The organism is Leucobacter aridicollis (assembly GCF_013409595.1).
Classification (GTDB): domain Bacteria; phylum Actinomycetota; class Actinomycetes; order Actinomycetales; family Microbacteriaceae; genus Leucobacter; species Leucobacter aridicollis.
Map to the genome: position 1 here is coordinate 2330449 of NZ_JACCBD010000001.1, position 56372 is coordinate 2386820.

At 67.0% G+C, this 56372-nt stretch carries 55 protein-coding genes, 1 tRNA gene and 1 other RNA gene (2 of these 57 only partly in view); 20 read left to right on the forward strand and 37 right to left on the reverse strand.

Features of this window, described 5'->3' with window-relative positions:
- Positions 1-427 carry the 3' portion of a DUF3156 family protein gene (locus BJ960_RS10810; RefSeq protein WP_185987292.1) on the forward strand. The gene continues 143 nt to the left of window position 1, outside the view, so 427 of the gene's 570 nt are visible here — the last part of the coding sequence; its start codon lies beyond the left edge, outside the window; the stop codon is at positions 425-427.
- Positions 428-446: 19 nt separating this feature from the next.
- Positions 447-1562, forward strand: a complete 1116-nt coding sequence (locus BJ960_RS10815; protein WP_185987293.1) for a Zn-dependent alcohol dehydrogenase — start codon at positions 447-449, stop codon at positions 1560-1562.
- Between the two features lie 198 nt (positions 1563-1760).
- On the opposite strand, the gene BJ960_RS10820 is transcribed toward BJ960_RS10815, so the two are convergent.
- Together BJ960_RS10820 and BJ960_RS10825 are read right to left on the reverse strand one after the other, a co-directional pair.
- Positions 1761-2057, reverse strand: coding sequence for a hypothetical protein (locus tag BJ960_RS10820; RefSeq protein ID WP_185987294.1), 297 nt, complete (start codon positions 2055-2057; stop codon positions 1761-1763).
- A complete protein-coding gene (locus BJ960_RS10825; RefSeq protein ID WP_185987295.1) occupies positions 2054-2530 on the reverse strand; it encodes a hypothetical protein in 477 nt (158 codons plus the stop codon). Before BJ960_RS10825 ends, BJ960_RS10820 begins: the two co-directional genes overlap by 4 nt.
- Positions 2531-2735: 205 nt before the next feature.
- Between BJ960_RS10825 and BJ960_RS10830 the strand changes: the two genes are divergently transcribed.
- Both BJ960_RS10830 and hrpB read left to right on the forward strand, forming a co-directional pair.
- Positions 2736-3668, forward strand: a complete 933-nt coding sequence (locus BJ960_RS10830) for a hypothetical protein (protein WP_185987296.1) — start codon at positions 2736-2738, stop codon at positions 3666-3668.
- A gap of 68 nt (positions 3669-3736) precedes the next feature.
- The gene (gene hrpB / locus BJ960_RS10835; RefSeq protein ID WP_185987297.1) at positions 3737-6325 is read left to right on the forward strand and encodes an ATP-dependent helicase HrpB; all 2589 of its coding nucleotides are present in this window, start codon (positions 3737-3739) and stop codon (positions 6323-6325) included.
- A gap of 76 nt (positions 6326-6401) precedes the next feature.
- Here the strand turns inward: hrpB and ilvC are convergent, their stop codons facing one another.
- From ilvC to BJ960_RS10860, 5 genes are all read right to left on the reverse strand, one after another.
- Complete coding sequence (gene ilvC, locus BJ960_RS10840; RefSeq protein WP_220663423.1) at positions 6402-7418, reverse strand: ketol-acid reductoisomerase; 1017 nt, start codon at positions 7416-7418, stop codon at positions 6402-6404.
- A gap of 86 nt (positions 7419-7504) precedes the next feature.
- Positions 7505-8014 carry an acetolactate synthase small subunit gene (ilvN, locus tag BJ960_RS10845; protein WP_119278899.1) on the reverse strand — a complete coding sequence of 170 codons (510 nt, stop codon included), beginning with the start codon at positions 8012-8014 and terminating at the stop codon, positions 7505-7507.
- Between the two features lie 2 nt (positions 8015-8016).
- Entirely contained in the window at positions 8017-9873 is a 1857-nt protein-coding gene (locus BJ960_RS10850; RefSeq protein ID WP_372430580.1) for an acetolactate synthase large subunit, read from the reverse strand.
- A 14-nt stretch (positions 9874-9887) separates the two neighbouring features.
- The gene (ilvD, locus tag BJ960_RS10855; RefSeq protein ID WP_185987298.1) at positions 9888-11591 is read right to left on the reverse strand and encodes a dihydroxy-acid dehydratase; all 1704 of its coding nucleotides are present in this window, start codon (positions 11589-11591) and stop codon (positions 9888-9890) included.
- A gap of 104 nt (positions 11592-11695) precedes the next feature.
- Positions 11696-11935: a hypothetical protein gene (locus tag BJ960_RS10860; RefSeq protein ID WP_121072995.1), complete on the reverse strand. Its 240-nt coding sequence runs from the start codon at positions 11933-11935 to the stop codon at positions 11696-11698.
- 171 nt (positions 11936-12106) lie between these two features.
- On the opposite strand from BJ960_RS10860, the gene BJ960_RS10865 reads away from it, so the two are divergent.
- From BJ960_RS10865 to BJ960_RS10900, 8 genes are all read left to right on the forward strand, one after another.
- A complete protein-coding gene (locus BJ960_RS10865) occupies positions 12107-12319 on the forward strand; it encodes a hypothetical protein (RefSeq protein WP_220663312.1) in 213 nt (70 codons plus the stop codon).
- Between the two features lie 126 nt (positions 12320-12445).
- Positions 12446-13753 (forward strand): Na+/H+ antiporter NhaA, encoded by a 1308-nt coding sequence (nhaA, locus tag BJ960_RS10870; protein WP_185987299.1) that lies wholly within the window; start codon positions 12446-12448, stop codon positions 13751-13753.
- Between the two features lie 157 nt (positions 13754-13910).
- Positions 13911-13983 (forward strand) — tRNA-Lys (locus tag BJ960_RS10875).
- Between the two features lie 521 nt (positions 13984-14504).
- Positions 14505-15179, forward strand: a complete 675-nt coding sequence (locus BJ960_RS10880; protein ID WP_185987300.1) for a DUF998 domain-containing protein — start codon at positions 14505-14507, stop codon at positions 15177-15179.
- Positions 15180-15292: 113 nt separating this feature from the next.
- Positions 15293-15811: a TspO/MBR family protein gene (locus BJ960_RS10885; protein ID WP_185987301.1), complete on the forward strand. Its 519-nt coding sequence runs from the start codon at positions 15293-15295 to the stop codon at positions 15809-15811.
- A 52-nt stretch (positions 15812-15863) separates the two neighbouring features.
- Positions 15864-16277 carry a hypothetical protein gene (locus BJ960_RS10890; protein WP_185987302.1) on the forward strand — a complete coding sequence of 138 codons (414 nt, stop codon included), beginning with the start codon at positions 15864-15866 and terminating at the stop codon, positions 16275-16277.
- A 53-nt stretch (positions 16278-16330) separates the two neighbouring features.
- A complete protein-coding gene (locus tag BJ960_RS10895) occupies positions 16331-17134 on the forward strand; it encodes an inositol monophosphatase family protein (protein WP_185987303.1) in 804 nt (267 codons plus the stop codon).
- 39 nt (positions 17135-17173) lie between these two features.
- Positions 17174-17608: a DUF3054 domain-containing protein gene (locus tag BJ960_RS10900; RefSeq protein ID WP_185987304.1), complete on the forward strand. Its 435-nt coding sequence runs from the start codon at positions 17174-17176 to the stop codon at positions 17606-17608.
- Here BJ960_RS10900 and BJ960_RS10905 read toward each other — a convergent pair.
- The 8 genes from BJ960_RS10905 to BJ960_RS10940 form a co-directional block, all read right to left on the reverse strand.
- A complete protein-coding gene (locus BJ960_RS10905; RefSeq protein WP_221936302.1) occupies positions 17605-18639 on the reverse strand; it encodes an SRPBCC family protein in 1035 nt (344 codons plus the stop codon). The two genes, BJ960_RS10900 and BJ960_RS10905, sit on opposite strands and share 4 nt — an antisense overlap.
- Positions 18639-18881, reverse strand: a complete 243-nt coding sequence (locus tag BJ960_RS10910; RefSeq protein WP_121073009.1) for a hypothetical protein — start codon at positions 18879-18881, stop codon at positions 18639-18641. The genes BJ960_RS10905 and BJ960_RS10910 overlap by 1 nt, the downstream gene beginning before the upstream one ends.
- Before the next feature lie 255 nt (positions 18882-19136).
- Positions 19137-19994: an ABC transporter ATP-binding protein gene (locus BJ960_RS16740; protein ID WP_185987306.1), complete on the reverse strand. Its 858-nt coding sequence runs from the start codon at positions 19992-19994 to the stop codon at positions 19137-19139.
- Positions 19991-20785 carry an ABC transporter ATP-binding protein gene (locus BJ960_RS16745; RefSeq protein ID WP_121073013.1) on the reverse strand — a complete coding sequence of 265 codons (795 nt, stop codon included), beginning with the start codon at positions 20783-20785 and terminating at the stop codon, positions 19991-19993. Before BJ960_RS16745 ends, BJ960_RS16740 begins: the two co-directional genes overlap by 4 nt.
- Before the next feature lie 5 nt (positions 20786-20790).
- Positions 20791-21642: an ABC transporter permease gene (locus tag BJ960_RS10925; protein WP_185987307.1), complete on the reverse strand. Its 852-nt coding sequence runs from the start codon at positions 21640-21642 to the stop codon at positions 20791-20793.
- Complete coding sequence (locus BJ960_RS10930) at positions 21639-22592, reverse strand: ABC transporter permease (protein ID WP_119278959.1); 954 nt, start codon at positions 22590-22592, stop codon at positions 21639-21641. Before BJ960_RS10930 ends, BJ960_RS10925 begins: the two co-directional genes overlap by 4 nt.
- Positions 22593-22597: 5 nt before the next feature.
- Complete coding sequence (locus BJ960_RS10935) at positions 22598-24214, reverse strand: ABC transporter substrate-binding protein (RefSeq protein WP_342354339.1); 1617 nt, start codon at positions 24212-24214, stop codon at positions 22598-22600.
- Between the two features lie 71 nt (positions 24215-24285).
- Complete coding sequence (locus tag BJ960_RS10940) at positions 24286-25488, reverse strand: C45 family autoproteolytic acyltransferase/hydrolase (RefSeq protein ID WP_185988260.1); 1203 nt, start codon at positions 25486-25488, stop codon at positions 24286-24288.
- A 134-nt stretch (positions 25489-25622) separates the two neighbouring features.
- Between BJ960_RS10940 and BJ960_RS10945 the strand changes: the two genes are divergently transcribed.
- A complete protein-coding gene (locus tag BJ960_RS10945) occupies positions 25623-26510 on the forward strand; it encodes a MurR/RpiR family transcriptional regulator (RefSeq protein ID WP_185987309.1) in 888 nt (295 codons plus the stop codon).
- A 73-nt stretch (positions 26511-26583) separates the two neighbouring features.
- Here the strand turns inward: BJ960_RS10945 and ssrA are convergent.
- The 8 genes from ssrA to yczR form a co-directional block, all read right to left on the reverse strand.
- Positions 26584-26955: a transfer-messenger RNA gene (gene ssrA / locus BJ960_RS10950) on the reverse strand.
- A gap of 210 nt (positions 26956-27165) precedes the next feature.
- On the reverse strand, positions 27166-28164 hold the full coding sequence (gene gap / locus BJ960_RS10955; RefSeq protein ID WP_185987310.1) for a type I glyceraldehyde-3-phosphate dehydrogenase: 999 nt from the start codon (positions 28162-28164) through the stop codon (positions 27166-27168).
- 148 nt (positions 28165-28312) lie between these two features.
- Positions 28313-29266, reverse strand: coding sequence for a GlxA family transcriptional regulator (locus BJ960_RS10960; RefSeq protein WP_185987311.1), 954 nt, complete (start codon positions 29264-29266; stop codon positions 28313-28315).
- A 10-nt stretch (positions 29267-29276) separates the two neighbouring features.
- A complete protein-coding gene (gene smpB / locus BJ960_RS10965) occupies positions 29277-29753 on the reverse strand; it encodes an SsrA-binding protein SmpB (protein WP_119278969.1) in 477 nt (158 codons plus the stop codon).
- A 159-nt stretch (positions 29754-29912) separates the two neighbouring features.
- The gene (gene ftsX / locus BJ960_RS10970; RefSeq protein WP_121073027.1) at positions 29913-30827 is read right to left on the reverse strand and encodes a permease-like cell division protein FtsX; all 915 of its coding nucleotides are present in this window, start codon (positions 30825-30827) and stop codon (positions 29913-29915) included.
- The gene (gene ftsE / locus BJ960_RS10975) at positions 30824-31927 is read right to left on the reverse strand and encodes a cell division ATP-binding protein FtsE (protein WP_121073029.1); all 1104 of its coding nucleotides are present in this window, start codon (positions 31925-31927) and stop codon (positions 30824-30826) included. Before ftsE ends, ftsX begins: the two co-directional genes overlap by 4 nt.
- Before the next feature lie 119 nt (positions 31928-32046).
- Positions 32047-33150 carry a peptide chain release factor 2 gene (gene prfB / locus BJ960_RS10980; RefSeq protein WP_121073546.1) on the reverse strand — a complete coding sequence of 368 codons (1104 nt, stop codon included), beginning with the start codon at positions 33148-33150 and terminating at the stop codon, positions 32047-32049.
- A gap of 26 nt (positions 33151-33176) precedes the next feature.
- A complete protein-coding gene (gene yczR / locus BJ960_RS10985; protein WP_185987312.1) occupies positions 33177-34682 on the reverse strand; it encodes a MocR-like transcription factor YczR in 1506 nt (501 codons plus the stop codon).
- Between the two features lie 61 nt (positions 34683-34743).
- Between yczR and yczE the strand changes: the two genes are divergently transcribed.
- Positions 34744-35409, forward strand: a complete 666-nt coding sequence (yczE, locus tag BJ960_RS10990; protein WP_185987313.1) for a membrane protein YczE — start codon at positions 34744-34746, stop codon at positions 35407-35409.
- 97 nt (positions 35410-35506) lie between these two features.
- Here yczE and BJ960_RS10995 read toward each other — a convergent pair whose 3' ends face one another.
- The 5 genes from BJ960_RS10995 to BJ960_RS11015 form a co-directional block, all read right to left on the reverse strand.
- Positions 35507-36925, reverse strand: a complete 1419-nt coding sequence (locus tag BJ960_RS10995) for an APC family permease (RefSeq protein ID WP_185987314.1) — start codon at positions 36923-36925, stop codon at positions 35507-35509.
- Positions 36926-37122: 197 nt separating this feature from the next.
- Positions 37123-37926, reverse strand: coding sequence for an ABC transporter permease (locus BJ960_RS11000; protein ID WP_121073033.1), 804 nt, complete (start codon positions 37924-37926; stop codon positions 37123-37125).
- Positions 37923-38783, reverse strand: a complete 861-nt coding sequence (locus BJ960_RS11005) for an ABC transporter permease (protein WP_121073035.1) — start codon at positions 38781-38783, stop codon at positions 37923-37925. The genes BJ960_RS11000 and BJ960_RS11005 overlap by 4 nt, the downstream gene beginning before the upstream one ends.
- Positions 38784-38795: 12 nt before the next feature.
- On the reverse strand, positions 38796-39977 hold the full coding sequence (locus BJ960_RS11010; protein WP_185987315.1) for an ABC transporter ATP-binding protein: 1182 nt from the start codon (positions 39975-39977) through the stop codon (positions 38796-38798).
- A gap of 3 nt (positions 39978-39980) precedes the next feature.
- Complete coding sequence (locus BJ960_RS11015; RefSeq protein WP_185987316.1) at positions 39981-41204, reverse strand: ABC transporter substrate-binding protein; 1224 nt, start codon at positions 41202-41204, stop codon at positions 39981-39983.
- 428 nt (positions 41205-41632) lie between these two features.
- Between BJ960_RS11015 and BJ960_RS11020 the strand changes: the two genes are divergently transcribed.
- Entirely contained in the window at positions 41633-42100 is a 468-nt protein-coding gene (locus BJ960_RS11020; RefSeq protein ID WP_121073041.1) for an Lrp/AsnC family transcriptional regulator, read from the forward strand.
- Positions 42101-42102: 2 nt separating this feature from the next.
- Positions 42103-43497, forward strand: coding sequence for an aspartate aminotransferase family protein (locus BJ960_RS11025; RefSeq protein WP_121073043.1), 1395 nt, complete (start codon positions 42103-42105; stop codon positions 43495-43497).
- Between the two features lie 404 nt (positions 43498-43901).
- Here the strand turns inward: BJ960_RS11025 and BJ960_RS11030 are convergent, their stop codons facing one another.
- The 5 genes from BJ960_RS11030 to rpsO form a co-directional block, all read right to left on the reverse strand.
- Positions 43902-45107 carry a hypothetical protein gene (locus tag BJ960_RS11030; RefSeq protein WP_185987317.1) on the reverse strand — a complete coding sequence of 402 codons (1206 nt, stop codon included), beginning with the start codon at positions 45105-45107 and terminating at the stop codon, positions 43902-43904.
- Positions 45108-45217: 110 nt separating this feature from the next.
- Positions 45218-45922, reverse strand: a complete 705-nt coding sequence (locus BJ960_RS11035; RefSeq protein WP_185987318.1) for a DUF4166 domain-containing protein — start codon at positions 45920-45922, stop codon at positions 45218-45220.
- Positions 45919-46614, reverse strand: coding sequence for a DUF4166 domain-containing protein (locus BJ960_RS11040; RefSeq protein ID WP_185987319.1), 696 nt, complete (start codon positions 46612-46614; stop codon positions 45919-45921). The genes BJ960_RS11035 and BJ960_RS11040 overlap by 4 nt, the downstream gene beginning before the upstream one ends.
- Before the next feature lie 10 nt (positions 46615-46624).
- A complete protein-coding gene (locus BJ960_RS11045; RefSeq protein WP_237463460.1) occupies positions 46625-47353 on the reverse strand; it encodes an SRPBCC family protein in 729 nt (242 codons plus the stop codon).
- A gap of 165 nt (positions 47354-47518) precedes the next feature.
- Complete coding sequence (gene rpsO, locus BJ960_RS11050; RefSeq protein WP_121073047.1) at positions 47519-47788, reverse strand: 30S ribosomal protein S15; 270 nt, start codon at positions 47786-47788, stop codon at positions 47519-47521.
- A 297-nt stretch (positions 47789-48085) separates the two neighbouring features.
- On the opposite strand from rpsO, the gene BJ960_RS11055 reads away from it, so the two are divergent.
- The 3 genes from BJ960_RS11055 (at position 48086) to BJ960_RS11065 (ending at position 51475) form a co-directional block, all read left to right on the forward strand.
- A complete protein-coding gene (locus BJ960_RS11055) occupies positions 48086-49294 on the forward strand; it encodes an ammonium transporter (RefSeq protein WP_185987320.1) in 1209 nt (402 codons plus the stop codon).
- Between the two features lie 91 nt (positions 49295-49385).
- Entirely contained in the window at positions 49386-50216 is an 831-nt protein-coding gene (locus tag BJ960_RS11060) for an inositol monophosphatase family protein (RefSeq protein WP_185987321.1), read from the forward strand.
- A gap of 53 nt (positions 50217-50269) precedes the next feature.
- On the forward strand, positions 50270-51475 hold the full coding sequence (locus BJ960_RS11065; RefSeq protein WP_185987322.1) for an ABC transporter substrate-binding protein: 1206 nt from the start codon (positions 50270-50272) through the stop codon (positions 51473-51475).
- A gap of 84 nt (positions 51476-51559) precedes the next feature.
- On the opposite strand, the gene BJ960_RS11070 is transcribed toward BJ960_RS11065, so the two are convergent.
- Complete coding sequence (locus BJ960_RS11070; RefSeq protein ID WP_121073055.1) at positions 51560-53017, reverse strand: NCS2 family permease; 1458 nt, start codon at positions 53015-53017, stop codon at positions 51560-51562.
- A gap of 112 nt (positions 53018-53129) precedes the next feature.
- Positions 53130-53501, reverse strand: a complete 372-nt coding sequence (locus BJ960_RS11075; RefSeq protein ID WP_121073551.1) for an FKBP-type peptidyl-prolyl cis-trans isomerase — start codon at positions 53499-53501, stop codon at positions 53130-53132.
- A 172-nt stretch (positions 53502-53673) separates the two neighbouring features.
- Between BJ960_RS11075 and BJ960_RS11080 the strand changes: the two genes are divergently transcribed.
- Positions 53674-54540, forward strand: a complete 867-nt coding sequence (locus tag BJ960_RS11080; RefSeq protein WP_185987323.1) for a fumarylacetoacetate hydrolase family protein — start codon at positions 53674-53676, stop codon at positions 54538-54540.
- Between the two features lie 140 nt (positions 54541-54680).
- On the opposite strand, the gene BJ960_RS11085 is transcribed toward BJ960_RS11080, so the two are convergent.
- Together BJ960_RS11085 and BJ960_RS11090 are read right to left on the reverse strand one after the other, a co-directional pair.
- The gene (locus BJ960_RS11085) at positions 54681-56153 is read right to left on the reverse strand and encodes an aspartate ammonia-lyase (RefSeq protein WP_121073554.1); all 1473 of its coding nucleotides are present in this window, start codon (positions 56151-56153) and stop codon (positions 54681-54683) included.
- Between the two features lie 72 nt (positions 56154-56225).
- Positions 56226-56372, reverse strand: the final stretch of a protein-coding gene (locus tag BJ960_RS11090; RefSeq protein WP_185987324.1) for an MFS transporter. It continues 1311 nt past the right edge of the window; 147 of the gene's 1458 nt are visible here — the last part of the coding sequence; the start codon falls outside the window, past its right edge; the stop codon is at positions 56226-56228.

Consider the following 56372-nt stretch of genomic DNA (forward strand, 5'->3'; position numbering starts at 1 on the left):
GGACGGCGTCGACGTCACGCTGAGCTACGAGGGAGGCAACTTCGTGTTCTCGCGGGTCTACAACCTCACGCTCTCGGTCGCCCTTCCGGCCGAGTCCGACGTGCCGACCGGGCTGAAGCTCTCGCACCGCGCCCGGAGCGGCCCGCAGTTCGTGCGGGCGGCCGCTGCGGCAGGCGGCGCGCTCGCCTCGCGACTCGCGGCGCTGCACCGTTCCGTCGGCGACAAGCTGCGCGGCGTCGACCTCGTCGCCGCGACGGTGTCGGGCCCGCGCACCTCGCGCACGCTCACGCTCACCCCGATGGGCGGCTCCTACGTGTGGGTGCTCATTCCGCCGGTGTTTAAGGCAACGGCGTTCCCCGCAGGCGAGCCCGAGCGACTGCTCGACATCGTCCGCGCGCTCCGCAACTGGTCCCCCCTCTCAGTCTGATTCACTCGAAAGGATCACCATGATCACCATGAACGCGGCCGTCTTCGTCGGCCCGAACGAGCCCCTCGAGCTCCGCGAGCTCACGATCCCCTCGGAGCCCGGCCCGCAGGAGGTGCTCGTGCGGCTCGCAGCGTCGGGCGTCTGCCACTCCGACCTGCACGCGCTCGACGGCGACTGGGAGACCCCGGCGCCGCTCGTGCTCGGCCACGAGGGCGCGGGAGTCGTCGTCGCCGTCGGATCCGAGGTGACCGGGCTCGAAGCCGACGACCACGTGATCCTCTCGTGGACGCCCTCCTGCCAGAAGTGCGAGTTCTGCGTCTCGGGCCGCCCCGTGCTGTGCCAGCTCGCGAACGAAACGGCCTACCAGCATGTCTTCTTCGACGGCAAGCCACGCCTGCGTGACGGCGACGAAGACGTGCGGAGCTTCCTCGCGGTCGGCTCGTTCGGCGAGTACGCGATGGTGCCGGCGTCGGCGGCGATCAAGATCCGTCGGGACGCCCCGCTCGCGCAGGCCGCCCTCGTCGGGTGCGCCGTGACCACCGGCATCGGCGCCGTCACGAACACGGCCGGCGTCGAGCCAGGCAGCACCGTGCTCGTGGTCGGCTGCGGCGGCGTCGGGCTGAACGTCGTGCAGGGCGCCCGCCTCGCCGGCGCCAAGCAGATCATCGTCGCGGACGTGAGCGCCGAAAAGCTCGAGCTCGGGCGAACCTTCGGCGCGACGCACACCATCAACAGCCGCGAGGTCGACCTCGTCGAGACCGTCATGGCGCTCACCGACGGGCGCGGCGTCGACTACGCGTTCGAGGCGATCGGCCTGCCCTTTACAATCGAAGCCTGCTACGAGGCGATCCGCCGCGGCGGCACGGCCGTCGTCGTCGGCCAGGTGGCGGACGGCGTGAAGATCTCGATCGACCCGTTTGTCATGAGCGACCAGGAGAAGCGCCTGATCGGCTCAAACTACGGGTCGAGCCGGCAATCGATCGACTTCCCAAAGATCATCGACCTCTACATGGAGGGCCGAGTCGACCTTGACTCCATGGTGACTGACCGCATTCCGCTCAGCGGCGTGAACGAGGCGTTCGCCGAGATGCGCAAGGGCCGCGGCATTCGCACGGTCATCGAGTACGACGCCTAGGGGCCCGGGCTCCCGGTTGGCCACGACCCGGCCGAAACCGCACGCACCCTCCGAGACCGCACGGCTTTCACTTAGAAAGCAGGCGGTCTCGGAGGGTGCGTGCGGTTTGGTGCGTCAGCGGCCAGGCGCGGCGGCCCAGGCGCGGCAGCCCAGGCGCGGCAGCCCAGGCGCGGCGGCCCAGGCGCGGCGGTCCATGCGCTAGGAGATGAGGTGCATGATCTCGAGCTGCACCGCAGCCGCGACGCACAGCCCGGTCGCGAGCAGCAACACGCGCACCCACGCCGGCCGGCCGCGGGCGACGATGAGTGACACGATCAGCGCGCCAATCGGCACGAAGATGGCAAGCCCGAGCAGCGTCCACGGCAGCGGCCCGAGCGCCTCACCCAGGAAGGTCGACATCCCCATGAGGTTCCCAATGCCCGCGACGACGGCGTACGCGTAGAGGGCAAGGATCACCACGGCCGCGACCCATGCAGAAACAAGCTTCGCGTTCACAGGGCGGCTCCGCTCAGAAAGACCATCGGCAGTGGGAAGGTGACGACGAGCCCGATGACGAGTGCGAGCACGAGCTTGCGAGTCTGCGTGCGTGCGAGGACCAGGGCCGAGATGAACCAGAACACGGGCGCGAGCGGGGCGATCCAGAACACGATCTGCTGGAGCACGCCGCCCATCGAGCCGCTGCCTGCGGCGACGGCCGCGTTCACGTCGGCGTAGTACTGGGCCCAGCTCATCCACACCCACGCGTAGAGCATGAACAGGCCGCCAGAGAGCCCGAGCAGCACGACGGTGAGGTTGCTCATCTGCTTCGGCCTCGCGTCGGGCTCGCTCGCGTCGTCCGCGTCGCCCCGCTCAGACGCCGTCGCGGCGGGGATGACCGGTTCGACCGGTTCTGGGATACTCGGGGCCGCTTCGACGGTCCACCCGCTTTGCAGGGCGCTCTCGCGCTCCTCGCCACTTCCGGTTCGCATGCCTTCAATGTTATCGAGCTTCGGCGCCCGCCTTCTGGGAACCGCACCCATCGCCGAAGTACTTCGCCCGCAAACCTTCAAGCCGTGTGCACCGGCATTAACTTCACCCCGCAAATCCGTTGCAAATTCGTCATCGGCGAAACGCCGCCACCGGGCTACACTTAAAGCGACTTCATAGAAATGTCGACAAAGGAATAGCACCACCGTGGTTGAACCCAAAAAGAATGCGTCCGGCAAGGCCGCGGCATCAGCAGAGTCCCCAGCAGCAGCGTCCTGGACGCCGACCGCAACCGCAAAGGCGAAGGCGACCCAGTTCAGGTGGATCGCCGCGATCCTCTGGGCAATCGCCATCGCGCTTGAGGCCGTCTCGATTTTCTGGCTGCTGCGTCAGCGCGAGTTCGTCGGCGAGGACGGCACCCTCGTCCGCAACCAGGACACGGGCCTGCTCGAGCAGCAGAATGCGACCGCGGTGTTCCCACAGTGGGCGTTCGTCACGCTGATCATCGCCCTCGTAGTCATCGCGGCGCTCGCAATCACCGGCTCGGTGCTGTGGAAGAAGGCGAACCGACTCGACCCCGCGCGCCAGTCCGAGACCGTGAAGTTCTTCGTACAGAACCAGCTGGGCGCGATCATCGCGATCATCGCGTTCCTCCCGCTCATCATCCTGATCTTCACGAACAAGGACATGGACGGCAAGCAGAAGGGCATCGCCGGCGCGATCGGCATCGTGCTCGCGCTCGCCGCAACGGCCCTCGGCATCGACTACAACCCGGCATCGGTCGAGAAGTACGACGCAGACCAGTCGACAGTCATCCATCTGCTCGGCCAGGACGAGGTCGTCTGGGTCGACGGCGGCTCGGTCTACCACGTGTGCGAGAACGTCTCCGACATTCAGACAGGCTCCGACAAGCGCACCGGCACGACCGCCGAGGCCGTCGAGGCCGGCAAGCAGCGCCTCACCCTGAAGTTCGCGAGCGAGCTGCAGAAGTGCGGCCTGAACGTTCCCGAGAACGCGTCCGATATCGAGGCCGCGCTCAAGGAGATTCAGGGCGGCGCGACCGACGTCACGCTCCCGGCCCCCGAGTGGGCGAACCCGAGCGACGCGCCGATCGTCATCGAGAACGCTCCCGCAGCATAGTCTCGAACGCATAGACGCCGCGTGGCCTCGGGGATTCCCGGGGCCACGCGGCGTTTTAGGATGGACAGATGACCGCGCACCGTTTCGACCTCGCCACGATCGGCGCCGGCCTTCCCGTCGCGCAGGCAGCGGCAGAAATCGAGGCGGCGCTCGCGACGGGTGCGGCAGTCATCACCGCCCCGCCAGGCACGGGCAAGACGACCTTCGTGCCGGCGCTCGCCGCGAACGTCGTCGCGCGGCTCACGCCCGCGGGAGACAAGCCGCAGGTGACGCTCCTCAGCCAGCCGCGCAGGGTGGCGGTCCGGGCGGCGGCGCGGCGGCTCGCCGCCCTCGACGGGAGCCCGCTCGGCGGCCCGGTCGGCTTCACCGTGCGCGGCGAACGCAGCGTCGGCGACGACACCGTGGTCGAGGCGCTCACCCCGGGCGTGCTGCTTCGGCGGCTCCTGTCAGATCCGGCGCTGGACGGCGTCGGAGCGGTCATCCTTGACGAGGTCCACGAGCGCTCAGTCGACAGCGACATGCTGCTCGGGATGCTCGCCGAGGTCCGTGAGCTCAGACCAGAGCTCATCGTCGTCGCGATGTCGGCGACGCTCGATTCGACCGTTACCGCCGAGCACCTCGCGGCCGCGGTTGTCGACGTCCCGTCGCCGCTGCATCCGCTGTCCGTGGAGTACGCTCCCTCGCCGAGCCAGCGCCTCGATGACCGCGGGGTGAGCCGAGATTTCCTCGCGCACGTCGCCGATCTCGCCGTCGCGGAGCAGGCCGCCTCGGGCAGCGACGCGCTCGTGTTCCTCCCGGGCGCGTGGGAGGTCGACGAGGTCGTCCGGCTCGCCCGTGGCCGGGCCGCAGATCTCGGATCGGGCACGGTCGAGATCCTTCCGCTGCACGGCAGGCTCCCCGCACGCGATCAGGATCGGGCCGTCTCCGGCCGGCTCCCCCACGACGCCCCGCGAATCATCGTGAGCACCGCGCTCGCCGAGAGCTCGCTCACGGTGCCAGGTCTCCGGCTCGTCATCGATGCAGGCCTCTCCCGCGAGGCCCGGCGGGACCAGGCGCGAGACATGACCGGCCTCGTGACCGTGAGCGCGTCGCGCGCGAGCGCCGAACAGCGGGCGGGTCGAGCCGCGCGCGAGGGCGCGGGCCGGGCGATCCGCGCGTACTCGGAGACGGATTTCGCCCGCATGCCGGCGGCTGTGACTCCCGAGATCCTGTCTGCCGATCTCACCGACGCCGCGCTGCTGCTCGCCGCCTGGGGCACCCCGGGTGCCGCGGGCCTGCGCCTGACAACGCCGCCGCCGCGGGCCGCGATGGCACGGGCGCTGGAAACGCTCCGGACGCTCGAACTGACCGACGCGAACGACCGGGTCACGGCGCTCGGATCGCGGGTCGCGAGTCTCCCGTTCGGCGTGCGCGAGGCCCGCGCACTGCTCGCGGGGGTGCACGACGTCCGCGATCCTGATCGCGTTGGCGAGACCGTCGCCGCGTTCTCCGGTGACTATCGCGCGAGCGACGCCGATCTCGCGGGCCTCTTGCGTGGCCTCCGCAGCGGGCGCCAGCCGGGCGCGGACCGCTGGCGCCGGGAAGCGAAGCGCCTCGCGAGGATCGCGGCCGACGAACTGCGCGGCTCCCGTGAGACGCCCGGTGGCGCGGCCTCGGACGGAGCAAGCGCCGGTCGCATCACCGCGCTCGCCCGGCCCGAGTGGATCGCCAGGCGGACGGGCGAGCACTCCCGCAGCTACCTGTTCGCGAGCGGCACCCGCGCCGCGCTCCCCGACGGCAGCCCGCTCGTTGCCTCCGAGTGGATCGCGGTGCGCGAGGTGCAGCGCGCCGAGGGGCGAGCGGCGGACGGCACCGGCGCAGTGATCCGCCTCGCCGCCGCGATGACCGCGGAGGACGCCGCGGAGATCGGTGGAACGCTGCGGTCGCGCACGCGGGTCGCCAGGTTCGATGACGGCAGGGTGCGGGTGCGCGAGGAGGATCGGCTCGGCGCGATCCTGCTGTCGGCGAGCCCCGCGTCGCCCCGCCCCGAGGACGCCGGCCCCGCGTTCGCCGCCCACCTGCAGGAGGCCGGACTCGCGGCGCTCACCTGGACTGACGCGGCCCGGCACCTGCGCGCCCGGCTCGCGCTCCTGCATCGCGAGCTCGGCGAGCCCTGGCCGGACGTCACGGACCGGGCGCTCCTCGACACCATCACAGACTGGCTCGGCCCCGACCTCGCAAGGTTAAGCCCGAAGGCGTCGCTCGCGGCCCTTGACGTCACCGGTGGGCTCCGCAGGCTGCTCCCCTGGCCGGAAGCCGTGCGGCTCGACGAGCTCGCGCCCGAGCGTCTCCCCGTCCCGTCGGGCTCCACTGTTGCCATCGACTACGCGGAGGCGCTCGACGGCGACGGCCGCCCGATCGTCGCAGTGAAGCTCCAGGAGGTCTTCGGACTCGGAGACACTCCCCGACTCGTCGGCGGGCGCGTGCCCGTGCTGTTTCACCTGCTCTCCCCCGCACGCCGGCCGCTCGCGGTGACCGGCGACCTCGCCTCCTTCTGGAACGGCCCCTATCAAGACGTGCGTCGCGAGATGCGGGGCAAATACCCGAAGCATCCGTGGCCGGAGGACCCGTGGGCTGCCGAGGCGACCGCACGCACGAAGCGGGCCATGGGGCGCTGAGCCCCGTCACAGCACACAGCCCCGGGAAGCGATGCTTCCCGGGGCTGTGTTCGTCAGCCGTTCGGCCGCGTCGTACTTAGCGCGCTGCGCTGCCGTCGACGTAGTCCGAGTCCTGCTGCTGCCATGCGAAGAGCTTGCGGAGCTCGACGCCGGTCTTCTCGATCGGGTGCGACTCCTCCTTCTCGCGGAGCGCGGTGAACTCGGGTGCGCCCGCGTCCTGGTCCTCGATGAAGCGCTTCGCGAACGCGCCGTCCTGGATGTCCTTGAGGACGCCCTGCATGCGCTCCTTCACGCCTGCGTCGATGACGCGGGGGCCCGAAACGTAGTCGCCGAACTCAGCGGTGTCCGAGATCGACCAGCGCTGCTTGGCGATGCCGCCCTCCCACATCAGGTCGACAATGAGCTTGAGCTCGTGAAGCACCTCGAAGTACGCGATCTCGGGCTGGTAGCCAGCCTCGGTGAGCACCTCGAAGCCTGCCTGCACGAGGTGGCTGGTGCCACCGCAGAGCACAGCCTGCTCGCCGAAGAGATCGGTCTCGGTCTCCTCGGTGAAGGTCGTCTTGATGACGCCCGCGCGGGTGCCGCCGATTGCCTTCGCGTACGACTTCGCCGTCTCCCACGCGGTGCCCGACGCGTCGACCTCGACTGCAATGATGTCGGGGATGCCGCGGCCGGCCTCGAACTCGCGGCGCACGGTGTGGCCGGGAGCCTTCGGGGCGACGAGGATGACGTCGACGCCAGCCGGGGCCTCGATGTAGCCGTAGCGGATGTTGAAGCCGTGAGCGAAGGCAAGCGTCTTGCCCTCGGTCATGTGCTGAGCGACGTGATCGTTGTAGATGCCACGCTGGTGCTGGTCGGGCGCGAGCAGCATGATGACGTCAGCCCACTCTGCCGCGTCTGCCACGTTCTTCACCGCGAAGCCAGCCTCTTCGGCCTTCTGGATCGACTTAGAGCCGTCCTTCAGCGCAATGACGACCTCGACGCCCGAGTCGCGGAGGTTCATCGCGTGCGCGTGTCCCTGCGAGCCGTATCCGACGATGGCAACCTTCTTGCCCTGAATGATCGACAGGTCTGCATCGCTGTCGTAGTACATTTCAGCCACTGGCCGTTCTCCTTTGTTGTGTGGTGTATGAAACTGTGAAATCTGGTGCAGCCCCGGGCGACGCCGGGACCGCGCGGCTAAACCTTGAAGACGCGCTCGGAAATCGACTTCGAGCCGCGGCCCATAGCGATGAGGCCCGACTGTGCGATCTCCTTGATCCCGTACGGCTCAAGCACGCGCAGGAATGCCTCGATCTTGCCGGAGTCGCCCGTCACCTCGATCGTGAGCGCCTCGGGCACGACGTCAACGACGCGTGCCCGGAACAGGCTCACGGCTTCGAGCACGTGCGACCGCGTCTGGTTGTCGGCGCGCACCTTGATGAGCACGTGTTCGCGCTGCACCGAGTTGCTCGCGTCGAGCTCCACGATCTTGATGACGTTGACGAGCTTGTTCAGCTGCTTGGTGACCTGCTCGAGCAGCACCTCGTCTTCGTCGACGACGACGGTGATCCGCGAGAGGCCGTCCATCTCCGTCGGACCGACGGCGAGCGACTCGATGTTGAAGCCGCGCCGAGCGAACAGCCCTGCGACGCGGGTCAGCAGGCCAGGCTTGTCCTCGACGAGGAGGCTGAGTACGTGACGAGCCATGATTACTCTTCCTCCCACTCGGGGGCTTGCTCAAGGACATACTGAATGTCACTGTTCGACGTGCCCTGGCGGACCATCGGCCACACCATCGCGTCGGCGCTCACGACGAAGTCGATCACCACAGGACGATCGTTGGTCTCAAGCGCGAGCTTGATCGCGGCGTCGATCTCGTCTTCCTTCTCCACGCGGATCGCGAGGCAGCCGTACGCTTCGCCAAGCTTCACGAAGTCGGGCACGCGCTGCGACCCGTGGCCCGTGTTCAGCTCGGTGTTCGAGTAGCGGCCGTCATAGATGAGGGTCTGCCACTGGCGCACCATGCCAAGCGAGGAGTTGTTGATGACCGCGACCTTGATCGGGATGTTGTTCACGACGCAGGTCGCGAGCTCCTGATTGGTCATCTGGAAGCAGCCGTCGCCGTCGATCGCCCAGACCGTGCGCTCGGGCTCGGCGACCTTCGCGCCCATGGCGGCTGGGACTGCGTAGCCCATCGTGCCGGCGCCGCCGGAGTTCAGCCAGGCGTTCGGGCGCTCGTACTTGATGAACTGAGCGGCCCACATCTGGTGCTGGCCAACGCCCGCCGCGTAGATCGCCTCGGGGCCGGTGAGCTCGCCGATCCGCTGGATGACGTGCTGCGGCGACAGCAGGCCGTCGCTCGTCTCGGCGTACCCGAGCGGGTAGGTCTCCTGCAGGCCGCGCAGGCGGTCCCACCAGGCGGTCGTATCCGCGAAATCGCGCCCGAGCTTCGCGGTCGACACCGCGGCGATGAGGTCGGAGATGACATCTGCAGCGTCGCCAACGATCGGCACATCTGCCGCGCGAATCTTGCCGATCTCGGCGGGATCGATGTCGGCGTGGATGACCTTCGCATCGGGTGCGAACAGCGCCGCCTTGCCAGTCACCCGGTCGTCAAAGCGCGCGCCGAGCGTGATGAGGAGGTCGGACTCCTGCAGCGCGAGCACCGCCGGAACGGTGCCGTGCATGCCGGGCATCCCGAGATGCTGCGGGTGCGAGTCGGGGAACACGCCGCGCGCCATCAGCGTGGTGACGACGGGGGCGCCAACGAGCTCTGCGAGCTGCTTGAGCTCCTCGGCCGCGCCGGCGCGGCCCACGCCGCCGCCGACGTAGAACACGGGGCGCTGCGCCTCCGCGATGAGCTCGGCCGCGGCCTGGATCTGCTTGCTGTTCGCCTTCGTGATCGGGCGGTAGCCGGGCAGCTCGACGCGCGGGTCCCAGACGAAGTCGACCTCGCCCTCCTGCGCGTCCTTCGTGATGTCGACGAGCACGGGGCCGGGGCGTCCGGTCGACGCAAGGTGGTACGCGGCGGCGATCGCGGCCGGCACCTCCTCCGCAGTCTTCACGAGGAAGGAGTGCTTGGTGATGGGCATCGTGATGCCCATGATGTCGGCCTCCTGGAACGCGTCGGTGCCCATCAGGTGCGAGAACACCTGGCCGGTGATCGCAAGCAGCGGCACCGAATCCATGTACGCGTCGGCGATGGCGGTGACGAGGTTCGTCGCGCCGGGGCCCGACGTTGCGATTGCGACGCCGACCTTGCCGGACGCTGCGGCATAGCCCTCCGCGGCATGGCCGCCGCCCTGCTCGTGGCGCACGAGGACGTGACGGAGGTGCTCATCCCCCATCAACGTGTCGTAGAGCGGGAGGACGGCGCCGCCGGGGAGACCGAAGACATCGGTGACCCCAAGCGCGTCAAGGCTGCGGACTACAGCCATCGCGCCGGTCATGCGTTCGCCGCGGGCAGGCGGCTCCCCTGTTTGACGTTGAATAGCGTTCGACTCGAGGGTCATTCTTTGCTTTCTTACGGTGGTGGATGAGCGCGGACCATAGACGACCCGGCGCAAGACGAGTGTGGGAACTAGCCGGTGATGGCACCCTCAGATGCCGAATGCACGAGCTTCGCGTACTTTGCGAGCACTCCTCGCGTATAGCGCGGAGGAAGCGGGGCCCAGTTCGCACGTCGGGCCTCAAGCTCAGCGGGGTCTACCAGCAGATCGAGCGTCTGTGCCGCGATGTCAACCCGAATCAGGTCACCGTCGTGCACGAGCGCCACTGGGCCTCCATCCGAGGCCTCAGGCGCGATGTGGCCGATACACAGGCCGGTTGTGCCGCCCGAGAATCTGCCGTCCGTCAATAGTAGTACATCTTTTCCGAGGCCCGCGCCCTTGATCGCGCCAGTAATCGCAAGCATCTCGCGCATGCCCGGGCCGCCCTTGGGGCCCTCGTAGCGAATGACGACGATGTCGCCCTTGCCGATCTTGCCCTCGGTGAGCGCGTCCATCGCGGCGCGCTCACGCTCGAACACCCGCGCCGGGCCTTCGAAGACGTCGGCGTCAAATCCCGCGGTCTTCACCACGGCGCCCTCGGGAGCAAGCGTGCCGTGCAGGATCGTCAGGCCGCCGGTTGCGTGAATCGGGTCGTCGAGGTGGTGGATGACCTTGCCGTCGATGGGGTCTGGGTTGAGTTCCGCGAGGTTCTCGGCCATGGTCTTACCGGTGACCGTGAGCGCATCGCCGTGCAGCAGGCCCGCGTCGAGCAGGGCCTTCAGCACGACGGGGACGCCGCCCTGACGGTCGATATCGGCCATGACGTACTGACCGAACGGCTTCATGTCGGCGAGGTGCGGGACCTTCGCGCCGATGCGGTTGAAGTCCGCGAGCGTGAGGTCGACCTCGGCCTCGCGCGCAATCGCGAGCAGGTGCAGCACCGCGTTCGTTGACCCGCCGTAGGCCATGAGGAGCGTGATCGCGTTCTCGAACGCTTTCTTCGTGAGGATGTCGCGCGCGGTGATGCCCTTGGCGATCATGTTCACGACGGCCTCGCCCGAGCGATGCGCGAAGTAGTCGCGGCGGCGATCGTACGAGGGCGGAGCCGCCGACCCCGGAAGGCTCATACCGAGCGCTTCTGCGATCGACGCCATCGTGTTCGCGGTATACATGCCGCCGCACGCGCCCTCGCCCGGAACGATCGCGCACTCGATGCGCTTCAGGTCCTCTTCGCTCATCGTGCCGGCCTTGCAGGCGCCGACGGCCTCGAAGGCGTCGATGATCGTGACTTCCTTCTCCGTACCGTCGGTGAGCTTCACCCAACCGGGCGCAACGGATCCCGCGTAGAGGAAGACCGACGCGAGATCGAGCCTGGCGGCAGCCATGAGCATGCCCGGCAGCGACTTGTCACAACCGGCGAGCAGCACGGAGCCGTCGAGCCGCTCCGCCATCATCACGGTCTCGACGGAGTCCGCGATGACCTCGCGCGACACGAGCGAGAAGTGCATGCCCTCGTGACCCATCGAGATGCCGTCGGACACGGACACCGTGCCGAACTGCAGGGGGTATCCCCCGCCGGAGTGCACGCCCTCCTTGGCGCCCTGCGCGAGCCTGTCGAGGCTGAGATTGCACGGGGTGATCTCGTTCCACGAGCTCGCGATCCCGATCTGGGGCTTGTCCCAGTCTTCGTCCCCCATACCGACAGCGCGAAGCATGCCGCGCGCTGCGGCCTTTTCGATACCGTCGGTAACGTCGCGACTGCGCGGCTTCATATCGATAGTTGACTTCTCTGCCATGAACTCATCCTACGCCCTGGCAGATTCCCGAAGCGGGACGTACAACGAAAGCGGGCGCCCGGGGTGAACCCCCGGGCGCCCGCTTTCGTGACGGCGTTGCTCGGCTACTTCCCGAGTGCCGGCAGCACCGTGAACGGAAGCGCAAAGCCGATCGTCGTGAGGACGAGCCCGCCGATGAACAGGAAGAGTTCGTTGCTTGCACCGATCGCCGGGTTGAAGCCGTAGCTTGCGAGCACGATGCCACCCATCGAGAGCACAAACGAAAGAATAAAGACGATTGCGGTGACAGCGCTCACCGAGCCCTGTGAGCTCTCCTCGAACAGACCCTCGCTCTGCTTTGCCATGTCTTCTCAATTCCTCCGTGGTGTGGTGATGAAGCGCAGTCCTGCGCGATACCCCCAGCGTATCCTAGACGCGCGGCGAAGCCCACCGCCCAGCCTGCAGCCGTTAGGGTGGAATCGAACGCCCACACGGCGATCCACCCGTTTATCGTCATCCCGCAGAGGAGGTGCCGCATGGCTCGGCAGCGTATCGAGGTCGGTAAGTACCTCACGAATATCGGCGTCCTTGGCGCAGCGGCAGGCGTCGTCTCAACGGCTCGCCGCACGAGCACGATGCCCCACGACTGGCGTCGGTTCATCGTCTGGGGCGTCTGGGCAGCTGGCCTCGTGCTCGCGATCTCGAGCGTCGCCATGCAGGAGCGGGACGAGGAGTATGGCGTGGAGTAGCCCACGCCGGTCCGCAAACATCTCCTTGCCTTTCGGGCGCAAGGTGCGATAGTTTTCAGCGGTTAGGTGTGTCGGGAAGTCTGGTCGACGTCATGTTCGAGCAACCCCACACACGAGGAGTCTTCAATGGCGAATCCCACCCCTGAAACACCAATCTCTCACGATCCGTCCGCACGGAGTCAGCGCCGCCAACGCAGGCGGCTATTCGCGTACCTGAGCAGGCGCGAGATCGTCAGGATCAATCGTCTGCTGCGCCGGGAGTTCGTCGGCGGCCTCATCATCATGATCGCGGCGCTCGTCGGCTTCATCGCCGCGAACAGCCCGATCGCCGACTGGTTCCTCGGGCTTCGCGAGTTCAAGATTGGCCCCGAGGCGCTCGGACTGCACATGAGCGTGAGCCATTGGGCCTCCGACGGCCTGCTCGCGATCTTCTTCTTCATGGTCGGGCTCGAGCTCAAGCGCGAGTTCGTCGAGGGCGATCTGAGGTCGCCACGCACCGCCATCGTGCCCGTCGCCGCGGCCTTCGGCGGCGTCGCCTTCCCTGCCGCGATCTACCTCGCCGTCAATGCTGGCACCGACACGGCGCACGGCTGGGCGATCCCGACCGCGACGGACATCGCCTTCGCGGTTGCCGTGCTCGGCCTGATCGCGCCCCGCATTAACCCGGCGCTTCGCATGTTCCTGCTGACGCTCGCGGTCGTCGACGACTTCATCGCCATCGCGATCATCGCAGTCTTCTACACCGACGACGTGAACCTCATGCCGCTCCTCATCGCTGTTGCCCCCGCGCTCGCGTTCGCGCTGCTCATGCGGTGGAAGGGCGAGTGGTTCGCGCAGTCGAAGTGGGGGGCCTGGCTGATCCTGCTGCCGCTCGGCATCGTCACCTGGGCGCTGTTCTACAACTCGGGCATCCACGCCACCATCGCCGGCGTCGTCCTCGCCTTCCTCGTTCCCGTCCGCGGCAAGGCCGGCGGCGAGGTCGCCGAAACCCTCAACAGCCGCTTCCACCCGCTCTCGGCGTTCATCGCGGTGCCGATCTTCGCGCTCTTCGCCGCGGGCGTCTCGCTCGGCGGGGCGTCGCGCTTCCCCTTCGACCCGATCGCGATCGGCATCATGCTCGGCCTCGTCATCGGCAAGCCGCTCGGCATCACGCTCACGACCTGGCTCCTCACGCGGTTCACCCGGGCAACCCTCGGCTCCTCGGTGCGCTGGCGCGAGGTCATTGGCGTCGGCGCGCTCGCGGGCGTGGGCTTTACCGTCGCGATGCTCGTCTCCGAGCTGAGCTTCACCAACGAAAGCGACATCGATACCGGCCGCCTCTCGGTGATGGTCGCGTCGCTGCTCGCGGTCGCCGTCGCCGCTGCAGTGCTCATGCCTGGCCAACGCAAGCGGGCGGACCAGCCGATCACCCAGGCGAACCTCGTCGTCGACTAGCCCGAAGCAATTCGCTGCACCGGGTTCCGCGGCGTGTCGCGCCCCACGGCGGCCCCATACCTGGGGCGCGGCACACGCGGGATACACGGTTTCCGACGCCGATTTGATTACGGGAAAATTTGCGTGCTATCGTATATCCCGTTGCACACCGCAGCAAGCGCCTTTAGCTCAGTTGGTAGAGCAGCTGACTCTTAATCAGCGGGTCCACGGTTCGAGCCCGTGAGGGCGCACAGATTAGCCCCGAGATCATCACGATCTCGGGGCTTCTTTGGTTTTCTGAGGTCATCAGTTTGATCCTTCACCTCATTCGGTCGTAGCGGGTGTGGCCGAACGTTTGGCGGGTATCTCCTCGCCCTTCACCGCGCGAAAGGCCCCGGGGAGCCCGCTGGCGCTGTTCTCACGCACTCCAACCACTACGATCTCTGCTGCTAGTGTTTCGGGGTGACTGCCCCGCTTATCTTCTGGACCATCTTCACTGCTGCCGCGGTCGTCGTGGCCGCCCTCACTGCGGTCATCGCCTACAGGAAGAGCCGGCGCGACAGGTAGTGCTGCTGCCGCCACGAGTGCGCGGAAGTACGAATCTCCGTAGGACGCCAAACGTCAGGGACGCGGCGAGTGATGCTGCGGTTGCAGACATCTGGCCGTTTGGGTCCTGGTCGCCGCCTCGCGTTGGATGGCGATCTGAACTATCCGAGGCTGCGCCCATCCACTGGGTAGCGGCTGCGACCCCATCGACGACAAGGAACCCGTTGTGATCACAGCCCCTCGTCTTTCCCAGCCCAACGAGGACGCCCGGCCCACGGCGGGACGGGCCGTGCGCGCCCTCGCGCTGCCGCTTGCGGTGCTGCAGCTGGCGACCATCGCAGCCGAGATCATCGTGTCGTTCGCGTTCAAGCCCAGGTACGACTGGGTCACGAATACGATCAGCGAGCTCGGCGTCGGTGGCTGCACGACCGAGTTTGATCCTAGGCACGGCGTCGAGGCTTGTTCGCCGCTCGCCGGCGTGATGAACGGCGCGATGATCCTCTCCGGTATCTGCCTGATCCTTCTCGCCATCGTGTTGCGCCGGTCTGACGGGTTCGGCGGGCTTGCCGGCGTGCTGTGGGCGGTCGCCGGGGCGGGGAGCATCGCCACCGGGCTCGTCTCTCTCGATACGTCTCCGGTGCTGCACCAAATTGTTTCCATGCCACTCTTCTTCGGCGGGCCCCTCGCGATTGCCATCGGAGCGTTTCAGTTCACCGGCGGGCCGCGCGTTGTTGGCGCGACACTCGGCTGCATCGCCCTGGCGCTGGGAGTGGTCTTCAGCACGACGGACTGGGTGTACGGGTTCGGTGGCATCATCGAACGCCTCGTGATCTGGCCGGCGCTCGCCTGGGTGGTCTTCGTCGCAGCGCGCGCGAGAAACCACGCGGCCCCGTCGCGCTAAGGGCGGCCGACGCCTCTCCTCCGCGCGTATCGCATACCCGCGAGGAAGGATACCCCCTTACGCCCGGCCGTCGGCATTGGTACGTTGTGAATCCACGACCAAGGCGGTGACGCATGACTCCACATCCTCCCATCTGGCGCCAAGTTGCGACAGGCATCGGCCTCCTCGCTGCCGTCGCCCTCGTAGCCTTCCTCGGGTCGCAGGCGACCATCCCCAACACCGAGGGGTGGTACGCGGAAGCGACGAAGGTCCCGTGGAACCCGCCGAACAGCGTCTTCGGCCCGGCATGGTCCGTCCTCTACGTACTCATCGCTGTCGCGGGATGGCTCGTCTGGCGCAGCGGGTGGCGCTCGCGCGAGCCGAACGCCGCAAGCACGGCGCTCACGCTCTTCACCATCCAGCTCGTGCTGAACGCCGTCTGGACCCCCGTGTTCTTTGCCGGGTACCCGGTGATCGGCGAGGCCGCCTGGTGGGTTGCGCTGGCCATCATCGTCGCGCTCATCGGTTGTGTCATCGCATTTGCCATCTCCGCCGCGCGGTGGTCGAAGGTGGCGGCCTGGCTCATGGTCCCCTATCTGCTCTGGCTGCTCTTCGCGACCTCGTTAAACGCCGGCATCATCGCACTCAACTAGCCCCGGCCGCCGCGCTCGCGAATGTCCGATGCGGCTACTAGGCTGTGCCGATATGCAGGATGCCTCGACAACACCACCGGGCCGGCTCTCGTTCAGGACGGTGTTTGGGGGCACCACACTCCAGGGGGCCTACTACGGCGAGCCCAAGCGAATCAGCCGGGACCTCGCCGACGCGGAGTTCGCCTACGACATTGATCTGTTCCTGCATATCGGGGGCGAGGTCACGCCGGGCGACGGCACAACGGGCCTGCGCAACCCGCGGGTCTCGGTCCCGAAGCGCGTGGTCACCGCGCAACTGCTCGTCACCGCCGACGACGCGGCAGCCGCGCCCGACGCGGCACGGTACCTTCGAGAGCTCGTCCACGAGGCCGCGGCAGCGCTCATCGCACGCATTGCGGCGAAGGATCGTGCAGTCGACGAACAGACGGAGCTCGCCAAACTCGGTCCGCTACTCGCCGAGCGCTAGGCTGGAATCAGGTATTCACGCCCTACGGCGCCCCCGAACAACGACGGAGTCTCATGCCCGAGCAGCCCTCAGCCCCGTCCGCCGATCTCGCGTTCGCACTCGAGCTCGCGGATCTCGCAGATTCGATCTCACTCCCCCGCTTCCGCGCGGCCGACCTGCGCGTCGACACGAAGCCCGACCGCACGTTCGTGACCGACGCAGACAGGGCGGTTGAGGACGCCCTCCGCGGCCGGATCGAGGCCGAGCGGCCGGACGACGGGTTCTTCGGCGAGGAATCCGGACGCGAGGACAAGGGCGCGCGGCGCTGGATCCTCGACCCGATCGACGGCACCTCGAACTTCCTGCGCGGCGTTCCGAACTGGGCGACGCTCATCGCACTCGAGGTCGACGGCGTGCAGACCGTCGGCGTCGTCTCGGCTCCCGGCTTCGGCATGCGCTGGTGGGCGGAGATCGGCGGCGGCGCCTGGGGCCAGGAGCTCGGGAAGGATCCGCGCCAGCTGCACGTCTCCGGTGTGAGCGACCTCGAGCACGCCTCACTGAGTTTCCAGTCGATCGAACAGTGGCGGCTCGCGGGCTACCTCGACTCGCTGCTCGCGCTCGAACAGGCGACGTGGCGCGACCGCGCCTACGGCGACATGTGGTCGTACATGCTGCTCGCTGAGGGCCTCGTCGATATCGTCGCCGAGTTCGACGTGAAAGCGTACGACCTCGCGGCGCTCGTGCCGATCGTGACCGAGGCGGGCGGCCGCTTCACCGATATCGAGGGCAACGAGAGCGCCTGGAACGGCAGCTCGCTCGCCACGAACGGTCGACTCCACGACGCGGTCATCGCGACCGTCGCCGCCGCCAGGAAGTAGCGGCCCGCGCGGCCCGAACCGAATCGAGTTGAACAGCCTGTGACCACTTCAGCCTCAGCCACCACCGTTCCCTCCGCCCAGCGAGCGTCCGCCGCAGCGATCGCGGGTGCGCTCGCGCTTGACGCGATCCTCATCGTCGTGTTCGCGGCAATCGGGCGCGGGAGCCACGCCCGCGAGGCCACGCTCCTCGGCCCGTTGGAGACCGCCTGGCCGTTCCTCGCCGGGCTCGCGATCAGCTGGCTGCTCGCGCTCGCCTGGCGGCGCCCTGCAGCGATCCTGCGCACCGGTCTCCCCGTCTGGATCGGCACGGTCGCCCTCGGCATGCTGTTCCGGGCGCTGACCGGCCAGGGAACCGCGTTGCCGTTCGTCATCGTCGCGACGCTGACCGTGGGCGCATTCCTGCTCGGCTGGCGGCTCATCGCGCTCCTCGTGTCGCGCGGCCGCTCGCGGGCCGCCGCCGGCCCGCAGCGTTAGGCAGATCTGAAGACGCGGCTGATCCCGCCTACGATCTTCGTCGCCTGCAGCCAGAGCAGCATCCGGCTCACGGGGCGCAACGCCCAGCCCTGCAACGTCCGCCGTTCCCGACGCCGCTCCCACGTGATCCGGGCACGCAGCGTCGTGCCGCCTGCGGCGTGCTCAAGCTCAAGTTCGAGCAGCCGCGTGTTCGCGCTCGGTTCGTCGGGGAAGCTGAGCCGCCAGGCGATCCGGGTCGGCTCGCAGGCTTCGATCAGCTCGAACGAGATGCGATTCAGCGATGGCCGTGCACGAAGGGGCTTGCCATCGGGCGCATGCGTGCGACCGCAACCCTCCCAGGTCGCGCCAGCGGCTAGCGCTGCCCCTGAGCCGGGCGACGGGGTGATCGACGCCGGGTCGACAGATTCGAGCATCTCTTCCCACTCGGGCATCCGCTCCGGATCCGTCAGCAAGGCCCAAACCGCGTTCGGCGACGCCGGGACGAAGCCGGTGACCGCACGGGTCAACGCTCGCGGAGTGCGGGCGCCAGGGCCTACGCCTGCGTGTTCGCCCCCGAAGTCCGGGATGCGTGCGGCCTCCTCGAGGCGTTCTCGAACATCGCGGGGCTCGACATCGAGGCGTGCCAGCACGTCAGCGATGAAACCGCTCGGTTCGCCGATCAGGGCGGCGAGCACCGCGGATGCGCTGCCATCCGACGTCTTCGCCGAGACATGGTTGAGCACGTCGCTCGCGCGCCGCGTCCACTCGTAGCCGCTCGTCTCGTTGAACACGATTGGCCCTGGCTGCTGCGCGGCGCCGTCGATGCCCAGGCCGAGGAGGTGTTCGGCGTGCTGATCCGCGACCGCTTGCCGCGCGGCAGCGAGCGTCACCCCGAGGCCGCGCAACACCTGGCCGGCCGTCTGCTCGCTCGCGACGAGCGCGATGAACAGGTGATCGATGTCGGTGTCGCGAGCGCCAAGCCGGGAGGCCTCCTCCATCGCGGTCATCGACAGCGTGTGCATCGTCGCCGCGGCCGAACTGAGCCTGCCCATCATGCGCCCCGCTCAGGACGAAGAGCCGCGTGCACCCGCTTCGAATACTTCTTGTGGACGGCTTGCCTGGTGACGCCAAGCGCCTCGGCGATCGCCTGCCAGCTCATGCCCGCAGCGAGGGCCGCCTCCACCTGCTTGAGCTCGAGGGTGTCCGCGAGCGCACGCAGGGAGACGATGGCGCGGAGACCGGCCCGGGGGTCCGTGGTGTCTGCCGCAACGTCGGCGAGTTGAAGGGTCGTCATGATGTCAACCTACGTTGCTAGCGGTCAGTTTGTCAACCTGGGTTGCTGTGGGGTTCGCGGTCCCGGGCCGTCGCGCGCACACCCAATGCGATCGACACTCCCAATGCCAATCCCCCGCTCTCGCGGCATATATTCCGCAGATCACATACGAAGTGCTGAGGCCAGAGCGGGGGGGGGCAGGATCCGCGTCAAGTCCAGAGCGTCAGAGGCTGGGGCCAGAGCGGCGCCAGAGCCGACATGCCGCTCCCCCGCTGGCTAAACCTGGTCGAGCGCGATCGCCTGGGTGAAACTCATGCGGTCGCGCACGACCCGCTCCGGGTCCCAGCCGGGGCCCGGCGTCGACGAGATGAGCAGCTTCGTGTACGCGTGCTCGGGCGCCCCAAGCACCTCGGCTGTCGTCCCTTCCTCGACCACGGTCCCGCGGTAGAGCACGAGCACGCGGTCGCAGACCTCCTGGATGACCGCGAGGTCGTGGCTCACGAACAGGTACCCGACGCCGGTCTCCTGCCGAATGTCCGAGAGCAGGTCGAGCACCTGGGCTTGGACCGATACGTCGAGTGCCGACACGGCTTCATCGAGCACGAGCAGTTCGGGCTCGACGGCGAGTGCACGCGCAATCGCGACGCGCTGTCGCTGCCCTCCAGAGAGCTCGTGTGGCTTCGCATCCGCGTGGCGCTCGGACAGGCCAACACGATCGAGCAGCGCGAGTGTGCGAGTGCGCGCGTCAGCGCTGGACGCCGCAATCCCGTGCAGGCGCATCGCCCGTCCGAGGGTCTCTGCGACGGTGAGCCGCCGGTCGAGTGAGCCGTTCGGATCCTGAAATACCATCTGCACCGCACGGGCGCGCGCGAGCCGCGCCTCGCGACCCCGCGCTGGCGCGAGCCTGTCGACACCGCCGAGCCGGACCTCGCCGGAGTCCGGCCGTTCGAGGCCGACGAGGATGCGGGCGATCGTGGACTTGCCCGATCCCGATTCGCCGACGAGCCCCACTGATTCTCCCCGGTCGATCGAGAAGCTCACGCGGTTCACCGCGGTCACGTCGGCGGCCGAGGCCCGCCCTCTGCTGCCGAGCCTGAACACCCGGTGCAGTTCGGATACTTCGACAAGACTCATGCGGCGCTCCCTCGCGTCATCGTTGGCGCCGCGGAAATGAGCGAGCGCGTGTACGGGTGTGTTGCGTCGGCGAAGAGACGGTCGCCAGCGAGCGATTCGACGATTTCTCCGTGCTTGAGCACGTGCACCCGGTCGCAGATTGCCGCGGCAAGGTGCAGGTCGTGAGTGATGAACAGCACGCCGAGGCCGCGCTCGCGAATCTGGCGTTGCACGATCGCGATGACCTCGGCCTGGGTCGTCACGTCGAGCGCACTCGTTGCTTCGTCGGCGAAGATGAGCGATGGGTGCGTGCTCAGCGCACCGGCTATGACGACGCGCTGCAGCATGCCGCCTGACATCTCGTGCGGGTACTGCCGCATTCGGCGTTCGGGGTGGGTGAGCCCGACGGCGGTGAGCAGTTCCCGCACGGTGTCGTGAGCTTCGGCGCGGGGTCGGCCGTGCACGCGGATGAGCCGCTCGGTGAGCGAATCCCCCACGCGGCGCACGGGGTTCAGCGCGGCACGGGGATCCTGTTGCACGAGTGCGGTGTCGTCCGCGCGCACGCGCCTGAGCGTCGCCGGGTCGGCGCCGAGCATCTCCTGCCCGTCGATCCGCACGCTTCCGCCAAGCTCGGCCTCCTCGCCGTACAGGCGGAGCGCGGCACGAACGGTTGTTGATTTCCCGGAGCCGGACTCGCCGACGAGGCCGACGAGTTCGCCGCGGTCGACGTTGAGGCTCACCCCGCGCAGCACGGGGATCGGGCCGTCGTCGCCCGCGAAGCTCAATGATAGGTTTTCGATCTGCAGCAGCATGGTCCCTACTTTCTTGCCAGCAGCCGGTCTGCGATGCGAACACCGACAACGTTCACCGCGATCACGACGAGCGCGATCGCGGCGCCTGGAATGAGCGTCGGCAGGAAGTGTCCCTGCACGATTCCGGCCTGCCCCTCCTGCACCATCAGGCCCCATTCGGAGCTCGGTGGCTGCGCGCCGAAGCCGAGGAAGCTCAGGGTCGCGATGCTCATAAGCGCTTCGCCGAACAGCACGACGAGGTAGCCGACGAGCGGCGGCAGCAGGTTCGGAACGACGCCGCGGACGCAGATCGCGAGCCCGCCCATTCCCTGGGTGCGGTACGCGTCGATGTACGCCTTCGAGATCTCGCTCAACGCGAGGGATCTCGTGAACTTCGCAATCACCGGCGTGTACGCGAGGGCGAGCGCGACCACCGCCGTGACCGGACCTTTGCCGAAGACAGCGATCACGAGCACGACGAAGAGCAGCCCAGGAAACGCGAACATCACGTCGGTGATGCGGGCGAGCAGCGTGTCGACCCAGCCGCCGCGCCACGCGGCCAGCATGCCGATCGTGACGCCGAGCACGGTCGCGATCGCAAGCAGCGCAATCGGCCCGACGAGCGTATCTGCGGTGCCCGTCATGATGCGCGACAGCAGATCTCGTCCCATCTGGTCGGTGCCGAGCAGGTGGGCCGCGGACGGTGAGCCCCAGAGCGCGGCAAAATCAATCTCCTCGGGCGCGTACGGCGCGAGGAATCGGCCAAGCACCGCGACAAGGGCGACGACCGCGAGGAAGCCCGCCGACAGCCAGAACGAGAACGGGCTGCTCTGCCGCGCGGTGCGCTTGCGGAGCCGTGGAGGGAGGAGCGCGGTCATCGCGTGGCCACCTTCGCTGAGATTCGGGGATCGAGCACTGGAAGCAGCAGGTCAACCACGGTGGTCACGATCATGTATGCCACCACCATGAACAGGAGCACTGCTTGCACGACTGGGAAGTCGTGGGTGTTAATCGCGTCGACGAGCAGGGACCCAACGCCGGAGAGGCCAAACACCGTCTCGACGGCGACGGTTCCGGCGATCATCGATGCGATGACCAGGGCGACCATGGTAATGATCGGACCCCAGGCATTGCGCAGCACGTGGTCGCGCACGATGAACCGCTCGCGCAAGCCTGTCGCGCGCGCCGCCTCGACATGCTCGGACGTGAACTGTTCGATCATCGTCTGGCGCGTGACACGGCTGACGATCGCGAGGGCCGTGATCGCGAGGGTGAGCGCCGGCAGCGTGAGGTGATAGAGCTGCGCCCCGACGCCGCCGCTGCCGATGCCTGCCACCGGGAACCAGCGGAGCTGCACCGAGAACAGCGCGACGAGGGCGATGCCGAGCACAAACGATGGGATGCTCGCGGCGAGTGTCGTGCCACTGACGATGAGCGAGTCGACGGCGGTCCGGCGGCGGACCGCCGCGACGACGCCCAGGCCAATCCCGAAGATGACAAGCAGCACCGCGGCGTATGCGACGAGCGACAGCGTGGTCGGGATCCGGGCCGCCATGATGTCGGCGACGGGCTGGTGGTACTTGAACGATTCACCGAAGTTTCCGGTGAGGGCGCCCGAGGCCCAGTGCCAGTACTGCGCCAGCATCGGCTGGTCCAGGTGGTACTGGGCCCGGACGCTCGCAATCCGCTCCGGGGTCATGTTTTCGGGGTTCCCGATCAGGAATGTGACGGGGTCACCCGGCGCCGCAAACATCGCAGCGAAGATGATGAAGGAAGCGATCACCAGCGTGACAAGCATGCCGGCGAGCTTACGGATTGCGTGGGGCATTGCGCTTAGCCCTCCGTGCTGCCGAGGTCGGCTGCCCAGGGGTAGTAGATGAACGCCGCCGACGAGGGAACGCCGGTGACATCGTTTGACATGACGAGCGTCGCGGGGGTGGCGACGACCGGCAGCCACACTGCGTGGTCGACCCACTTCTGCTGGAGCTTGATCGCGATCCCGGCGCGCTCGGCGTCATCAGTTGCCGCGTAGCCTTCGGCGACGAGGGCGTCGTATTCGGGGTCAGAGAAGCCGACGAAGTTCACGCCCGCGTCGCTCTTGCCGTTCTTGTAAAACCCGATCGGGTCGTTCTTCGAGATGTAGTACTCATCGGGCCAGAGGTCGGCCTGATTTCGGAGCGCCTCGTCACTGTAGAGGTCGCCGTACTGCACGGCGGGAACGGTGAGGATCTCGGCGCTCAGGCCGATCTTGCTCGCCGCGTCGACGAGCGCGTTGGCGATGACGTTGTGCGCGGAGGAGCCGTTCGAGGCGACGACGATCGGGTCGGCGGGTGCACCGGCCTCGTCGACGAGCGCCTTCGCGGCGGCGATGTCGTCGTCACTGGGCTCAGCGGGCGCACCCTCGAGGGCGTCGTATGCGGCCTGGAACGCGTCCTGCTCGTAGCCCCAGGCGCCCGCGCCAACGGGGGTCTTCCACGGCTCGGCGAGCCCGCCGAATGCCGACTGTGCGATGCCCTCGCGGTTGAGCGACAGCGACAGCGCCTGGCGGAGCCGCTCGTCGGTGAGCGCACCCTTTGCGGTCGACTCGAGTACCCACGCGTTCGTGGATGGGCCCTGGAAGACGCCGACCGAGTCGCTCGCGAGGAACGCCTTCGCGCCGGCGGCGTTCTCGAGGAACGCGCCCTGGGCTTCACCCGTCGTGAGCGAGTTCACGATTGCAGATTCGTCGGCCCACCGGAACACGATCTCGTCGACGAGCCCGGCACGGTCGGGGTTCCAGTAGTTCGCGGCCTTGGTGATGGTGAGCTGCGCGCCAGCGTCCCAGCTCGTCACCTCGTACGGCCCGCTGCATGCGGAGGCGCTGCCGGGCTTACCGAACTTGTCGCCCTCCGCCTCGATGACGCGCGGGTTCCACACGATGCCGCCGTCGCCGGCCATCGCCTGCACGAAGATCGCGTCGGGCTGGCTCGTCGTGACGGTGATCTCGTTGTCTCCGGTCTTCTGCATGTCGACGACGTTGCCGTACTCGTCGGACTCGGCGGCGCCTTCGGCCGCGTGGCGCTGCATGCTCCAGAGGACATCGTCGGTCGTGAGGGGGCTGCCGTCATGGAACTCCGCGCCCTGGCGGATCGTGAAGACGACGTGGGTGTCGTCGATCCACTCCGCCGATTCGGCGATGCCCTCGCCGAGCGACAGGTCGGGCTGCACCTGCATCAGCCTGTCGCAGACGTTGGCGAGCACGGTGTCGTCGGCCGTCGTCGCGTCGATGTCCGCGTCGAGGGTCGTCGGCTCACCGCCGAGCATCCATGTCACCGAGGCGAGCGGCCCTGCCGCCGCCGGGGTACTCGGGCCGAACGGCACGTCCGCCGCCGGATCGTCCGAGGTCGCAGAGCTTGGGCCGCTCGCGGAACAGCCTGTCAGTGCGAGCGCCGTCAGTGTGACGGCACTCACTGCGAGTGTGAGAGTGCGGGCTTGGTGCCGTTTCGCGCTCATAGGGTACGCCTCCTTGCGTGGGTGGATGGTTAGTGAGAACGAGTTGTGGGGCGGGCGGTGCCGGGTCCGGCATCGTCGAATCGGGGGCCGTCGTAGAGGTTCCACGGCAGCGCGACATACGGGGTCTCGCACGGGAAGCCCGCGGCGATAAGGTACTCCCCCGTCGTGAGGTTCACGCAGCTCGAGAGCAGCGTCGACCACTGCTTCAGCGGCGGCGCCTCGGGGTTCGGATGGGTGCAGACACCCTCGGGGAACCCGAGGTGATCCGACATCGCTGCCCGGACGAGCTCTGCGCTCTCTGCTGGCGTCGTCGCTGCGGCGACAGCGGCGAGGCCCGCGGTCACCCGCGGTAGCCGCAGGAGCGAGTCCGCCGACACTGGCCGGTACTTGCCTGCGAGTTGGGGCGGCACTGACGCTTGGAAGTGATTCGTGTGCGCGATGCGGCCGTCCTCGGGGAAGATCCAGTCGACGCCCTCCGGGGTCGTCTCGAGGTCGATCCCGTACCCGCTGCGGTGCGCGAGCAGCGCGTTGCTGGCAATGTGCGGCCGCACCTTCACGAGGATCTTGAGCGCGGCGGCGAGCTCGGAGCTGTCGAGCACGAGCCTGCGAATGAGTGTCTGCGGCAGGCCGATGTCGTTACCGAAGCTACCGCCGAGACCATTCGCGTTCAGGGCGATGCCCGCGGAGTTCGCGCCGTGCCGACCGACCTGCCCGGCTTCGACCTGCATGATGACCGTCGGAAGCGGATCCTGCACGATGCGCACGATGAGGGTGGTGTCGGCAGTGAGGGTGCGCCAGTCCCAGTTCTGCCCGACGAGGGTGTGCCCGGTGCCCGACGCTGCGCCGGTGAGGAAGAACGAGGTGCAGCCGTCAGCCGGATCGCGCTCGTCATCGTCGGTCGGATCGGCCGTGGTCACCTGCGCGGCCCGGTCGGCCTGGTGGTTGTAGACGAACTCGCCGCGCACGTTCAGCGTCAGGATCTCCTCGAAGCTGCGGCCGGAGCCGTCCGCGATGCCCTGCATCTCCTCGACGAGGTGCGGCGCATGCTGCTCGCACACCGGCAGCCACCGCTTCACTGAGTCAGTGATTGCCGCCCAGCTCATTCCGGTCTGCTGGGTGAGCGCCGCCTCGTAGTAGCCGATCGCGCCCTCAATGAGATCGGCAGCGGCCTCCCCGTATTGGCGTCCGCGCTCACGCGGCGTGCCGCTGATTTCAATCGTGCGGATGGGCATTGCGCTCACTCGGGGACTCCTTTGGCAGATACTGCGGTGCGGGGCGTTGGTCTTGCGCCGGGGCGCTCCAACAGGGGATGATAACTGGAACAAGCATTACAAGAACTCCTCGTTCCAGAATAGATGATACATACATGGAAGCCTTTGTAACAACCGATACGGAAAACCCGGGCCTCACTCGGCTGCGCGCGCGCATCGCCGAACGCTGGGACAGCCTCTCCCGCGCGGAACGAGCAGTGTGCGCGACGCTCACCGGATCCTCGGCGGAACACCTGCTCTACGCGAGCGCCGCCGACCTCGGCACGGAGTCGCGCACGTCGAACGCGACGGTCATCCGCACGTTGCAGTCACTCGGTTACGCGGGTCTCTCCGAGCTCAAGCAGGAGGTGGCGGCACCATTCACCACTGCCGTCGCGCCCGAGGTGCGGCTCAAGCAGCGCATCGAATACCTCGGCCAGAATCTCGCCACGATCCAACAGGAGGTGTGGAAAGAGGCAGAGTCGCTCCTCTCCCTCGCCGCGCAGGGGAACACCGACGCCGACTACTCGGCCGCGATCGACGTGCTCATCCACGCGCGCACGGTGTATTGCTACGGTCTTGGCGCGTCGGGCATCGCCGCCGAGCACCTCGCGTTGCGGCTCCGCCGAACTGGCGTCTCGACGAGGCGCCTGACAGTCGACGGTTTCCGCCTTGCCGACGAGTTGCTTGGCCTCGGAGCGCACGACGCCATCGCGGTATTCGCGCCGGGGCGCGTCACCCGGGATATCGAGGCGATCCTCGACCGCGCCAACCAGGTCGGGGCCAAGACGCTCCTCGTGACCGACGAGCTCAGACAGGCCCTGGCGGATCGGGTGACCGCAACCCTCGCGGCGCCTCATACCCCGACCGGGATCACCGCGGAGGGCCTCATCGGGATCCTCATCGCTGACGTCCTCGTCCAAGGGATCGTCGCAGTGGGACCAGACAAGGCCCTCGTGGCGTCCCAGGAACTCAACGAGCTCCGCGCACAGCTCGGGTACTAGCGCGGCGCAGACGCAGAAAGGCCGCCCCGAGGGGCGGCCTTTCTGTTGAGAATCCAGTGTGTGATGGTCGTGTTCGTGGAGCCGCGGGGAATTGAACCCCGGTCCACTTCGACGATTCCATGCCTTCTACGAGCGTAGTTCGTGAAAACGTTCTACTCGGCCCCATTCTTTGTCACGAACACCTAGGATGACAGGCCCAGTCTCAGTGCAAGTCCCGGCGCGCCCTGAGACACAACGCGCCAGCAAGCCCCCTAAATGACGCCAGGAAACCGGGGCGGAGGCACACCCGGCCTGACGGACTCGGTCTCGTGCTTAGGCAGCGAGAGCGAAGTCGGTGCGCTTAGAAGTGGCACCTATTGGTTGCGAAGGGCGTTTACGAGATAACTCCGCGTCCTCGGCCCGCTTCTCACAGTCTCAAATCGACGTGTCGAAACCGATCGGCCCCGTCTGTGCGGGTGAGTACACCACCCGCGAACAATCGCATCACACACTGTTGAATTCTCAAGGTTCCTGGGCATGCCAGGCCCTACAGACTACCACGGCGACCCGTTGGCGCGCAGCCTCGCCAGTTGCGCCGAGGGCGAATGCGTCGGCTCCACGCAGAGCGGGTGGGCCGGTTCCGGCCCACCCGCTCAATCGCGAAGCCGCTGAGTTGCTAGCGTGTGAGGAACTCAAGCGTCTCTGCGACGCGGTTCGAGAAGCCCCACTCGTTGTCGTACCAGGCAGACACCTTCACGAGCTTGCCCTCGACCTTTGCGAGTTCGGAGTCGAAGATCGATGAGTGCGGGTCGCCAACGATGTCGCTCGACACGAGCGGGTCCTCGGAGTATGCCAGCACACCCTCAAGGCGCCCCTCTGCGGCTTCCTTGAACGCGGCGAGCAGTTCGTCGCGGGTGATGTCTCGCTTCACGATTGCCGTGAGCTCAACGATCGACCCGACGGGCACGGGCACACGGAGCGAGTCGCCCTGGAGCTTGCCGTCAAGCTCCGGGAGCACGAGGCCGATGGCCTTGGCGGCGCCGGTCGACGAGGGCACGATGTTCAGCGCGGCGGCGCGCGCACGACGCGGGTCCTTGTGCGGGCCGTCGACGAGGCTCTGATCGCCGGTGTAGGCGTGGGCCGTCATCATGAAGCCCTGCTCGATGCCGGCGAGGTCGTTGAGCACCTGCGCAACGGGCGCGAGCGCGTTCGTCGTGCAGGACGCGTTCGAGATGACGCGGTGCTTCTCGGGGTCGTACGCGTCCTGGTTGACGCCGCGAGCGATCGTCACGTCTGCGCCCTTCGAGGGGGCACTCACGAGCACGCGCTTCGCGCCAGCCTCGAGGTGGAGCGCCGCGTCCTTCGCGTTCGTGAAGCGACCGGTCGATTCAACGACGACGTCGATGTTCAGCTCGCCCCAGGGCAGCTTCGCGGGCTCGCGCTCGGCCAGGATCTGGATCTTGCGGTCGCCGACAATGAGGTAGCCGTCCTCGAAGCGCATGCGATCCTTGGCGCGGCCGTAGACGGAGTCGAAGTTGAACAGCTGCGCAAGCGCGTCGCCGTCGCCGAGGTCGTTCACTGCAACGAGGTCGAGATCGCTGCCCTGTTCGAGGATCGCGCGGAGCAGGCCGCGGCCAATCCTGCCAAAACCGTTGATAGCAATACGAGAGGTCATTTATCCATCTTTCTCGGACTTCTTGGGGTACTAAGACCATTCTCAAGAGAAATCGAAAGTCCATCAAGTGGCAATAACGCCCACTCGCGAAAGGATTACGCCAGCAGGGCTCGCCCGCGCCGGCGCGCCGGGAACTCTGCCCCGACCGCTACTCCCCCGCGGTGAATGTGCGCCGGTACTCGCTCGGTGTCGTGCCGAGCACGCGACGGAAGAACTGCCGCAGATTCGCGCCCGACCCGAGGCCGACGGTGAGGGCGATCTCGTCGATCCCGAAGTCGGTGTTCTCGAGCAGCTCGCGCGCGAGATCGATCCGGGCCCGCATCACCCACTGCATCGGCGTGTACCCGGTCTCCTCGCGGAAGCGCCTCGAGAACGTGCGCGGCGAGACGTTCGCGTGTCGCGACAGGGACTCGATGGTGAGCTGGTCGTCGAGGTGCGTGAGCGCCCACTCCCGGGTCGCGGAAAACCGCTCGCCGATCGTCGGCGGCACGCTCCTGCGCACGTACTGGGCCTGCCCGCCCGAGCGGTACGGGGCCGCCACGAGGCGCCTCGCGGCGTGGTTCGCGGTCGCCATCCCGAGGTCGCCGCGCAGGATGTGCAGGCAGAGGTCGATCCCGGAGGCGGCGCCCGCCGAGGTGAGCACCGATCCCTCGTCGACAAACAGCACGCTCTCGTTCACCTGGATGCGCGGAAAGCGCTCGGCGAAGATGCGCGAGTAGTGCCAGTGCGTCGTCGCGCGCTTGCCGTCGAGCAGCCCGGTCGCCGCGAGCGCGAAGGCCCCCGTCGAGATCGCCGCGAGGCGCGCGCCCCGATCGTGGGCCGCACGCAGGGCGCCGACGAGCGCGGCCGGGGGTTCCTCGCGGTCCGGGTGGCGGTAGCCGGGGATGAAGATCAGCTCGGCCTCTTCGAGTGCCTCGAGGCCGTGCTCGACGGCGTACGACAGCCCGTCACCGCCCGAGACGAGTCCCGGTTCGACACCGCACACGCGCACCTCGTACGGCATGCTGGGCCGCGTGGTGAAGACCTGGGCTGGGATTCCAACGTCGAGCGGTTTCGCGCCGTCCAGAATGACGACGGCGACCTTGCGCAGACGATCCCCCATGGCCTGCGACCTACTCAGCACCGCGGTTGCGCTGCCGCATCGCCCGTTCAGCCTCGCGCTTATCCTGCTGCTCGCGGAGCGTTTGCCGCTTGTCGAACTCGCGCTTGCCCTTCGCGAGCGCGATCTCGACCTTCACGCGGCCGTCGAGGAAGTACAGCCGCAGCGGCACGATCGTCATGCCGCCCTCGCGGGTCTTCTCGTGCAGCTTGTCGATCTGCTTGCGGTGGAGCAGGAGCTTACGCTTGCGGCGCGGCGCGTGGTTCGTCCACGAGCCGTTGAGGTATTCCGGGATGTAGGCGGCGTCGAGCCACGCCTCGCCCCGGTCGATGAAGACGTAACCATCGACGAGCGAGGCCCGCCCCATGCGGAGCGACTTCACCTCGCTCCCCGTCAGCACCAGGCCGGCCTCGTACGTGTCGAGGATGAGGTAGTCGTGGCGCGCCTTCTTGTTCGAAGCGATGAGCTTCTCACCGGTCTCCTTGGGCATCTTCACTCCCTCTCTGCGTCTGGTGCGCGTGGTTACGCAAGGATCCAGCCTACCGGAGCCACCCCGAACGGCGCGAACCCGCGCCGCAAGACGCCGCGGCGCCCCGCCCGCGCAGGCGCGATGCCAGGCGGAGCGGGGCGGGACCGGGCGGTCGTCACGTCAGACGCGCAGGTACCTGGTGATCGCGATCTTTGCGGCGATCGCCGAAAGGATCACGCCAAGGGCGATCAGGATCGGGGGCACGATCAGCGACTGCTCGACGGTGATGTAGCTCGTGAACGGCACTTCCTTCACGAGGAACCCCTGCACGAAGAACTTCACGATCGCGACGGAAGCGGCCCCAGCAAGGACCGCGCCGATGAGCGCCGCGATGATGCCCTCGAGTATGAACGGGGTCTGGATGAATCTGTTCGACGCGCCGACGAGACGCATGATCCCGATCTCGCGTCTTCGGGAGAAGGCGGAGAGCCTGATCGTCGTCGAGATGAGCAGCATCGCCGCGATGAGCATGAGCCCGGCGATCCCGATCGCGGTGTAGCTCGCGACGCCGAGGAAGAGGAAGATCCGGTCGAGGAGGCTCTGCTGATCCTTCACGCTCTGCACGCCGGGGATCCCGGTGAACGTCTCGAGGATGATCTGCGACTTCGCCGCGTCCTTCAGCTTCACCCAGTACGTCTGGTTGAGCTGGTCGGGGCTCGTGACGTCGAGGATCGGGTTGCCCTCGAACTGCTTCGCGAACTCCTCATACGCCTGGTCGTGGTCGAGGAAGAAGTAGTCGTCGATGTACGGCGCGAGCACCTCGGACCCGAGCGCCTCCTCCACGGCGGCGATCTCGTCCTCCCCCGCGTCGGTGCCGTCACACGTCGCGCTGCGATCGTGCGAGGTACACAGGTAGACCGCGACCTGGGCGCGGTCGTACCAGAACGACTTCATCTGCTGCACCTGCTGCTGCATGAGAATCGCCGCGCCGACGAACGTCAGCGACACGAACGTCACGAGGATCACGGAGATCACGACGGAGAGGTTGCGGCGCAGGCCGCTCCAGACCTCTCCCATTACGAGCCTAAATCTCATCGGGTCGGCCCCACATTCCCCTGATCGTCATCGCTGAGGCCGAGTCGCTCCGCGAATCCGCCCGCTTCCGCTACCTGCACCGTGCTCTCGACATCGGGTTCGAGGAACGACGGTATCCGTTTGCCTGGCACCGCCTCGTCCGGTGGCGGCGGCACGTCCAGGTCGGCGCTGTCGTCGAGCCGGGTCGCGAGCGGCTCGGCGGCGTCCTCCATGATCGGGTCGACTGCCGGTTCTGCGGCGGCCGACGGCATCGCGTCGGGCAGCTGGATCTCGACGTCGCCGGGCTCGGCGGCAGCCGCCGCGTCCTGCGCGCGCAGCCGCTCGATGTCGGGAGCGAGCGCCTGACGCACGACCTCCTCGGAGGTGCGGAGCACGCGGGCGCCGGTGTCGGTGAGCTCCGCGATCGGGATCGACGCGGTGTGGCCGTAGCCGCCCTCGACGTCGTCGCGCACGACGAGGCCCTGCGAGAGTTCGACCACGCGCTGCTGCATGATGTCAACGAAGGTCGCCTCGTGCGTCGCCATGACGACCGTGGTTCCCGAGGCGTTGATCGCTTTGAGGAGCTGCATGATGCCGAGGCTCGTCGCCGGGTCAAGGTTGCCCGTCGGCTCGTCGGCGAGCAGGATCGCGGGCTTGTTAACGATGGCGCGCGCAATCGCCACGCGCTGCTGCTCGCCGCCCGAGAGCTCGTGCGGGAACCGCTTCGCCTTGCCGGTGAGCCCCACCATCTCGAGGGTGTCGGGCACCGCCTCCTGAATGTAGCCGCGGGACTTGCCGATGACCTGCAGGGTGAACGCGACGTTGTCGAACACAGTCTTGTTCGCGAGCAGCCGGAAGTCCTGGAACACGGTGCCGAGGCCGCGGCGGAAGTACGGCACCTTGCGCGAGGAAATCTTGCTGAGATCCTGACCGGCGACATGGATCTGCCCCGACGTCGGACGATCCTCCCGCAGAATGAGCCGCAGGCAACTCGATTTGCCGGAGCCCGACGCGCCGACGATGAAGACGAACTCGCCGCGGTCGATCTTGAGATCCACCGAATCGAGCGCGGGCTTTTGCGTGCCACGGTACTTCTTGGTGACGTTTTCAAAGAGGATCATAACGCCACAGAGACTACGCGGCGTTTGGTGAATACCGGCTGAGGCGCGCGCGAATTCCGCGCATTCTCGGGAACCTTTGCGCCAGCACGGAACGGCCTATGCGGCCGCGGCGGCCGGCGCTACTTGTTCAGCGAACGCCAGCGAATGCCAGCGGCGATGAAGCCGTCGAGATCGCCGTCGAACACCGCGTCGGGCTGGGTCGACTCGTGCCCGGTGCGCAGATCCTTCACGAGCTGCTGGCCGTAGAGGAAGTACGACCGGATCTGGTCGCCCCAGCTCGCGGTGATGTTGCCCGCAAGCTCCTTCTTCTTCGCCGCTTCCTCCTCGCGCTGCAGGATGAGCAGCCGCGCCTGCAGCAGGCGCATCGCTGCGGCGCGGTTCTGGATCTGGCTCTTCTCGTTCTGCATCGAGATCACGATGCCCGTGGGAATGTGCGTGATACGCACGGCGGAGTCGGTCGTGTTGACCGACTGACCGCCGGGGCCGCTCGACCGGTAGACGTCCACGCGAATGTCGGTCTCCGGAATCTCCACCTCGGTCGCCTCGGCGAGCAACGGGATGACCTCGACCGCGGCGAAACTCGTCTGGCGCTTGTCGGCCGAGCCGAACGGGCTGATGCGCGCGAGGCGGTGCGTGCCAGCCTCGACCGACAGCGTGCCGAACGCGTACGGTGCGTCGATCTCGATCGTCGCCGACTTGATGCCAGCGCCCTCGGCGTACGAGGTGTCGAGGACCTTCGTCGGGTAGCCGCGATCCTCGGCCCAGCGCAGGTACATCCGCAGCAGCATCTCCGCGAAGTCAGTCGCGTCGTCCCCGCCGGCGCCCGACCTGATCGTCATGACCGCGGATTCGGCGTCGTACTCGCCGGAGAGCAGCGTCTGCACCTCGAGATCCTGAATGAGCGTCTCGATGGCGGCGAGCTCGGCGAGCACCTCGGCCTCGGTGTCGGCGTCGCCGGCCTCCTCGGCGAGCTCAGCGAGCACCTCGACGTCGTCGATGCGCGACTCGACGCCACGCACCTTCCGCACGCGCGCCTGGCGGTGCGACAGCCCGCTCGTCACGACCTGCGCGGCCGCCGGATCGTCCCACAGATCGGGCGCGGCCGCCTGCGCCTCGAGCTCGGCGATCTCGCGGTCGAGCTTCGGCAGGTCGGTGACCTCGGCGATGTCGGCGTACGTGGAACGGAGCGAGCGGATCCGTGCGGCGAAGTCCTGTTCAAGCATGATCGTCAAGTCTACTCCGCTCGCGGCTAGATCACGGCGGCGAGCGCGTCACCGGCCAGGATCCCCGCTGCGGCACCGCGGGCGGCCACACCGACGCTCGCCGGGCCGGCGGCGCGGTCCCAGGCGAGGCGGAGCCGGGCGACGGCGTCCGTGAGGACCGCGGGCTCCGCAGAGAACGGGATCCTGGCGAACCGCTCGAACACCCCGGGGCTGCCGAACTGCGATCCGGGCGGAATCCGCACACCGAGCCGCGCCGCCTCGCGGCTCAGCCGCGTGGAGTGCGGTCCGCCGAGATCAACCCAGGCGCACACGCCGCCCGGGACGCTCGGCATCGTCCACCCGGGCAGGTGCGCGGCGAGCTGCTCGGAGAGCACGCGGTGACGCGCGGTGAGTTCGGTCGTACGGTCGGCAAGGATCTCGTCGTAGCGGTCGAGCGCGTGACCGGCGACGACCTGCTCCCAGCTGCCGGTGCCGAGGTCCCCGATCCTGCGCGAGGTTTCGAGCCTGGCAATGAGATCCGGCGTCGCACGAATCCACCCGATCCGGAGCCCGCCCCACACGGTCTTGCCGAGGGACCCGACCGTGATGACCGAGTCTTGCTGGTGCGGCTGCGTTGCGGCTGCCGCGAACGGCAGGATGGGCCGGGGCCGGCCGAGGACGAGCTCGGCGGTGGTCTCGTCGGCGATGATGTGCGCGCCCTGAGCGGTGAGCGTCGCGATGAGCTCGGCGCGGAGCTCGTCTGGCATGCACTGCCCCGTCGGGTTGTGGTGATCGGGGATCAGGTAGGCGAGGCGCGGCGACGTGCGCCGCGCGATGTCGAGGATCGTCGCGGCGTCGTAGGCGGGCCCGGCCGTCGCGCCCGCACCGGCTGGGGCGCCTGGCCCGACGGGCAGCTCGGCGACGAGCGCTCCGGTCGCGGCGAGCGCTTCGCGTGCGTGCGGGTAGCTCGGGGACTCGATAAGCGTGCGGTCGCCGCGCCGGAGCAGGGTGCGTGCGATGAGAAACACCGCGTGCTGCGCGCCGAGCGTCACCATGATCTGATCGGGGGTGGTCGGCAAGCCACGGGCGGAGTACCTGGCGGCGATGCGCTCCCGCAGCGCGGGACGCCCGATCGTGTCGAATCCGATCTCGCGAAAGAGCGCGGGCTGCGCGTCGACCGCGGCGCGCGCGAGCCCGTCGAGGCCGTGCCACGGGGCTGGACACGCCCCAGACAGGTCGATCTCGAACCCGTCTGCGGCGTCGATCCGCTCCCCCGCCGCGGGCTGCGCGCGTACCACCGTGCCCGACCCCTGCCGCGACTGCGCGATCCCGTGCTCGCGCAGCCGTTGGTAGGCGGCGGCCACGGTCGTACGGCTCACGCCCGCCGCCTCGGCGAGTTGCCGCTCGGCTGGCAGGGCGGTGCCGAGCGGGATCCGGCCGTCGCGCACGAGCAGCCCGACGCTGTCGCTGAGCTCGCGGTAGCTGTGGCCGGTGCCGCGCCACTCGCCGAGCAGTTGGACGAGTCGCCTGGCAGGGAGTCGCTGCGCAATCATGGGGCCACTGTACACAGATTGGCCTCTTGAATACCAGGCCAAATCGGAGTGGACTGACCCTATGCTCCCTCGACTCGCCCGCCTCGTCCCCGGCCTACTGCTCTACGGCATCGCCGACGCCTTCATGATCAAGGCGGCCGTCGGCGTCGACTCCTGGACCGTATTCGCACAGGGCATCGCGCTGCGCACCGGGCTCAGCATTGGCATCCTCACGAACCTCATCGGACTCGCGGTGCTGCTGCTGTGGATCCCGCTGCGCCAGCGGCCGGGACTCGGCACCGTGCTGAACATTCTGCTCGTGGGGCCCGGCATCGACCTCGGCCTGTGGCTCCTCCCGACGCCAGGGCCGCTCTGGCTGCGCGTCGTGTTCTTCACGACCGGAATGCTGCTGCTCGCCGTCGCGAGCGGCATCTACATCGGCGCGAGGCTCGGGCCGGGGCCGCGCGACGGGCTCATGACCGGGATCCACGCGCGTTTCGGCACCCCCATCTGGATCGCGCGGACCTCCGTCGAGCTCACAGTGCTCGCGGCGGGCTGGCTGCTTGGCGGCAACGTCGGGCTCGGCACCGTCGCGTTCGCGCTCCTCATCGGGCCGCTCTGCGGCGTCACGCTGCCGTTCTTCGACCCAGTCACGCGCCGCGAGGTCCGCGCGGCACGGGCCGGGCGGACCGCACATTCCGCAGCGGAGCCCGGTGGTGCCGGCGCCGCCGCGATCCAGAACAGCTAGCGACGCGCACAGGGGCCGCGCAGGATCTCTCCTGCGCGGCCCCTGTGCCGGCGGGGACGCGGGCGCCCGTGCGCCTCGTCCCCGCGAGTTCACGCGGTTACTCGGCGCCCTCGGGAACCTTGTTGTAGCCCGTCACCGGCTGGCTCTCGTCGAAGGCCGAGACCTTCCGCCGGAAGCCCTTCGTGAGGAACACGAGGTAAATCAGGCCGAGTACGCTCCACGCGACGCCGCCGATGAGCGCGTCGAGGTGCAGGTTCGCCCACAGGACGCCCGTGAGGATCATGCCGATGCCCGGCATGACGACGTACGAGAAGAAATCCTTCGGCGTCTTGTAGCGCTTCTGCTTGATCGCGAACCAGGCGATGACCGACACGTTGACGGCAGTGAACGCGATGAGCGCGCCGTAGTTGATGAACGCAGAGATGATCTCGAGGGTGAACGCCATCGCGAGCAGGCTCACCGCGCCCGTCAGCACAATGTTGAACGTCGGGGTGTGGGTCTTCGGGTTGATGTAGCCGAAGAACTTCTTCGGGAGCACGTTGTTGCGGCCCATCACGAGCAGCATGCGCGACACCGACGCGTGCGAGGCGAGGCCCGAGGCGAGGGTCGCCGCGAAGCCCGCGGCGGTGAGCACGGCCTGCAGCACGGGGCCGCCGACGAACTGGCCGATGAGCGGCAGCGTTGAGTCCTCGACGAACTGCATGTCGCCGCCGGGCGCGAACTCCTGCCAGTCCGGGAAGCGGAGCTGGGTGAAGTAGCCGGCGATGAGGAAGATTGCGCCGCCGAGTACGACCGTGAGCAGGATCGCGCGGGGCATGATCTTCGGGCTCTTCGCCTCCTCGACGTACATGGTGACGGCATCAAAGCCGATGAACGAGAAGCAGACGATCGTGGCGCCGGTGAGCACGGCGCTCATCTGCACGCCCTCGTGGAAGAACGGCTGGGTCGATGCGATCGAGCCGACGCCGTCGCCCTCCCGCAGCTGCGCCCAGACCATGGCAACGAAGACAACCATGACGACGATCGAGAAGACGAGCAGGATCATGTTGAGGTTCGAGGTGCCGCGCATCGTGAGGTAGATGACGCTGGTCACGAGGATGCAGTACAGCACCACCCAGATCCAGCCGGGCGTTCCGGGGAAGACAGCCTCGAGGTAGCTGCGGATGATGAGACAGTTCACCATCGGGAGGAGCAGGTAGTCGATGAGCGACGTCCAGCCCACCATGAAGCCGACGTTCGGGTGGATTGACTCGCGCACGTAGGTGTACGCCGAGCCCGCGCTCGGGATCGCGCCGGCCATCTTGCCGTAGCTGACCGCGGTGAACATCATCACGATGAGCGCGACGAGGTACGCGAGAGGGACAACGTTGTCGGTGTCGCGAGCGACGAGGCCGAACGTGTCGAAGACTACGGTCGGGGTCATGTACCCGAGGCCGAGGCCGACAATGGCCCACAATCCCAGGTTCCGTTTGAGCGACCCGCCGCGCTTCGCAGCGGGCGTGAACGTCTTTGTCATGTGCTCTCCTAAACACCGAGAGTCGCACAGGCTTCTTCGCTCCGGTGCGACAACTGCTGGGGCGAAATTCTGTTCCGCCAGGAGAACATCTTGCACCCATCGGGGACCCCACGCAAAAGCCCACCCGACACGCCGAATTATCTTCGGCGTTCGAGTGGGCTTTCACGCGCATCCCACACGAACAGCTGAACGTTGGGTTACCGGGTTGCTAGCTTTTTCTGCCGGCTGATATTGACTGACTGCACAATGATGACGAGCAGCAGCGCCCCGATGAAGACGATCGACGCGAGCACGTTCGCCTGCGCGGGCACGCCCTTGAGCGCCGACACGTAGATGAACTTCGGGAACGTCGTCGCCGTGCCCGAGTTGAAGTTCGTGATGATGAAGTCGTCGAACGACAGCGCGAAGCTCAAGAGCGCGGCGCCGATAATGCCGGGCATGAGCATCGGCAGCGTGATCCGCCAGAACACCTGACCGGGAGACGCGTACAGGTCGCGTCCCGCCTCCTCGATCGCCGGGTTCAGCGATGCGACGCGCGCCTTCACCGCGACGACCACGTACGAGATGCAGAACATCACGTGCGCGAGGATCACGGTGCCGAGGCCCTTCTCGACGCCGGCGAGCAGAAACTGCGCGGCGAGGCCCGCGCCGAGCACGACCTCCGGGGTCGCCATCGGCGTGAACAGGAGCAGGCTGATCGTCGAGCGGAACTTGAACCGGTAGCGCACGAGCGCGATCGCGATCATCGTCCCGAGCACCGTCGCGATGACCGTCGACACGAGACCAACCATGATCGAGTTCCCGAACGCGGTACACACCTGCGGGGCGCCGCACGGGTTCTGCCAGTTCTCGAGCGAGAAGCCGTTCCAAATGATGTTGTTGCGGCCGCGCTTCTCGTTGAACGAGAACAGGATCACATGGGCGATCGGCAGCAGCAGATAGATGAGGCCGATCGCGCCCACGACAGGGACGAACGCCTTGCCAAGACTGAACTTCTTCACAGCAGATCCTCCGCCCCGCTCTTGCGCACATACGTCGCGATCATCACGAGAATGATCACCATGAGCATGATCGACAGCGCCGCCGCCATCGGATAGTTCTGGGTCTGCAGGAAGTTCGACTCGATGACGTTACCGATCATCGCCGTGCTCGTGCCGCCCAAGAACTCCCGCGACGCGACGACGTAGTCGCCGGACATCGGGATGAAGCTCAGCAGGGTGCCCGACACGATGCCAGGCATCGAGAGCGGCAGGGTGACCCGCCGGAACGTCGTCACCGGCGACGCGTACAGGTCGCTCCCGGCCTCCAGCAGCCGCAGGTCGAGCGCCTGGAGCGACGCGAACATCGGCAGCACCATGAACGGAATGAAGTTGTAGACGAGACCGAAGATCACCGAGAAGTGCGTGCCGATGAGCTCGCTTGGGAGGATCGACTTCCACGCGAGCGTGCGGAGCAGCATGCTGATGAAGAACGGCGCGACGACAAGGATCAGCAGGATCCCCTGCAGCATCGGCTTCGAACGCACCTTCACGCCGATGAGGTAGGCCAGTGGATAGCTGATGAGCAGCCCGATGATCGTCGCCGTCAGCGCGTAGATAAAGGAGCGCACGAGGTGCGGCCAGTACTCGCTGAGCGCGGTCCAGTAGTTGCCGAACTCGAGGGCGGCGACGTACTGCCCGATCCCGCCCGAGGCCGCCGGGGCCTGGAGCGCGGTGAGCGCGAGCTGAATGAAGGGAGCGACGAAGAACAGCAGCATGTAGGCGATGCCGGGCGCGAGCAGGAGAAGGACGACCCATCCCTGCCTGCGCGGGTGCTGTTCGACCGCTTTCGTGTTTCCGGAGAATGCCGTAAACGCCATGGCGGTGACCCCCTACTCGGCTCTGGCTGCCTGCGCGGCGATCGCCTGCGTCGAGAACTCGGCCGTGATCGAGCCGGTGTTGGTCTCGTCGTCGGCGAGGCCGAACGTGTGCTCGACGAGCCAGCTCAGCCACACCTCGTCGCCGAGGCGCGCGGCCGGGCCAGCCTCGACGTTCTGCGCGAACACCTGCACCTGCCCGAACTCCGGCGCCTCGACCGTGTACTGGGTGCTGACGCCGCTGAACGAGACGTCGGTGATCCGGCCGGGACCGATCGCGTTGACGCCCGCCGCCTCCTCCGGAGCCTCGCTGTGGAGCCTGATCTTCTCCGGACGCACGCCGACAGTGATCGTGCCAGACGTGCGCTCCGTCCGCGCGAGCGGCACCGTGATCCGGTCGCCGTTCAGTGAGGTATGGATCGCCTCACCGCTCTCCCCCGTCACCCGCACAACGAACAGGTTGGACTGGCCGAGGAAGTTCGCGACGAACACCGTCTTCGGGAGTTCGTACAGCACCTCCGGGGCGCCCATCTGCTCGATCCTGCCTTTGTTCATCACGGCGACGGTATCGGCCATTGTCATGGCCTCCTCCTGGTCGTGGGTGACGTGCAGGAAGGTGAGCCCGACCTCCTGTTGAATCTCCTTGAGCTCCTGCTGCATCTGCCGCCGGAGCTTGAGGTCGAGCGCGCCGAGCGGCTCGTCGAGCAGCAGCAGTGCGGGCCGGTTCACGACGGCGCGCGCGAGCGCGACGCGCTGCTGCTGACCGCCCGAGAGCTGCGCCGGCTTGCGGTCGGCGACGTGGTCCAGCTCGACGAGCCGGAGCGCCTCGTGCGCCTTGCCCACCGGGTCGCCGATCCGCCGACGGCGCAGGCCAAACGCGACGTTCTCGAGGATCGACATGTGCGGGAACAGCGCATACGACTGGAACACGGTGTTCACGGGGCGCCTGTGGGGCTTCAGCGCGGTGACGTCCGTGCCCCCGATCCTGATCTGCCCCTCGCTCGGCTCCTCGAGCCCGGCCACGAGCCGCAACGTCGTCGTCTTGCCGCAGCCAGACGGGCCGAGCAGCGCGAAGAACGAACCGGCGGGGATCGTGAGATCGAGGTGCTCGATCGCGGTGAACCCGGGGAATCGCTTTTGGATCCCGACGAGTTCGAGGTCTGCGCCGGACTCGGCGAATGAGTTACTCGCAGCCATCGGTTACAGCCCCAGCACCTTCTGGAACTCGGCGGAGTACTTCTTATCTTCCTCGGGCGAGAGGGAGCGGAAGCTGTGCAGGCGCGTCCAGTCTTCCTCTGACGGGAAGATGAGCGGGTTCTCTGCGTTCTCGGGATTCAGCTTCTGCATCGCCTCCTGCGTGCCCTTCACCGGCGGCACGAACGTCACGTAGTCGGCGACGGCCGCCATCACCTCGGGGTCGTAGTAGAAGTTGATCATCTCCTCGGCGAGCTTCTTCTTCGCCGACTCGGTTCCGTTCGGAATGGTGAAGGAGTCGGCCGCGATCATGCCGCCCGACTCGGGCACCTCGATCGTCCAGCGCGGGCCGTCTGGCGACTCGGCGTTCATCATCACGACGTCGCCCGTCCAGACCATCGCGGCGAGGGTGTCGCCGCGCTCCAGATCCTGCGTGTACGAGTTGCCCTTCACGTTCTTGATCTGGCCGCTCTGGATGCCGTCGTCGAGCCACTGGATCGCCTCGCCCCACTCCTTGTCGCCCCAGGTTCCCGCGGGGTCATAGCCGAGGCCAGCGAGGATGATGCCCATCGTGTCGCGCATCTCCGTGAGCACGCCGACCTTGCCCTTGAGTGAGGGCTGCATGAAGTCGTCGAGCGTCTTGATGCCGCCGGGGACGGCCTCGGTGTCCCACATCAGGCAGGACGCGGGAAGCTGCCAGGGGATCGTGAACTTGCGGCCCTGGTCAGCGTCGAGCGCGTTGAGCTGAGCGTCAACGAGGTTCGCGGTGACGTTCGGCAGGTTGGCGTAGTCGAACTCCTGCACCTGCTTGGCCTGGATGAGGCGGGCATTCATCCAGTCCGTGAACGTGATGACGTCGTAGCCGGTGTGCTGGCCGAGCTCGAGCTGATCCTTGATCTTGCCGTAGAACGTGTTGTTATCGTCGATGTCTTCGATGTATTCGACGGCGATGCCCGTCTCCTCGGTGAAGAGGTCGAGCGAGTCGTACCAGCCGGTCTCCTCGTTGAAGTCGAGGTAGTAGGTCCAGTTGCCCCAGACGAGGCTCTTCTCTCCGCCGCCACCGCCGCCTCCGCCGGCGCCTCCGGGGGCGCACGACGCGAGCGTGAGCGCGCCGAGCCCGGCGGCTCCGACCGCTGCGCCCTTGAGCATCTGACGGCGGTCGAACTGCGCGCTGCGCACCATGTTCACGATACTGGCGATCATGGGGTCTTCGGGGATACGGCGTGCCATAAAAGTCTCCTTTGACTCATATTTAGCTACGTTCGGCTCTTTCGTTGAGCCCAGCGTGTCGTAGTCACGAATATCCCATACGGGGGCCGCGGTTGCCAATCGAATAGGCGTAAATTCACCGACATCTTCACGAAACAGTTACATTTCAGATGATTTGCCGTCGATTCGCACGGTGAACACTTACATAAGGGACGGAATCCGCCGGAAAAACCCGGAATTCATTTGGGACCAGGCCGCGCGTTGATACAGTTTGCAGAGGACACCCCCGCGACCCGCCGCCGCACCGCCGCCGCCGCACCACCTTCGCACCGATGCCGCACCGACGCGCCGCAGCTCAATCGCGTCCAGATGGGCAAATACGCATAATTCTGGTGCCGAAACAACGGATTCCTTTGCTATTTCCAGATTGAACTGTCAGAATCAGAAGCGTGAGCAGCAAACGAACTAGTCCTGCCCTCGATTCGACGTCGAAGGCGATCATTGAGCAACTTCAGCTCGACGGTCGCCGCTCGTACGCCGAGATCGGGAAGGCGGTCGGTCTCAGCGAGGCCGCCGTCAGGCAGCGTGTTCAGAAGCTCACGGATGCCGGGGTCATGCAGATTGTTGCAGTGACCGACCCGATGCGACTCGGTTTCCACCGACAAGCAATGCTCGGCATTCGCGTTTCAGGCGACACCAGGGTCGTCGCCGACCGCCTCGCGGAACTGTCCGAAGTGAGCTACGTCGTATTGAGCGCTGGCTCCTTCGACATCCTCGCCGAGGTTGTCTGTGAGGACGACGACGGTCTCATCGAGCTCCTGAACGACAAGATCAGGGACATCGATGGAGTCTCAGCCACTGAGACGTTCGTCTACCTCCAACTCAACAAACAAAAATACGACTGGGGAACGAGATAACCATGTCTTTCGATCCGACTGCTGCGGTCGACACTGCTGCGCTCCAGGCTTCGGCCAAGCGCCACATGTGGCCGCACTTCACTAACCGCAAGGTGCTCAACGACGGTATCCCCGTCATCACGCGCGCCGAGGGCCACCACATTTACGACGCCGCTGGCAAGGAGTACATCGACGGCCTCGCAGGCCTGTTCGTTGTCAACGCCGGCCACGGCCGTCAGCGCATCGTCGACGCAGCTGCTAAGCAGATGAAGCAGCTCGACTTCATGCCGCTCTGGTCGTACGCTCACCCCGCCGCAATCGAGCTGTCGGAGCGCCTCGCTTCGTACGCTCCCGGCGAGATGAACAAGGTCTTCTTCACCACCGGTGGTGGCGAGGCTGTGGAGTCGGCGTTCAAGCTGGCGAAGCACTTCTGGAAGATCAAGGGCCAGCCGATGAAGCACAAGGTCATCTCGCGCTCGGTCGCTTACCACGGCACCCCGCAGGGCGCGCTGGCGATCACCGGCATTCCCGACATGAAGAAGTTCTACGAGCCGCTGACCCCGGGTGGTCACCGTGTTCCGAACACCAACTTCTACCGCGCTGAAGAGATGGGCGCCCCTTCGGACGACATCGAGGCATTCGGCCAGTGGGCTGCAAACCGCATCGAAGAGGCGATCCTCTTCGAGGGCCCCGAGACCGTTGCTGCAGTGTTCCTTGAGCCCGTGCAGAACTCGGGTGGCTGCTTCCCGCCTCCCCCCGGCTACTTCAAGCGCGTTCGCGAGATCTGCGACCAGTACGACGTGCTCCTCGTCTCGGATGAGGTCATCTGTGCGTACGGCCGCGTCGGCGAGTTCTTCGCTTCGAAGGCGCTCGGCTACGAGCCCGACATCATCACCTCTGCAAAGGGCATCACCTCGGGCTACGTCCCGCTCGGTGCGATGATCGTCTCGGACAAGGTGTCGGAGCCCTTCAACTCGGAGGACAACACCTTCTACCACGGCTTCACGTTCGCGGGCCACCCCGCTGCTGCAGCCGCTGCACTCGAGAACCTCGACATCTTCGAGGAGGAGGACCTCAACGGCCGCGTCCGCGAGAACAGCCCGCTGTTCCGCGCCGAGCTCGAGAAGCTCCTCGACATCGACATCGTCGGTGACGTCCGCGGTGAGGGCTACTTCTTCGGCATCGAGCTTGTCAAAGACAAGTCGACCAAGGAGACCTTCAACGAGGCCGAGTCGAACCGCCTGCTGCGCGACTACCTCTCGCCCGCTCTGTGGGACGCAGGCCTGTACTGCCGCGCCGACGACCGTGGAGACCCCGTCATCCAGCTCGCTCCGCCGCTGACCATTGGCCCGGCTGAGTTCGCTGAGATCGGCGGCATCCTCCGCAGCGTTCTGAAGGACGCTTCGTCGAAGATCTAATGATCTGACTCACCCAGTCTGGTGGCCCCTCCCGCGCTCGCGGGAGGGGCCACTTGCGTCTGTGCTCCCCGCCCCAGCCCAGCCCAGCCCCCGATCCTGATCTTGACCCTGAACCCTGACTCTGGCTCTGACTCTGACTCTGACTCTGACTCTGACTCTGACTCTGACCATCCCTCCCGGGCTCCCGACCAGCCCACTCCCGGTCTTCTGACCAGCCCAGTCCCGGCCCCCAGCCCCTCTCGGCCCCATCCCCAGCCCCAGCCCCTCACGTCCCCACACACCCAAGTTTTCTTCCGACGCTCAATTTCCCAGGACAATTGCGATGACAAGGAAAGTTTGGGGTGTTCAGGATCTCGGCACGGTCAGATCCCACTCGGCACGACGGGGCAGCGAGGGGGCGGCTTTCAGTCGGCCTCAAGCCTCGGCACGGCTACGCCAAACGCGGCCAACCGATCGCCGAAGAGCCGTGCATTGAGAACGTCCTGCGCTCCCCACCTCACCACTCGGTAGCCAGTCAAACCGCGGATCTCGTCCTCGCGTCGCTTCTCAGCGAGCACGGTCTGCTTGGGGGTAAGGCCTGCCTGGAATCTTGGGTCAATGTACTTCGCAGCGCCGTCAACTTCTCCGAAGATGTCCTGGCCGTCAAACTCGAAGTTGACCCAATAGGGCCTTCCATGTATCCCGGAAATAGGCACCTGGACGGTATGGCTCACGCCGAGCCGTGAGAGTTGCAGCCTGCTCACGCTCTCCAGCACGGACTCGGCACGCCCATCGGCTAGCGTGAGTATCTGACGCGCCTGCCGAACTCCCGGCTGCCAGCTTCGTTTCATCGCTTTGAGCTGTCGCGCACGCCACCGATCGACCTCGGGGACTCGTCGGTCCCGCTCGACGCGGAAGAGCCTACGAATTCCCGCGTCGGCCGCGCCGATTGCGGTTTCCGCGGAACCTGCATGCGCCAGGTCTATGAGCGTGCGTTCGAGGCCCGTGAAGCGGACGCCTGCAGCTTCCACGATCTCAACTCGTCCGTGACTTGCGGAGTGACGCGCAACCGCTCGTGTGCTCTGGCTCGGTGATTCGGCTGATACAGCAACATGAACCCGCAAGCTGTCGAGCTTGTAGAGCGGCAGACCCCAGAGCACCGCCGCTGACTCGTGAGAGAACACCCATCCTCGCTCTCGGTAGCGTTTCGCATACGCGAGTGTGACGGCGAGTAGGCGTTCTTCAGGGAACATCCGCTCCCATCTATCCGCCCCGATGTATGCACCGTGGGCGAGCCGCACGAGACTGCCCGCGCGCACACTCGCTGCAAGCGCCTTGTCGGTGGCTTCATCGAGAGTTTTCAGTTCGCGTCGAAGCCTGATTGGGGTGCTGGCCGCTCGAATGCGTTCCGCGATTGCGATCAGCTCAGTCTTCGTGACCGCGGCCCGGGCCGTATCCATGAGCATTTCGTTCTGGGGGTGAGTCATGCCCACACTCTGGCGAGGGGTCTCTCTGATCACAATAGAGCGGCGACAACTGTGGAGCTTCCCTCGCGCGGAGACAGCATTCCGGCCGCTGTGGACCGAGCTGCCGCGGCGCCCCTTCTTCCGAACACCAAATTTTTCGTTCACCACCAAATACCCCGGGGTTTTGAAGGTCCCAAGAAAATTTGGCTATGGAAGGAAGGGCGGCGCGTGGCGGCGAGGCCGGGCGGCGGAGCAGGGCGGAGCAGGGCGGTCCGCTAAGGGCGGGGTGCCTGGCGGAAGCTCCCCCTGTACTCCAGGACCGTGCCAAGGATCGGGCTCCCCACCCTGGCGTCCACGGTGTTGCGGCCCGTTGCCTCATCGAAGCCATCTTCGACGACCGCCTGCACCGACAGCAGCCGTGGCAAACGCACCCGCAGTCGACCGAACCGCAGCCACGCCCGCCCAGATTCAAGGCGCAGCCTCCCCCTGTCCGTCACCGTGCACCGCAACTCAAGCTCGACGCGCCTGCATTCGCCCAGCAGGTTTCGGAGTGTTCCTGGCGCGTCACCTACGAGCAGTACGTCGACAAATGACTGTCCACCTGAGCGAAACTCGAATGTGCGTTCCGCGTGAAGGCCAAGCTCCTGGCGCCCAGCACGAGCACCAGCACCAACCGCACGACCTCGCACACTCTCAAGCCCAGGCCGATTCGCAACGCGGAACGGCACGTCTCGCTCAAAGGCGGTGACGAGCAGGCCCGGTCCGACGATGGGCCGTGCGAGGAGGTTCAACCGGCGCAGGCGGCTCCCCGCGACGTCGAATACTCCTTCCAGGTCCACGGCTTGCCCGACGACCCCAGAGCCGGACACGTACCGATACACCTCGGGGTGTAGCCGGGAGGCCTCGCGTCCAAGCGCACGCAGAAACACCGAGCCCCCGGGAACAGGGGCGCCCGCCGCTAGATGCCGCTGCCCGGTCACTCGCGCGGCTCCTCACGGTATGGCTTCAGCGCGCCAGGAACGGTGACGCCTTCGGGATACTCGCACGTAAACTCGCCCCGGTATCCGAAGAGCAGACCGAACCGTGAGTGACGAACTTCGAGGTCGATGACGAAGCACTCGTTGACATCGTCGAAGCGTTCGGTGAGAAACGCTCGACCCGTGAGGAACCGCGGGAATCGAAAGCCAATCCATCCTTCGTAGAATCGCTGCTCCCCCGATTCCAGCCGTAGGCCGCCGTCGGCAGTGACCGTCAGATCGAGATCAACGGCGAGGTGCTGGTGCGTGCCCAGGTAGTCGACGATGCTCCCGGCGGCGCCGTGAATCATCGTCGCGTCGAACCGCCTGCGGTGACCGCCGCCGAGCTCCATCGTGCGGATGAACGTGACGGTCTCACGTCCGTACCCGTCGATGTACGCGTAATTGTCGATCTGGAAGGGGACGTGCGCCCCGCGCTCGGGAAACATGATGTTTCGAGTCGCCCCGAGCATCAGGAACGGCCTGACCCACCAGGGACCCCGACGAATCTCGCGCATCACGCCCCGTCCGACACACGCGTACCCCGCGCCAACGCCGACGCCGAACCGTCGTTGCAGCTGGGGGTGGAGCCGGTCGAAGGCTGGCCCCATTGCTCGCGCGAAGATGCTTCGCGTGTCTGAGGAGTTGTCGGTCATAGGTCTCCCCTCACGATGCGCCACTCCCGCGCCGCCGAATGGCGTCGACGTCGCCGAGCTCGTTGAGCGTCCGCGGCGCGTCGTCCAGCACGTGCTCTCGGCCGCGGCTGGTCGCGTCCGCAGCGGACGGCGAGGCGCCACGATTATGGGCCCCACGGCGCAGCGGCGGGCTAGACAGGCAGTTCCGGGCACTCGCGCGCGGCCCTCCGAACAGGCAGCGCCACCAGCCGACGCGTTCTGGAACGATGCCCTGCTCGGCCCACATCCGAAGTCTGTCGAAGCTCCATGCGGTCAGCCACCAGACGAGGGGCCTGGTGATGATCGGGTCGAGGAGTCTCCCGATCGGCCCCCAGCCGGGCTCGTAGTCGTATCCGGTGATGAACCGGATGCCAGTTTCAGTAGGAATGTAGCGCCAGTATCCGCGACCGTCCCCGAGCGGCGAGAGGGGGTCATCCGTCGTGAACAGCAGGGCAGAGGTTCGCTGCTCGGCGCCGGCCCGCTTCTCGCCGAGCGAGACCCCCGTGCCGCGGATCGTATGCACGCCGAGGGCAAGCTCGTAAGTAAATTCCTGGGCGCCGTTCTCGCGGACGGCGGTCGGCGTGATCCTGCTGAATCGCGCGTCCCAGCGCGCGTGGAGATCAGGTTCTTGCGTGAGTTCCCACACCCGTTCCAGCGGCGCCGCGATCCGAATCTCGACGTACAAGCCGCGATCACGTGGCCGACGGTCTCCCCTGCGCATGCCCTTACAGTATCGCGAGAGCCAGAGTTTCGCGGCGACCCCGCCCCTCCAGACGCAAAGAAGCCCCTCTCCCGTAGGAGAGGGGCTTCCCAGAGTCACAGGCGATCAGTCACAGGGACTGAGGCGAGCAACCGGACCTCGCGGTCCCGAGCCGAAGCGCGAAGCTTAGCGGCGCAGGCCGAGGCGCTCGATGAGCGCACGGTAACGGTTGATGTCCGTCTTCTGGAGGTAAGCCAGGAGGCGGCGACGCTGACCGACGAGGAGGAGCAGACCACGACGCGAGTGGTGATCGTGCTTGTGCTCCTTGAGGTGCTCGGTCAGATCCTTGATACGACGCGACAGCAGCGCAACCTGGACCTCGGGGGATCCGGTGTCGCCAGCGGTGGTCGCGTACTCTTCGATGATCGCCTTCTTGACATCTGCGGGCAGTGACATAGGTGATCCCCTTTCTCCAGTTGCGCGGCGCCTTCAGCAGGGTGCTTGGGCTCTCTGTATCCGCGGCCGATCTAACGGCAACCTCACAAGCTTAGCACCGATTAGCGGCCCCAGCCACACGCGCGGCCTCCGCACCGGCGGCGGCAGCGCCGAAACACCTCCGAAACAGAGAAGTGACGGAGTCGTCGCACGAGAGAAACGGCGATGAAACCGTCGGAGCGCAGACTGGGCAACACCCGACCGCACCGGCGCGAGGGGCGACATGCGGCCATCGGCGGCCGAGCAGAGGAGAGAACCATGGAAGCCACAGAAGTCTGGACGCTCGCGAGCTCCGCGCTCGTACTCATCATGACGCCGGGGCTCGCGCTGTTCTACGGCGGGCTGGTGCGGGTGCGGTCGGTCGTCAACATGATGCTGTTCAGCGTGAGCGCGATGGGCGTCGTTGGCGTGCTCTGGATCCTGTTCGGGTACAGCATGAGCGTCTTCGGCGACGGGGATGGCTGGTTCGCCGGGAACCCGCTTCGCGATTTCGGCCTCGTGAACACGGACCCGGGTGAGTTCATCGGCGTCGGGTTCGGCGCGGTGTTCGCGATGATCACGACGGCGCTCATCTCGGGCGCGATCGCCGACCGCGTCGGTCTCGGATCGTGGGTGCTCTTTGCGGGGGTGTGGGCGAAGCTCGTCTACTTCCCTGTCGCGGCGTGGGTTTGGGGCGGCGGCTGGATCGCCCAGCTCGGCACGTGGCTCGGCACCCCGGACGTCATCGATCTCGCGGGCGGCACGGCGATCCACATCAACGCGGGAGCGGCGGCGCTCGCGCTCGCGCTCGTCGTCGGCAAGCGGCGCGACTTCGCTCCGGGGGCGCACCGGCCGCACTCGATCCCGCTCGTCACGATCGGGGCGGCGCTGCTGTGGTTCGGCTGGATCGGGTTCAACGCGGGCCTTGCTACGGACGCGGCGACGGCCGGCCTCATCCTGGTGAACACGCTCGGCGCCCCCGCCGCCGCGATTCTCGGCTGGCTCGCGACGGACGCGCTCCGCGGCCGCAAGCCCGGCGTCATCGGCGCAGCATCGGGCGCGGTCGCGGGTCTCGTCGCGATCACCCCGGCGGCGGCGAACCTGGCGCCCGGATTCGCGCTGCTGCTCGGCGTGCTCGCCGGCGCGGCCTGCGCCTTCGCGATCGAGTGGAAGTTCCGGCTCGGGTTCGACGACTCGCTCGACGTGGTCGGCCTGCACCTTGTCGCGGGCGTGCTCGGCACCGTGTATCTCGGGTTCTTCGCGTTCGACGACGGCCTGTTCACGGGCGGCGACGCGGGCCTGCTGCTCGTCCAGGTCATCTCGGTACTCGGCGTCGTCGTGTACTCGTTCGCGGCGTCGCTGCTCATCGCGCTCGGGGTCAAACTCACAACGGGCCTCCGGGTGCCAGCGGAGGTCGAGGAGCGCGGTATCGACGCTGCCGTTCATGGCGAGGAGGCGTACGCGTTCGATCAGGATCAGCGCGCGTAACGCGCACCGCGAGGAAGCGCCGGGCGGGAGCGTGGGCGGCGTGGCACGCTCTCCCGCCCGCGGCCTCCCCCGGCCCGCTAGGCTCGAAAGCATGACTGATTCGGTTGATGTTGCAGCCCTTGCCGGTATCGCGGGCTCGCTCGCGCGTGAGGTCGGCGAGGTCATTCGCGCGAAGCGCGCGGCAGGGGTGACTGTCGCGCAGACCAAGTCGAGCCTCACCGATGTCGTGACCGCGGCGGACCAGGAGGCCGAGCGCCTCTTGGCGGCGGGCCTGCGCAGGCTGCGCCCCGATGATGGCCTCCTCGGCGAGGAGGGCGCGAGCACCACCGGCACCACCGGCGTGACCTGGGTTGTTGACCCGATCGACGGCACCGTGAACTATCTGTACGACCTGCCCGCGTACGCGGTGAGCGTGGCCGCGACCGTCGAAGACGGCGGGCCGGGCACGATGTCGGACGGTCGGCGCGCGGTCGCCGGCGCCGTGTACGTTCCGACGTCGGGCGAGCTCTTCACGGCGTGGGAGGGCGGCGGGGCGCACCTCGACGGCGAACGGCTCCCGGGGCCGGCCGACACCGAACTCGGCCGGACGCTGCTCGCCACCGGCTTCGGGTACACCGTTGAGCGCCGCACCGAGCAGGTCGAGGTGCTGCGCCACGTACTCCCCCGCGTTCGCGACATCCGCCGCATGGGGTCTGCCGCGGTGGACCTGTGCATGCTCGCCGCGGGCCGGGTCGATGCGTACTACGAGCGTGGCCTACAGCCGTGGGACTACGCGGCGGCCGCGCTCATCGCGCGGGAGTCGGGTGCCGTCGTCCGCGGCCTCGGAGACGCGCTGCCCGGCGAGGAGCTCCTCATCGCGGGCACGCCGCGCATCTCGGCGGAACTCGCGACACTCATCGAGGAGGCCTACCGCGGCATGTAGCCATCTGGGATGATGTGGATCAGTTGACCTCATGCATTTCAAAGGAGAAAGCCATGCGCAACGCCCCCACTGATCCCGTGATCGCGGAGCTCGTTCGCCGGGCCAGGAGCACGCAGCTCACCAGGCGCCGCCTTTTCCAGGGCGTCGGCCTCGGAGCCGCGGCCGTCGGCGCGGCGTCGCTCGCGGCCTGCTCGCCGAGCGGCCCCGCCTACGGCGACGGTTCGGCCGGCAAGCTGCGGTGGGCGAGCTGGACGTACTACCTCGACTTTGACGAGGAGACGCAGGACTTCACCAGTTTGAACGAGTTCATGGCGGAGTCGAACATCGAGGTCGAGTACTTCGAGGACATCGACGACAACAAGATGTTCATGGCGAAGGTGAAGGATCAGCTCAAGCTCGGCCAAGACACCGGCTACGACCTGTTCACGCTCACCGATTCCTCGCTCATCCGGCTCTGGGAGCAGGAACAGCTCACGGCGTTCGACCGTGCCCTCATGCCCAATGTCGACGACCAGATGATTGAGCTGGTGAAGCACTCGTCGTTCGATCCCGACCGTGAGTGGTCGATTCCCTATCAGGCTGGCATGACCGGCCTCGTCTACAACTCGCAGCTCTATCCGAAGGGCATCGCGTCGGTGAGCGATCTGTGGCACCCGGATCTCAAGGGCAAGGTGAGCCTGCTGAGCGAGCAGGACGACACGCTCGGGCTCATCATGCTCGAGCAGGGCGTTGATATCACCGGCGACGGCTGGGGCGATGACGAGTTCTTCGCGGCCTTGGACGTCGCGGAGGAGCACATCAAGAACGGCGACGTTTACACGGTGAAGGGCAACTCCTACACCCAGGATCTCCAGAGCGGTGCCGTGCTCGCCGGCATGGCGTGGTCGGGCGACGTCGCCATGCTCAACGAGGAGGAGGGCGAGGAGGTCTGGAAGTTCGTCGTTCCCGAGGCGGGCGCCACGCTCTTCATCGACTCGTTCTGCCTGCCAGAGAGCACGGCCGCATTCGAGCAGTCCCACGCGCTCATCGACTACTACTACGACCCCGAGGTGGCCGCGCAGGTCGCCGAATACGTGCAGTATGTGACGCCCGTCGCGGGCGCGCGCGAGGCGATGGCGAAACGCAACCCTGAGATGGCAGAGAACACGCTCGTCTTCCCCGACGAGGAGATGTCGGCACGCATCCACGACATGCGCACGCCGACCGCTCAGGAAGACAACCGATACGCGCAGGCGTACCAGAAGATCCTCGGGAACTGACCGAGCGCGGCGGCGCGCAGACGAACGCGGCGGTCCCGATCAGCCTGAGCCGATCCGGACCGCCGCGTCGCATGCCTGCGTGCGCTACACGCCGAGCAGCGCCTCGATGGGGCCGCGCGCGAAGAAGATCACGAAGCCGAGGGAGACGATCCAGAGCAGCCAGTGCACCTGCTTGGCGCGTCCGGTGAACGCGTGGATGAGCACCCACGAGATGAAGCCAGCGCCGATGCCGTTCGCGATCGAGTAGCTCAGCGGCATCACGGCGGCCGTGAGGAACACGGGAAGCAGCACGCGGAAGTCGCCGAGGTCGATGTTCGAGATCTGCGACATCATCATCGCGCCAACGATCACGAGCGCGGCGGCTGCGACCTCGGTCGGGACGATCTGCGTGAGCGGCGTGAAGAACATCGCGAGCAGGAAGACGACGCCGGTGACGATGTTCGCGAGGCCGGTGCGCGCGCCCTCGCCGATGCCCGCGCCCGACTCGATGAACACCGTGGTCGAGGAGGACGAGGTGCCGCCGCCGACGACCGCGCCGACGCCCTCGACGACGAGCGCCGACTTGATGCGGGGGAAGTTGCCCTTCTCGTCGGCGAGCTGCGCCTCGCGCGAGAGCCCGGTCATGGTGCCCATTGCGTCGAAGAAGTTCGTGAACAGCAGCGTGAAGACGAGCATGATGACCGTGACGACGCCGACCTTACCGAAGTCGAAGCTCACGGCGCCGACGAGGCCGAGGTCGGGAATCGCGAACGGGTTGCCCTGCAGGACGGGCTCGGTGAGGCTCCAGCCGCCCGGGTTCAGCGATCCGTCGTCCGCGAACTTCGGTCCGATCTTCCAGATCGCCTCGACGATCACGGCGATGAGCGTGCCGCTGACGAGCCCGATGAGGATGCCGCCCTTGACCTTCTTCGCGACGAGGATGCCGGTGAGCACGAGCGTGACGACGAAGATGACTGTCGGGATCGTCGCGATAAAGCCAACGCCCGACGGGCCGAGCCCGACGGGAGGCGACGACTGGCCCGTCGAATCAACGAAGCCCGAGTTCACGAAGCCGATGAACGCGATGAAGAAGCCGATGCCCACGGTGATCGCGAGCTTGAGCTGCACGGGGACGGCGTCGAAGATCATCCGGCGCAGGCCCGTTGCCGCGAGCAGCACGATGAGCAGGCCGTTGATGATGACGATCGCCATCGCCTCGGGCCAGGTGACCTCCTGGACGACCGAGAACGCGAGGAACGCGTTGATGCCGAGACCGGCGGCGAACGCGAACGGGAGCCGCGACACGATGCCGAACAGGATCGTCATGACGCCAGCAGCGAGCGCGGTGGCGGCGCTCACCTGGCCGAAGTCGAGGATGTTCCCCGCGATGTCTTCCTTGCCCGAGAGGATGATCGGGTTGAGGATGACAATGTAGGCCATCGTCACGAAGGTCACGAGACCGCCGCGAACCTCGGTCCCGATCGTTGAACCACGCTTGGTGATCTCGAAGTAGCGGTCAAGGAAGCCCCGCTCCTTCACCTGCTGTTGTGTGGCGTCTGACACGCACGACTCCTGTTCCTGAGTGTTGGCTGAACAGGAAAACGGTACCACCTTGCGCCCGGGCTTGGGGTCCCGGGCGCAAAGCGATACCGCTTTGCGAGGTGTCGAACCGGGGCTAGCTGACGCCCTTGAGGTCGATAACGAAGATCAGCGTCTTGCCCGACAGCGGGTGTCCGCCGCTCTCGCCGTAGGCCTGTGCCGGGGGCACGACAAGCTTGCGGCGCCCGCCGACCTTCATGCCGGGAATGCCGACCTGCCAGCCGGGGATCAGGGCCTTGAGCGGGAAGTTCACGGTCTCGCCGCGGCTCCACGAGGAGTCGAACTCTTCGCCCGAGTCGTACTCGACGCCGAGGTAGTGGACGTCGACGGTCGAGCTTGCGGCAGCCTCAGCGCCGTCGCCAACGACGATATCGACGATCTCAAGTTCTGCGGGAGCTGGACCCTCGGGGGCGTCGATCTCTGGCTTAGTAAGCGGTGCATCAGTCATGGGCCCATTCTGACCGATTGCCGGCACCGCCACCATGAGGTTCGCTGAGAGGGAAACTGTTTCCCAGGATTTGCGCCGCTCGTTCCCAGGACCTGGGAGCCACAGTCGAACCGTGCGAACTTAGGCGGGCCGCGACAACGGCTTGGGCACGAAAGCCCGGTAATCTAGTGATGTGAGATTTGCGCATCTATCCCCCGAATCCGATCCGACCCCCGAACTCTTCATCGAGCGGGGTGACCGGTTTGTCGCTGTCCGCGATCTCGGGGAGACCTTCGCCAATCTGCAGGAGCTGATCGAGGCCGGGCCAGAGGCCCTCGCCCGCATCACCGCCGCGCTGGCCGAGCTTCCCGACGATGCGGGCATCTCCGCCGAGGGCGTCAACTACGCCCCCGCCGTACTCAACCCGCCCGTGGTGCTCGCCGTCGGCCTGAACTATGACGAGCACGCGAGCGAGCTCGCGCTCGACAACGACTCCGGTCCGGTGCTCTTCACCCTGTTCCCGAACTCGCTGAACGGACACAACGGAACCGTCGAGCTGCCGACCCGCATCAGCGAAGAGGTCGACTACGAGGGCGAGCTCGGCGTGATCATCGGCAGGCCCGCAAAGAACGTCACCCCGGAGGAGGCGCTCGACTACGTCTTCGGGTACACGGCGATCAACGACATCACGGCTCGCAACGTGCAGTTTGCCGAGCCCCAGTGGTCGCGGTGCAAGTCGTTTGACGGCTTCACCCCGATCGGCCCCGTCGTGGTGACGGCCGACGAGATCCCCGACCCGCAGGCGCTTGCGATCACGACCGACGTCGACGACCTCCGGGTGCAGGACTCGACGACCGAGTTCATGATCCGCACGGTCGCCGAGCTCATCTCGTCGATCTCGCAGTCGCTCACCATCATGCCTGGCACCGTCATCTCGACGGGCTCACCCGGCGGCGCTGGTCGGTCGCGCAAGCCGCCGCTGTACCTCACGGACGGCACGGTCGTCACCGTCACGATCGAGAAGATCGGCGCCGTCACCGCGCACTGCGTCGCCGTCTAACCTCCGCGCAGGCGCGGCGGCGGCCATCATGCCGGCTCGCCGGGTGAGGACCGCCGACACGGCTCCCTCCCCCGCGCGGAATCAAGCAGAACGGCCCTCCAGGATTTCCTGGAGGGCCGTTCTGCTTGGTCCGTTTGGCGTTACGCCTCCGGGTTCGGATCTCCCGCGTCGCCCGAGGCGGCGTCGTGCTCGATCACCGGGATAGCATCGGTTTCGGGCGCGAGGCCCGCGAGCTTCGACGGCTGCAGGATGTCGTCGAGCTGCGCCTGATCGAGCAGCCCGCGCGACACCACGAGGTCCGAGACCTTCGCGTTCGTGGAGAGGGCCTCCTTCGCGAGCTTCGCGGCCTCGGCGTAGCCGATGACGGGTGCGAGCGCCGTGATGACGGTGACCGAGCGGGCGACCATGTCCTCGAGGCGATCCTCGTTCGCGGTGATGCCGTCGACGCAGTTCACGCGCAGCGTCTGGCACGCACGCTCGAGCCAGGTGATCGACTGGAACAGCGAGTGCGCGATGATCGGCTCGAACGCGTTGAGCTGGAGCTGCCCGGCCTCGACTGCCATGGAGACGGTGACGTCGGAGCCAGCGACGGCGTACGCGACCTGCGAGACGGCCTCGGGGATCACCGGGTTCACCTTGCCCGGCATGATCGACGAACCTGCCTGGCGGGCCGGCAGGTTGATCTCGCCGAGTCCTGCCTGCGGGCCCGAGGACAGCAGGCGGAGGTCGTTCGAGATCTTCGAGAGCTTCAGCGCCGAGCGCTTGAGCGCGCCCGAGAAGGTCACGAAGACGCCGGTGTCGCTCGTCGACTCGACGAGGTCGCCCGCCGTGACAAGGTTGAGCTCCGTGATCTCGCGGAGGTGGCGGATCACCGATTCCTTATAGCCCTTCGGCGCGTTAATGCCGGTGCCGATAGCGGTCGCACCCATGTTCACCTCGCCGAGCAGCGAGACGGCCTCCTGGAGGCGCTCGATGTCCTCGCGGAGCGTCACGGCGAACGCGTTGAACTCCTGCCCGAGGGTCATCGGGACGGCGTCCTGCAGCTGCGTGCGGCCGACCTTGATGATGTGCGAGAACTCGCGCCCCTTGGCGGCGAAGGACTCGGAGAGCAGGCGCAGCTCCTCGAGCAGGCTGCCGAGCGAGAACGCGAGCGCAATCTTGATCGCGGTCGGGTAGGTGTCGTTCGTCGACTGGCTGTGGTTCGTGTGGTCGTTCGGGTTGATGTATGAGTAGTCGCCCTTCGCGTGGCCGGCGAGCTCGAGCGCGCGGTTCGTGATGACCTCGTTCGCGTTCATGTTGCTCGACGTGCCCGCGCCGCCCTGCACGACGCCGACGACGAACTGGTCGTGGAGCATGCCCGTCTTGATCTCTTCGCACGCGCGGTCGATGAGCGTCGCGCGCTGCTCGTCGAGCGCGCCGATCTCGAGGTTGGCGCGCGCGGCAGCCTGCTTCACGCATGCGAACGCGCGGATGAAGTCGGGGTACACCGAGATCGGCCTGCGCGCGATCGGGAAGTTCTCGTGGGCGCGCGCCGTGTGCACGCCCCAGTATGCCGATGCGGGTATTTCGACGCTGCCGAGTGAATCCGTTTCGGTACGGGTTTGGGCAGACATGAAGTCACTCACGAGTATCTCGCTCCAGTGGTTTAAGGGGTTCCGCGGGCTGGCCCGCACAGCCCTTCTAGCCTACCCTCCGTTGACGTCCGGATCGTCGTCCTCGCGAGGATTCTTCGGCTTCGGGAGCGGAATGATGCCGGTCGTCGGCGGCGCCTCCTGTGGCGCCGAATCCCAGTTCGCTTCCAGCGGGTCGACGAGTTCCGGCTCGCGCCGCAG

Excerpts from the sequence above, each read along its gene's own strand:
- BJ960_RS10815 (WP_185987293.1), top strand. The coding sequence starts at position 447 with ATGATCACCATGAACGCGGCCGTCTTCGTCGGCCCGAACGAGCCCCTC.
- BJ960_RS10825 (WP_185987295.1), bottom strand. The coding sequence starts at position 2,530 with ATGCGAACCGGAAGTGGCGAGGAGCGCGAGAGCGCCCTGCAAAGCGGG.
- hrpB (WP_185987297.1), top strand. The coding sequence starts at position 3,737 with ATGACCGCGCACCGTTTCGACCTCGCCACGATCGGCGCCGGCCTTCCC.
- ilvC (WP_220663423.1), bottom strand. The coding sequence starts at position 7,418 with ATGTACTACGACAGCGATGCAGACCTGTCGATCATTCAGGGCAAGAAG.
- ilvN (WP_119278899.1), bottom strand. The coding sequence starts at position 8,014 with ATGGCTCGTCACGTACTCAGCCTCCTCGTCGAGGACAAGCCTGGCCTG.
- ilvD (WP_185987298.1), bottom strand. The coding sequence starts at position 11,591 with ATGGCAGAGAAGTCAACTATCGATATGAAGCCGCGCAGTCGCGACGTT.
- BJ960_RS10860 (WP_121072995.1), bottom strand. The coding sequence starts at position 11,935 with ATGGCAAAGCAGAGCGAGGGTCTGTTCGAGGAGAGCTCACAGGGCTCG.
- BJ960_RS10865 (WP_220663312.1), top strand. The coding sequence starts at position 12,107 with ATGGCTCGGCAGCGTATCGAGGTCGGTAAGTACCTCACGAATATCGGC.
- nhaA (WP_185987299.1), top strand. The coding sequence starts at position 12,446 with ATGGCGAATCCCACCCCTGAAACACCAATCTCTCACGATCCGTCCGCA.
- BJ960_RS10885 (WP_185987301.1), top strand. The coding sequence starts at position 15,293 with ATGACTCCACATCCTCCCATCTGGCGCCAAGTTGCGACAGGCATCGGC.
- BJ960_RS10890 (WP_185987302.1), top strand. The coding sequence starts at position 15,864 with ATGCAGGATGCCTCGACAACACCACCGGGCCGGCTCTCGTTCAGGACG.
- BJ960_RS10895 (WP_185987303.1), top strand. The coding sequence starts at position 16,331 with ATGCCCGAGCAGCCCTCAGCCCCGTCCGCCGATCTCGCGTTCGCACTC.
- BJ960_RS10905 (WP_221936302.1), bottom strand. The coding sequence starts at position 18,639 with ATGGGCAGGCTCAGTTCGGCCGCGGCGACGATGCACACGCTGTCGATG.
- BJ960_RS10910 (WP_121073009.1), bottom strand. The coding sequence starts at position 18,881 with ATGACGACCCTTCAACTCGCCGACGTTGCGGCAGACACCACGGACCCC.
- BJ960_RS16740 (WP_185987306.1), bottom strand. The coding sequence starts at position 19,994 with ATGAGTCTTGTCGAAGTATCCGAACTGCACCGGGTGTTCAGGCTCGGC.
- BJ960_RS16745 (WP_121073013.1), bottom strand. The coding sequence starts at position 20,785 with ATGCTGCTGCAGATCGAAAACCTATCATTGAGCTTCGCGGGCGACGAC.
- BJ960_RS10925 (WP_185987307.1), bottom strand. The coding sequence starts at position 21,642 with ATGACCGCGCTCCTCCCTCCACGGCTCCGCAAGCGCACCGCGCGGCAG.
- BJ960_RS10930 (WP_119278959.1), bottom strand. The coding sequence starts at position 22,592 with ATGCCCCACGCAATCCGTAAGCTCGCCGGCATGCTTGTCACGCTGGTG.
- BJ960_RS10940 (WP_185988260.1), bottom strand. The coding sequence starts at position 25,488 with ATGCCCATCCGCACGATTGAAATCAGCGGCACGCCGCGTGAGCGCGGA.
- BJ960_RS10945 (WP_185987309.1), top strand. The coding sequence starts at position 25,623 with ATGGAAGCCTTTGTAACAACCGATACGGAAAACCCGGGCCTCACTCGG.
- gap (WP_185987310.1), bottom strand. The coding sequence starts at position 28,164 with ATGACCTCTCGTATTGCTATCAACGGTTTTGGCAGGATTGGCCGCGGC.
- BJ960_RS10960 (WP_185987311.1), bottom strand. The coding sequence starts at position 29,266 with ATGGGGGATCGTCTGCGCAAGGTCGCCGTCGTCATTCTGGACGGCGCG.
- smpB (WP_119278969.1), bottom strand. The coding sequence starts at position 29,753 with ATGCCCAAGGAGACCGGTGAGAAGCTCATCGCTTCGAACAAGAAGGCG.
- ftsX (WP_121073027.1), bottom strand. The coding sequence starts at position 30,827 with ATGAGATTTAGGCTCGTAATGGGAGAGGTCTGGAGCGGCCTGCGCCGC.
- ftsE (WP_121073029.1), bottom strand. The coding sequence starts at position 31,927 with ATGATCCTCTTTGAAAACGTCACCAAGAAGTACCGTGGCACGCAAAAG.
- prfB (WP_121073546.1), bottom strand. The coding sequence starts at position 33,150 with ATGCTTGAACAGGACTTCGCCGCACGGATCCGCTCGCTCCGTTCCACG.
- yczR (WP_185987312.1), bottom strand. The coding sequence starts at position 34,682 with ATGATTGCGCAGCGACTCCCTGCCAGGCGACTCGTCCAACTGCTCGGC.
- yczE (WP_185987313.1), top strand. The coding sequence starts at position 34,744 with ATGCTCCCTCGACTCGCCCGCCTCGTCCCCGGCCTACTGCTCTACGGC.
- BJ960_RS10995 (WP_185987314.1), bottom strand. The coding sequence starts at position 36,925 with ATGACAAAGACGTTCACGCCCGCTGCGAAGCGCGGCGGGTCGCTCAAA.
- BJ960_RS11005 (WP_121073035.1), bottom strand. The coding sequence starts at position 38,783 with ATGGCGTTTACGGCATTCTCCGGAAACACGAAAGCGGTCGAACAGCAC.
- BJ960_RS11010 (WP_185987315.1), bottom strand. The coding sequence starts at position 39,977 with ATGGCTGCGAGTAACTCATTCGCCGAGTCCGGCGCAGACCTCGAACTC.
- BJ960_RS11015 (WP_185987316.1), bottom strand. The coding sequence starts at position 41,204 with ATGGCACGCCGTATCCCCGAAGACCCCATGATCGCCAGTATCGTGAAC.
- BJ960_RS11025 (WP_121073043.1), top strand. The coding sequence starts at position 42,103 with ATGTCTTTCGATCCGACTGCTGCGGTCGACACTGCTGCGCTCCAGGCT.
- BJ960_RS11040 (WP_185987319.1), bottom strand. The coding sequence starts at position 46,614 with ATGACCGACAACTCCTCAGACACGCGAAGCATCTTCGCGCGAGCAATG.
- BJ960_RS11045 (WP_237463460.1), bottom strand. The coding sequence starts at position 47,353 with ATGCGCAGGGGAGACCGTCGGCCACGTGATCGCGGCTTGTACGTCGAG.
- rpsO (WP_121073047.1), bottom strand. The coding sequence starts at position 47,788 with ATGTCACTGCCCGCAGATGTCAAGAAGGCGATCATCGAAGAGTACGCG.
- BJ960_RS11055 (WP_185987320.1), top strand. The coding sequence starts at position 48,086 with ATGGAAGCCACAGAAGTCTGGACGCTCGCGAGCTCCGCGCTCGTACTC.
- BJ960_RS11060 (WP_185987321.1), top strand. The coding sequence starts at position 49,386 with ATGACTGATTCGGTTGATGTTGCAGCCCTTGCCGGTATCGCGGGCTCG.
- BJ960_RS11065 (WP_185987322.1), top strand. The coding sequence starts at position 50,270 with ATGCGCAACGCCCCCACTGATCCCGTGATCGCGGAGCTCGTTCGCCGG.
- BJ960_RS11075 (WP_121073551.1), bottom strand. The coding sequence starts at position 53,501 with ATGACTGATGCACCGCTTACTAAGCCAGAGATCGACGCCCCCGAGGGT.
- BJ960_RS11085 (WP_121073554.1), bottom strand. The coding sequence starts at position 56,153 with ATGTCTGCCCAAACCCGTACCGAAACGGATTCACTCGGCAGCGTCGAA.